General features: G+C 64.2%; 59 protein-coding genes and 1 pseudogene (1 of these 60 cut by a window edge). 21 read left to right on the forward strand and 39 right to left on the reverse strand.

The annotated features are described in order from the left end of the window. Nucleotides 1–19: 19 nt before the first annotated feature. Both ACG873_RS22235 and ACG873_RS22240 read left to right on the forward strand, forming a co-directional pair. Nucleotides 20–262: a type II toxin-antitoxin system CcdA family antitoxin gene (locus ACG873_RS22235; protein ID WP_394887674.1), complete on the forward strand. Its 243-nt coding sequence runs from the start codon at nt 20–22 to the stop codon at nt 260–262. Further along, a complete protein-coding gene (locus tag ACG873_RS22240; protein WP_394887676.1) occupies nt 262–561 on the forward strand; it encodes a CcdB family protein in 300 nt (99 codons plus the stop codon). The genes ACG873_RS22235 and ACG873_RS22240 overlap by 1 nt, the downstream gene beginning before the upstream one ends. A gap of 26 nt (nt 562–587) precedes the next feature. Here ACG873_RS22240 and ACG873_RS22245 read toward each other — a convergent pair whose 3' ends face one another. After that, nucleotides 588–1,709, reverse strand: coding sequence for a hypothetical protein (locus tag ACG873_RS22245; protein ID WP_394887677.1), 1,122 nt, complete (start codon nt 1,707–1,709; stop codon nt 588–590). Nucleotides 1,710–2,226: 517 nt separating this feature from the next. Further along, on the reverse strand, nt 2,227–3,525 hold the full coding sequence (locus ACG873_RS22250) for an adenylosuccinate synthase (protein WP_394887679.1): 1,299 nt from the start codon (nt 3,523–3,525) through the stop codon (nt 2,227–2,229). Between the two features lie 295 nt (nt 3,526–3,820). Between ACG873_RS22250 and ACG873_RS22255 the strand changes: the two genes are divergently transcribed. Next, a complete protein-coding gene (locus ACG873_RS22255) occupies nt 3,821–4,711 on the forward strand; it encodes a DMT family transporter (protein WP_394887680.1) in 891 nt (296 codons plus the stop codon). On the opposite strand, the gene ACG873_RS22260 is transcribed toward ACG873_RS22255, so the two are convergent. From ACG873_RS22260 to ruvC, 24 genes are all read right to left on the reverse strand, one after another. Then, the gene (locus tag ACG873_RS22260; protein WP_394887681.1) at nt 4,712–4,906 is read right to left on the reverse strand and encodes a type II toxin-antitoxin system HicA family toxin; all 195 of its coding nucleotides are present in this window, start codon (nt 4,904–4,906) and stop codon (nt 4,712–4,714) included. Nucleotides 4,907–4,983: 77 nt separating this feature from the next. Further along, the gene (locus tag ACG873_RS22265; RefSeq protein ID WP_394887682.1) at nt 4,984–5,211 is read right to left on the reverse strand and encodes a DUF1902 domain-containing protein; all 228 of its coding nucleotides are present in this window, start codon (nt 5,209–5,211) and stop codon (nt 4,984–4,986) included. Nucleotides 5,212–5,290: 79 nt separating this feature from the next. Further along, nucleotides 5,291–6,889: a phosphoglycerate dehydrogenase gene (gene serA / locus ACG873_RS22270; RefSeq protein WP_394887684.1), complete on the reverse strand. Its 1,599-nt coding sequence runs from the start codon at nt 6,887–6,889 to the stop codon at nt 5,291–5,293. A gap of 176 nt (nt 6,890–7,065) precedes the next feature. Continuing rightward, nucleotides 7,066–8,241, reverse strand: coding sequence for a phosphoserine transaminase (locus ACG873_RS22275; protein WP_394887686.1), 1,176 nt, complete (start codon nt 8,239–8,241; stop codon nt 7,066–7,068). Between the two features lie 171 nt (nt 8,242–8,412). Next, on the reverse strand, nt 8,413–9,270 hold the full coding sequence (locus ACG873_RS22280) for an outer membrane protein (RefSeq protein WP_394887688.1): 858 nt from the start codon (nt 9,268–9,270) through the stop codon (nt 8,413–8,415). Between the two features lie 176 nt (nt 9,271–9,446). Further along, on the reverse strand, nt 9,447–10,232 hold the full coding sequence (locus ACG873_RS22285; protein ID WP_394887689.1) for an outer membrane protein: 786 nt from the start codon (nt 10,230–10,232) through the stop codon (nt 9,447–9,449). Nucleotides 10,233–10,419: 187 nt separating this feature from the next. Beyond that, nucleotides 10,420–11,772: a phosphoglucosamine mutase gene (gene glmM / locus ACG873_RS22290; RefSeq protein ID WP_394887691.1), complete on the reverse strand. Its 1,353-nt coding sequence runs from the start codon at nt 11,770–11,772 to the stop codon at nt 10,420–10,422. A gap of 304 nt (nt 11,773–12,076) precedes the next feature. Further along, entirely contained in the window at nt 12,077–14,023 is a 1,947-nt protein-coding gene (gene ftsH, locus ACG873_RS22295) for an ATP-dependent zinc metalloprotease FtsH (RefSeq protein ID WP_394887693.1), read from the reverse strand. Nucleotides 14,024–14,128: 105 nt separating this feature from the next. Then, nucleotides 14,129–15,604, reverse strand: a complete 1,476-nt coding sequence (gene tilS / locus ACG873_RS22300; RefSeq protein WP_394887695.1) for a tRNA lysidine(34) synthetase TilS — start codon at nt 15,602–15,604, stop codon at nt 14,129–14,131. Beyond that, a complete protein-coding gene (ybgF, locus tag ACG873_RS22305; protein ID WP_394887697.1) occupies nt 15,598–16,632 on the reverse strand; it encodes a tol-pal system protein YbgF in 1,035 nt (344 codons plus the stop codon). Before ybgF ends, tilS begins: the two co-directional genes overlap by 7 nt. Before the next feature lie 156 nt (nt 16,633–16,788). Then, nucleotides 16,789–17,292, reverse strand: coding sequence for a peptidoglycan-associated lipoprotein Pal (gene pal / locus ACG873_RS22310; protein ID WP_394887698.1), 504 nt, complete (start codon nt 17,290–17,292; stop codon nt 16,789–16,791). 212 nt (nt 17,293–17,504) lie between these two features. Further along, the gene (gene tolB / locus ACG873_RS22315) at nt 17,505–18,794 is read right to left on the reverse strand and encodes a Tol-Pal system beta propeller repeat protein TolB (RefSeq protein WP_394893647.1); all 1,290 of its coding nucleotides are present in this window, start codon (nt 18,792–18,794) and stop codon (nt 17,505–17,507) included. Nucleotides 18,795–18,865: 71 nt separating this feature from the next. After that, nucleotides 18,866–19,933, reverse strand: a complete 1,068-nt coding sequence (locus tag ACG873_RS22320; RefSeq protein WP_394887700.1) for a hypothetical protein — start codon at nt 19,931–19,933, stop codon at nt 18,866–18,868. A 6-nt stretch (nt 19,934–19,939) separates the two neighbouring features. Then, nucleotides 19,940–20,398 carry a protein TolR gene (tolR, locus tag ACG873_RS22325; RefSeq protein WP_394887701.1) on the reverse strand — a complete coding sequence of 153 codons (459 nt, stop codon included), beginning with the start codon at nt 20,396–20,398 and terminating at the stop codon, nt 19,940–19,942. A 9-nt stretch (nt 20,399–20,407) separates the two neighbouring features. Then, complete coding sequence (gene tolQ, locus ACG873_RS22330) at nt 20,408–21,118, reverse strand: protein TolQ (protein WP_165021694.1); 711 nt, start codon at nt 21,116–21,118, stop codon at nt 20,408–20,410. Between the two features lie 250 nt (nt 21,119–21,368). After that, nucleotides 21,369–21,839, reverse strand: a complete 471-nt coding sequence (gene ybgC / locus ACG873_RS22335; protein WP_394887703.1) for a tol-pal system-associated acyl-CoA thioesterase — start codon at nt 21,837–21,839, stop codon at nt 21,369–21,371. Between the two features lie 196 nt (nt 21,840–22,035). Next, a complete protein-coding gene (locus ACG873_RS22340; protein WP_394887705.1) occupies nt 22,036–22,821 on the reverse strand; it encodes a YkgJ family cysteine cluster protein in 786 nt (261 codons plus the stop codon). Nucleotides 22,822–22,827: 6 nt separating this feature from the next. Next, nucleotides 22,828–23,868 carry a Holliday junction branch migration DNA helicase RuvB gene (gene ruvB, locus ACG873_RS22345; protein WP_394887707.1) on the reverse strand — a complete coding sequence of 347 codons (1,041 nt, stop codon included), beginning with the start codon at nt 23,866–23,868 and terminating at the stop codon, nt 22,828–22,830. After that, nucleotides 23,865–24,269, reverse strand: a complete 405-nt coding sequence (locus ACG873_RS22350) for a PIN domain-containing protein (protein ID WP_394887709.1) — start codon at nt 24,267–24,269, stop codon at nt 23,865–23,867. The genes ruvB and ACG873_RS22350 overlap by 4 nt, the downstream gene beginning before the upstream one ends. Next, nucleotides 24,266–24,550 carry an AbrB/MazE/SpoVT family DNA-binding domain-containing protein gene (locus ACG873_RS22355; RefSeq protein ID WP_353644168.1) on the reverse strand — a complete coding sequence of 95 codons (285 nt, stop codon included), beginning with the start codon at nt 24,548–24,550 and terminating at the stop codon, nt 24,266–24,268. Before ACG873_RS22355 ends, ACG873_RS22350 begins: the two co-directional genes overlap by 4 nt. A 68-nt stretch (nt 24,551–24,618) precedes the next feature. Then, a complete protein-coding gene (gene ruvA, locus ACG873_RS22360; protein ID WP_394887711.1) occupies nt 24,619–25,239 on the reverse strand; it encodes a Holliday junction branch migration protein RuvA in 621 nt (206 codons plus the stop codon). Between the two features lie 13 nt (nt 25,240–25,252). Continuing rightward, nucleotides 25,253–25,672, reverse strand: coding sequence for a type II toxin-antitoxin system VapC family toxin (locus tag ACG873_RS22365; protein ID WP_394887713.1), 420 nt, complete (start codon nt 25,670–25,672; stop codon nt 25,253–25,255). Then, entirely contained in the window at nt 25,650–25,919 is a 270-nt protein-coding gene (locus tag ACG873_RS22370; RefSeq protein WP_394887715.1) for an AbrB/MazE/SpoVT family DNA-binding domain-containing protein, read from the reverse strand. The genes ACG873_RS22365 and ACG873_RS22370 overlap by 23 nt, the downstream gene beginning before the upstream one ends. 53 nt (nt 25,920–25,972) lie before the next feature. After that, a complete protein-coding gene (ruvC, locus tag ACG873_RS22375) occupies nt 25,973–26,485 on the reverse strand; it encodes a crossover junction endodeoxyribonuclease RuvC (protein ID WP_394887717.1) in 513 nt (170 codons plus the stop codon). A gap of 271 nt (nt 26,486–26,756) precedes the next feature. Between ruvC and ACG873_RS22380 the strand changes: the two genes are divergently transcribed. Next, a complete protein-coding gene (locus tag ACG873_RS22380; RefSeq protein ID WP_394887719.1) occupies nt 26,757–27,035 on the forward strand; it encodes a hypothetical protein in 279 nt (92 codons plus the stop codon). A 51-nt stretch (nt 27,036–27,086) separates the two neighbouring features. Here the strand turns inward: ACG873_RS22380 and ACG873_RS22385 are convergent, their stop codons facing one another. The 5 genes from ACG873_RS22385 to ACG873_RS22405 form a co-directional block, all read right to left on the reverse strand. Continuing rightward, the gene (locus ACG873_RS22385) at nt 27,087–27,623 is read right to left on the reverse strand and encodes a DUF1465 family protein (RefSeq protein WP_394893649.1); all 537 of its coding nucleotides are present in this window, start codon (nt 27,621–27,623) and stop codon (nt 27,087–27,089) included. A 375-nt stretch (nt 27,624–27,998) separates the two neighbouring features. Next, nucleotides 27,999–28,376, reverse strand: coding sequence for a hypothetical protein (locus tag ACG873_RS22390; protein ID WP_394887721.1), 378 nt, complete (start codon nt 28,374–28,376; stop codon nt 27,999–28,001). Between the two features lie 129 nt (nt 28,377–28,505). Further along, entirely contained in the window at nt 28,506–30,146 is a 1,641-nt protein-coding gene (locus ACG873_RS22395; RefSeq protein WP_394887722.1) for an acyl-CoA synthetase, read from the reverse strand. Between the two features lie 74 nt (nt 30,147–30,220). Then, the gene (locus tag ACG873_RS22400) at nt 30,221–31,393 is read right to left on the reverse strand and encodes an OpgC family protein (RefSeq protein WP_394887724.1); all 1,173 of its coding nucleotides are present in this window, start codon (nt 31,391–31,393) and stop codon (nt 30,221–30,223) included. A gap of 125 nt (nt 31,394–31,518) precedes the next feature. Continuing rightward, nucleotides 31,519–32,289, reverse strand: coding sequence for a sulfite exporter TauE/SafE family protein (locus ACG873_RS22405; RefSeq protein ID WP_394887725.1), 771 nt, complete (start codon nt 32,287–32,289; stop codon nt 31,519–31,521). 139 nt (nt 32,290–32,428) lie between these two features. On the opposite strand from ACG873_RS22405, the gene ACG873_RS22410 reads away from it, so the two are divergent. From ACG873_RS22410 to ACG873_RS22440, 7 genes are all read left to right on the forward strand, one after another. After that, nucleotides 32,429–33,085 carry a thiamine phosphate synthase gene (locus ACG873_RS22410; protein ID WP_394887727.1) on the forward strand — a complete coding sequence of 219 codons (657 nt, stop codon included), beginning with the start codon at nt 32,429–32,431 and terminating at the stop codon, nt 33,083–33,085. Nucleotides 33,086–33,136: 51 nt separating this feature from the next. Next, complete coding sequence (locus ACG873_RS22415; protein WP_417568628.1) at nt 33,137–34,234, forward strand: sel1 repeat family protein; 1,098 nt, start codon at nt 33,137–33,139, stop codon at nt 34,232–34,234. Nucleotides 34,235–34,343: 109 nt separating this feature from the next. After that, nucleotides 34,344–34,910, forward strand: a complete 567-nt coding sequence (efp, locus tag ACG873_RS22420) for an elongation factor P (protein WP_394887728.1) — start codon at nt 34,344–34,346, stop codon at nt 34,908–34,910. Nucleotides 34,911–35,024: 114 nt separating this feature from the next. Further along, nucleotides 35,025–35,825 (forward strand): inositol monophosphatase family protein, encoded by an 801-nt coding sequence (locus ACG873_RS22425; protein ID WP_394887730.1) that lies wholly within the window; start codon nt 35,025–35,027, stop codon nt 35,823–35,825. A 56-nt stretch (nt 35,826–35,881) separates the two neighbouring features. Beyond that, the gene (gene trhA / locus ACG873_RS22430; RefSeq protein ID WP_394887732.1) at nt 35,882–36,571 is read left to right on the forward strand and encodes a PAQR family membrane homeostasis protein TrhA; all 690 of its coding nucleotides are present in this window, start codon (nt 35,882–35,884) and stop codon (nt 36,569–36,571) included. A 98-nt stretch (nt 36,572–36,669) separates the two neighbouring features. After that, nucleotides 36,670–37,692 (forward strand): MotA/TolQ/ExbB proton channel family protein, encoded by a 1,023-nt coding sequence (locus tag ACG873_RS22435; protein ID WP_394887733.1) that lies wholly within the window; start codon nt 36,670–36,672, stop codon nt 37,690–37,692. 1 nt (nt 37,693) lies between these two features. Continuing rightward, nucleotides 37,694–38,722 carry a peptidoglycan -binding protein gene (locus tag ACG873_RS22440; RefSeq protein WP_394887735.1) on the forward strand — a complete coding sequence of 343 codons (1,029 nt, stop codon included), beginning with the start codon at nt 37,694–37,696 and terminating at the stop codon, nt 38,720–38,722. Between the two features lie 127 nt (nt 38,723–38,849). Here the strand turns inward: ACG873_RS22440 and ACG873_RS22445 are convergent, their stop codons facing one another. Beyond that, entirely contained in the window at nt 38,850–39,779 is a 930-nt protein-coding gene (locus ACG873_RS22445; RefSeq protein WP_394886544.1) for an IS110 family transposase, read from the reverse strand. Between the two features lie 436 nt (nt 39,780–40,215). After that, nucleotides 40,216–40,569, reverse strand: coding sequence for a DUF1304 domain-containing protein (locus tag ACG873_RS22450; protein ID WP_394887737.1), 354 nt, complete (start codon nt 40,567–40,569; stop codon nt 40,216–40,218). 1,007 nt (nt 40,570–41,576) lie between these two features. Between ACG873_RS22450 and ACG873_RS22455 the strand changes: the two genes are divergently transcribed. Further along, the gene (locus tag ACG873_RS22455; protein ID WP_394887738.1) at nt 41,577–43,061 is read left to right on the forward strand and encodes a carboxypeptidase M32; all 1,485 of its coding nucleotides are present in this window, start codon (nt 41,577–41,579) and stop codon (nt 43,059–43,061) included. Nucleotides 43,062–43,247: 186 nt separating this feature from the next. Further along, nucleotides 43,248–44,906 (forward strand): FAD-binding dehydrogenase, encoded by a 1,659-nt coding sequence (locus tag ACG873_RS22460; protein WP_394887739.1) that lies wholly within the window; start codon nt 43,248–43,250, stop codon nt 44,904–44,906. Nucleotides 44,907–44,909: 3 nt separating this feature from the next. Here ACG873_RS22460 and ACG873_RS22465 read toward each other — a convergent pair whose 3' ends face one another. Both ACG873_RS22465 and ACG873_RS22470 read right to left on the reverse strand, forming a co-directional pair. Further along, nucleotides 44,910–45,791: an MBL fold metallo-hydrolase gene (locus ACG873_RS22465; protein WP_394893652.1), complete on the reverse strand. Its 882-nt coding sequence runs from the start codon at nt 45,789–45,791 to the stop codon at nt 44,910–44,912. Between the two features lie 129 nt (nt 45,792–45,920). Next, the gene (locus tag ACG873_RS22470; protein ID WP_394887741.1) at nt 45,921–47,726 is read right to left on the reverse strand and encodes an ABC transporter transmembrane domain-containing protein; all 1,806 of its coding nucleotides are present in this window, start codon (nt 47,724–47,726) and stop codon (nt 45,921–45,923) included. A 192-nt stretch (nt 47,727–47,918) separates the two neighbouring features. Here ACG873_RS22470 and rpmE point away from each other — a divergent pair, with 192 nt between their 5' ends. The 3 genes and pseudogenes from rpmE (at nt 47,919) to ACG873_RS22485 (ending at nt 49,349) form a co-directional block, all read left to right on the forward strand. Continuing rightward, nucleotides 47,919–48,140, forward strand: coding sequence for a 50S ribosomal protein L31 (gene rpmE / locus ACG873_RS22475; protein WP_165021526.1), 222 nt, complete (start codon nt 47,919–47,921; stop codon nt 48,138–48,140). Nucleotides 48,141–48,355: 215 nt separating this feature from the next. Beyond that, a complete protein-coding gene (locus ACG873_RS22480; protein ID WP_394887743.1) occupies nt 48,356–48,835 on the forward strand; it encodes a DUF1772 domain-containing protein in 480 nt (159 codons plus the stop codon). A gap of 72 nt (nt 48,836–48,907) precedes the next feature. Next, nucleotides 48,908–49,349 (forward strand): annotated as a pseudogene (locus ACG873_RS22485) (GNAT family N-acetyltransferase). On the opposite strand, the gene ACG873_RS22490 reads toward ACG873_RS22485, so the two are convergent. Together ACG873_RS22490 and ACG873_RS22495 are read right to left on the reverse strand one after the other, a co-directional pair. Continuing rightward, nucleotides 49,350–49,652 carry a SelT/SelW/SelH family protein gene (locus tag ACG873_RS22490; RefSeq protein ID WP_394887745.1) on the reverse strand — a complete coding sequence of 101 codons (303 nt, stop codon included), beginning with the start codon at nt 49,650–49,652 and terminating at the stop codon, nt 49,350–49,352. A 163-nt stretch (nt 49,653–49,815) separates the two neighbouring features. Then, the gene (locus ACG873_RS22495; RefSeq protein ID WP_394887747.1) at nt 49,816–50,565 is read right to left on the reverse strand and encodes a YebC/PmpR family DNA-binding transcriptional regulator; all 750 of its coding nucleotides are present in this window, start codon (nt 50,563–50,565) and stop codon (nt 49,816–49,818) included. Between the two features lie 186 nt (nt 50,566–50,751). On the opposite strand from ACG873_RS22495, the gene ACG873_RS22500 reads away from it, so the two are divergent. After that, entirely contained in the window at nt 50,752–51,561 is an 810-nt protein-coding gene (locus ACG873_RS22500) for an MBL fold metallo-hydrolase (protein WP_394887749.1), read from the forward strand. 640 nt (nt 51,562–52,201) lie between these two features. On the opposite strand, the gene ACG873_RS22505 is transcribed toward ACG873_RS22500, so the two are convergent. Further along, nucleotides 52,202–52,909, reverse strand: coding sequence for a glutathione S-transferase family protein (locus ACG873_RS22505; protein ID WP_394887751.1), 708 nt, complete (start codon nt 52,907–52,909; stop codon nt 52,202–52,204). Nucleotides 52,910–53,043: 134 nt separating this feature from the next. On the opposite strand from ACG873_RS22505, the gene ACG873_RS22510 reads away from it, so the two are divergent. Beyond that, nucleotides 53,044–53,385: a winged helix-turn-helix transcriptional regulator gene (locus tag ACG873_RS22510; protein ID WP_394887753.1), complete on the forward strand. Its 342-nt coding sequence runs from the start codon at nt 53,044–53,046 to the stop codon at nt 53,383–53,385. A gap of 6 nt (nt 53,386–53,391) precedes the next feature. On the opposite strand, the gene ACG873_RS22515 is transcribed toward ACG873_RS22510, so the two are convergent. Beyond that, nucleotides 53,392–53,715, reverse strand: a complete 324-nt coding sequence (locus ACG873_RS22515; RefSeq protein WP_394887755.1) for an ArsR/SmtB family transcription factor — start codon at nt 53,713–53,715, stop codon at nt 53,392–53,394. A 52-nt stretch (nt 53,716–53,767) separates the two neighbouring features. On the opposite strand from ACG873_RS22515, the gene ACG873_RS22520 reads away from it, so the two are divergent. The 3 genes in view from ACG873_RS22520 to ACG873_RS22530 are tightly spaced (at most 25 nt apart) and all read left to right on the forward strand, a layout consistent with a single transcriptional unit that may run on beyond the window. Then, nucleotides 53,768–54,253, forward strand: coding sequence for an SRPBCC domain-containing protein (locus ACG873_RS22520; RefSeq protein WP_394887757.1), 486 nt, complete (start codon nt 53,768–53,770; stop codon nt 54,251–54,253). 14 nt (nt 54,254–54,267) lie between these two features. Continuing rightward, nucleotides 54,268–54,630: a VOC family protein gene (locus ACG873_RS22525; protein ID WP_394887759.1), complete on the forward strand. Its 363-nt coding sequence runs from the start codon at nt 54,268–54,270 to the stop codon at nt 54,628–54,630. A gap of 25 nt (nt 54,631–54,655) precedes the next feature. Next, a protein-coding gene (locus ACG873_RS22530; protein WP_394887761.1) for an SRPBCC family protein crosses the window boundary here: on the forward strand, nt 54,656–54,905 show its 5' portion. It continues 215 nt past the right edge of the window; the window shows 250 of its 465 coding nt (coding positions 1–250); the start codon lies at nt 54,656–54,658; its stop codon lies beyond the right edge, outside the window.

Genomic DNA, 54,905 nt, shown 5'->3' on the forward strand with positions numbered 1-54,905 from the left:
ATCAACCGGGAGACATGCCATGGCGCGCGAAGCCCGTTCCGTGCAGCGAAAATCGACTAACCTCTCGCTCGACGCGCGGTTGGTCGCCGAAGCGAAGAACCTCGACATCAACATCTCGCGCGTTGCGGAAAAAAGCATCGCGGATGCGGTGGCCGAGGAAAAGGCGCGGCTGTGGAAGATCGAGAATCGCGAGGTGATCGAAGCCTGGAACGAGTATGTCGAGCGTAACGGCCTGCCGCTGGCGAAATACCGTCAATTCTGATGGCTCGCTACGACTTGTTTTCCAGCGTCGGCGCCGAAGGCTATCTGCTCAACGTGCAGACGGATCTTCTGGATCACCTCAAGACTCGTGTCGTCATTCCGCTGCTGCCAGCAGGAACGACGCCGCCTCCGATAAAGCGGCTCAACCCGATCTTTGAGATTGGTGGCCAAAAATATGTGCTGGCTACGCAGCTTCTGTCCGCGGTGCCGGTCCAGGAATTGACGAGGCGTGAAGACAGCTTGTCAAGGCATCACGACCAGATCGTCGGCGCGCTCGACATGCTGTTCCAGGGTTTCTGAAGCGCGCCGGCCAAACCGGCGCGCTGTCAGCCGGCGCTGGCGGCCTGCCAGGCTTTCATGGCTTCGTCGAACACCTTCGCGCCGGGAATGCCCTTCTCCATGGTGAACAGCGCGCGGCGGCCGGACTTGTAGATGACAGGCACGTCGATCCAGCTCTGGCGGCGCAGTAGGGTCATGTTGGCGTCGATCTCGGGCTGGGACTCGTTGAGCGCCACGAGGAAGAAGCCGTCGGCGATCTTGGCCGGAATGCCGATCAGCGGGCTGCCGGCCTCCTGTTCGGATCCTTTCATCGAAACGCGCAGGACATTGTCGATACCGCCGCCCTCGAAGCCTTCAGGCGTGAGGAAGATCACCTCGATGATATGGCTCGCCGGCAGCGTCTGGTCGGCGTTGCGCCGGATGGTCATGCGCAACTGCACGTCCTTGCCGGGGATGGTGGCTTCGGCGCGGATCGCCGGCTCCGGCGGCAGGTCGCCTCCGGGCGATTCCTGCACCAGCGACCAGACGATCGAGCCGGGCTCGGCCGAGCCTTCGGCGACGTTGGTGCGTTCCTCGTAGAAGATTGCCTTCTGGCCGACCGGCACGGTCGGCTGCGAGACCGGCGCTTCGGACGGCGCGGCAGGTGTTTCGGCCTCCGCGACGGGAGGCTGTCCGGCTTGCGGCGCTGCCGGTGCTGCGGGGGCGTTCTGCCCAGGCGCCGCCGGCGCTGGGGGCGGTGGCTGGGTAACCTCGGCCACCGAAGTGCCTTCACCGATGGCTGGCTCCCCGCCCGCCGGGCCTGGATCGACTTCGCCGCCTTCGCTGGTCAGCCGCTGCGTGAACTTCTCGTTTGCCGGAGCGGCTGCGGGAGGCGTTTCGGCCTGCGGCGGCGCCGCGGCCACTTCCGTTTCGGGCTCCGCTTCAGGTTCGACGAGCGGCCTCGTCACGACCGGAGCGGCCGCCATCGGGCCGGACGGTTCCAGTCCCAGAATGTCGCTGAAGGCGTCCTTGTTCAGCCAGACGCCGTAGCCGCCGCCCGCCAGCACGGCAAGCGCAATGCCCGCGGCCACGAGACCACCATAGCTGCGGCGGCGGCGCTCGTAAGGCCGGTCCGGCGCGATGATCTCGGTCTCGCCGTCGCCATCGTCGTCGAACGCCTCGCTTTCCATCTCGGGAGCTGTCGGCGGGCTTTCCGGCAATGGCCGAGCCGCTTCTTCCTGCCGAGCCGGCGCGGGTTCGGGCGCCGGCGCAGGCGTGGCGACAGCCTTGGGCGGCGGCGGAGCGACGGTCCTGGGGTCCTGGGAGCGGGAGGCGGCTCCTGCCGGAGCGTGCGCGGTTCGGGGTTCTTCAGCGAAGCGAAAACGTTCTCGAGTTCGGCCAGCGGGTCGTTCGCCTTGGCCGCGTCGGCATATTCCCGCTCTATGCTGGCGATGGCGCCCTCGAGCGCCTGCTTCTGGCGGTCGACGACGCCTTCCGGCGGCTGCGGGCTCATGGCGGCGAGCTTCGCGGCAATGGTCGAGCGCGCCTTGTCGTACACCTTCTCGCGCATCTGCGGAGTGGCGTCGTTCAACCCGTCCAGCGTCTTTCTCAGAACCGCTACGAAATCTGCCATGCTTGTCGACCTGTGAATTTCCTTCCTTCCGGCTCGCCTGCGCAAGGGCGGCGAGTTCCGGAAGGGGCCAAAATCTAGTCTTGAAACGGATCGGTCACAAGTATCGTGTCGTCCCGTTCCGGACTTGTGGAGAGCAGCGCCACCGGCGCGCCGATCAGTTCCTCGATATAGCGGACATATTTCACCGCCTGCGCCGGCAGATCGTTCCAACTGCGTGCGCCCTTGGTGGTGCCCTGCCAGCCTTCCAGCGTCTCGTAGACCGGCTCGACGCGCGCCTGCGCGCCCTGGCTCGCAGGCAGATAGTCGATGGGCTGGCCGTCCAGGCTGTAGCCGGTGCAGACCTTGATCTCCTCCAGGCCGTCCAGCACGTCGAGCTTGGTCAGGGCGATGCCGTTGATGCCGTTGACAGCCACCGCCTGCCGCACCAGCACCGCGTCGAACCAGCCGCAGCGGCGCTTGCGCCCAGTGACCGTGCCGAATTCATGCCCCCTCGTGCCGAGGAATTCGCCGACCTCGTTGTCCTGCTCGGTCGGGAAGGGCCCCTCGCCCACCCGCGTTGTGTAAGCCTTGGTGATACCGAGCACATAGCCGATGGCGCCCGGCCCTATGCCGGCGCCGGGCGAAGCCTGGCCTGCGATGGTGTTCGACGAGGTCACGAACGGATACGTGCCATGGTCGATGTCGAGCATCGTCCCCTGGGCGCCCTCAAACAGGATGCGGGCACCGGCGCGGCGCTTGTCGTCGAGGATCTTCCACACCCGGTCCATGAAGGGCAGGATGTCGTCGGCGACAGAAGTCAGTTCCTGCATGATCGCTTCGTGCGCGACCTCCGGATGGCCGAGCCCACGCCGGAGGGCATTGTGGTGGGTCAGCAGCCGATCGATCTTAAGGGGAAGAGTCTCCAAATCCGCCAAATCCATGACCCGAACGGCGCGGCGGCCTACCTTGTCTTCGTAGGCCGGTCCGATGCCTCGGCGGGTCGTTCCTATTTTCGTTCCCGAATTCGAGGCCGCGTCTTCGCGAAACCCGTCAAGCTCTCGGTGCAGCGACAGGATAAGCGCGGTGTTTTCGGCAATTTTCAGGCATTCCGGCGTTACTTCGACGCCCTGCGCCTTCAGCTTGGCGGATTCGGCCACGAACGCGTGCGGGTCGAAGACGACGCCGTTGCCGATGATGGAGAGCTTGCCCTCGCGCACGATCCCGGAGGGAAGCAGCGACAGCTTGTAGACCTTGCCGTCGACGACCAGCGTGTGGCCGGCATTGTGGCCGCCCTGGAAGCGCACCACCACTTCGGCGCGCTCCGACAGCCAGTCGACGATCTTGCCCTTGCCTTCGTCGCCCCACTGCGAGCCGACGACCACCACATTGGCCATGATTATTCCCTTCAGACGCCGCCGAAGCGGCTGCTAAAACCAATCCCGAAAACCGGAATCGGTTATCGGAAAGATCATGCGCAGATTCAAAGTCTTGAGCGTCTTTGCGCGGCCGAAAGGACGCGCGGCGCTCTAACGCACGAAACGACAGGGCCTCTATAGCGTCATGAAACGCGGAGCGCGACCATTCTTTGCGGCCCAAGTTCCCGCAGGTACAAGATTTTCCGGCCTTGGCGTCCTTTACTTGGCAGGTGGCGGGGCCTAGGTCGGCGGGCCTGATTATTCGGACCGCCCCGTGAACAAAAAAGCTTACCTGTTGCTTGGCCTCACCACCCTTTTCTGGGGCGGCAACGCGATTGCCGGCAAGCTGGCGATAGGCCACGTCTCGCCCATGCTGCTCACCACGCTCCGCTGGGGACTCGCCGCGGCGATGCTCTTCGCCATAGGCTGGCCGCGGCTAAGAGCCGACTGGAGCAAGGTGCGCCGGCGCCTCCTCTATCTGACGGCCCTCGGCGCGCTCGGCTTCACCGCGTTCAACATGGCGCTCTACACGGCGCTTATCCACACCAGCGCCATCAACGCCTCGATCGAGCAGGCCGGCATCCCGATGCTGATCTTCGCCGGCAATTACCTGCTGTTCCGGATGCGCGTGACCTGGGCGCAGATCGTCGGCTTCATTCTCTCGCTGGCCGGCGTAGCCGTGGCCGCGAGCCATGGCGATCCCGTCGCGCTGCTGCAGCTCGATGTCAATTTCGGCGACGCGCTGATGCTGATCGCCGTGCTCGTCTACGCTGGCTACACGGTGGCGCTGCGCTTCAGGCCGATGATCCACTGGCAGAGCCTGATGATCATGCTCACCGGCACCGCTTTCGTCACCTGCATTCCCTTCGCGCTGGCTGAGTTCTGGACAGGAAACGCCATCGTGCCCGACGCGCAGGGATGGGCGATCGTCGCCTATACAGTGCTGTTTCCGTCGATCCTGGCGCAGATATTCTACATTCGCGGCGTGGAACTGATCGGCGCCAACCGCGCCGGCCTGTTCATCAACCTGGTTCCGATCTTCGGTACGCTGCTGTCGATCGTCATTCTCGGCGAGGACTTCCATCTCTATCACGCCCTGGCCATGATCATGGTGCTCGGCGGCATCTGGCTGGCGGAGCATAGCGGGCGGAAGATGGCAACGTGATCAGAAGGCCTTGGGCAGGCCGGCATCCTTCAATATGTCGTTTGCCAAATGACGGGACTTCAGGAAAGTAACTACGGTAACGCGTTGCCCGGTCTCAGGATTGTGCCAGATTTCGTGATCCCCCTTGCCTTGCCGAAGCATCATCCAACCGGCGTTCGTGAGCAATCTCTTCAACGGCTTGGCAAAGTTCTGCATTTGATTACCTAAGTGCCGCAACGAATCATTGGCGTCACTATAGGCGCGCATCCACGGTGTAGACGTACCGGCAAGGACTATTCGGCCGCGATGGGATTCGATGCGGCGGAAATGCCATGGACTACCAGCTCAATATCGAGATCCGCGACGTCTTTCAGATCGAGCAAGTCTGGCAAAACCAGCAAAATACGCTCCCGAAGGCCATCGAGAGACTCACTCTCCGTCGCCAATCCGACCTTTCCTCGCGACACTGCGTACCAGACCGAAGCCTCGTCGTCCCATCGCACATCAACGACCAATTTCATGCCGGTGTCTCCAAGTACTCAATGATACATCAGTAGGCCGGAAACAAAAAGCAAACGAAATCGCGTGCCGCCACGCGGGTTAAATCCCTCCCACGTCAAACTGCAGCCGCTTGGCCGAATCGATCGACTTGTTGGCGCGCAATTCAGCCAGCGCCTTTTCCGGGAACGGCGCATCGAGATAGAGCAGCGCGATGGCGTCGCCGCCCGGGCGGTTGCGGCCGAGCTGGAAGTTGGCGATGTTGACGTTGTTGTTGCCACAGATGGTTCCGAGCAGGCCGATGATGCCGGGGGCGTCCGGGTTGGTCGTATAGAGCATGTGCTGGCCGACCTCGGCGTCGAGATTGATGCCCTTGATCTGGATAAAGCGCGGCTTGTGGTCGGAGAAGCACGTTCCGGCGATCGAGCGCGTCTGCTTCTCGGTTGTCACCGTCAGCTTGATGTAGCCGTCGAAGACGCCCGACTTGTCGCGCTTGACCTCGGCGACGATGATGCCGCGTTCCTTCACCATGATCGGCGCCGACACCATGTTCACGTCGGAAACCTGCGGCCGGATCAGCCCGGCGAGCGCGGCACTGATCAACGCGCGCGTGTTCATCGTGGCGGTAACGCCGTCGAACAGGATCTCCACCTCCTTGATGGGATCTTCCGTCACCTGGCCGACGAATGCACCCAGAACCTCGGCGAGCTTAACGAAGGGCTTCAGCCGCGGCGCTTCCTCTGCCGTGATCGAAGGCATGTTGATCGCGTTCGACACCGCGCCCTTGACCAGATAGTCCGACATCTGCTCGGCGATCTGCAGCGCCACGTTTTCCTGCGCTTCCGTCGTGGAAGCGCCGAGATGCGGCGTGGTGACGACATTTTCCATGCCGAACAGCGGGTGTTCCGTTGCGGGCTCGGTCTCGAACACGTCAATGCCGGCGCCGGCCACCTTGCCGCTCTTCAGCGCGGCGATCAGATCGGCCTCGACGATCAGGCCGCCGCGGGCGCAATTGATGATGCGGACGCCGTTCTTCATCCTGGCAATCGAATCCGCGTTGATGATGTTCCGGGTCTTGTCGGTCAGCGGGGTGTGCAGCGTGATGAAGTCGGCGCGGGCAAACAGCGTGTCCAGATCGACCTTCTCGACGCCAAGTTCGGAGGCGCGGTCTTCCGACAGGAACGGGTCGAAAGCGATGACATGCATCTTCAGCCCGACGCTGCGCGTGGCGACGATCGAGCCGATATTGCCGCAGCCGATGATGCCGAGCGTCTTGCCGGTGATCTCGACGCCCATGAACCGGTTCTTTTCCCACTTTCCGGCGTGGGTCGATGCGTTTGCCTCCGGGATCTGCCGCGCCAGCGCAAACATCATGGCGATGGCATGCTCGGCGGTGGTGATCGAATTGCCGAAGGGGGTGTTCATCACGATGATGCCCTTGCGGCTGGCGGCCGGTATGTCGACATTGTCGACCCCGATGCCGGCGCGTCCAATCACCCTCAGCTTCGTGGCGGCCGCGATCAGCTTTTCGGTGACCTTGGTGGCCGAGCGGATGGCGAGGCCGTCATACTGCCCGATGATCTCGAGCAGCTTTTCCTTGTCCTTGCCGATGTCGGGCAGGTAGTCGACCTCAACGCCGCGATCCTTGAAGATTTGCACGGCGGTGGTGGAGAGTTTGTCTGAAACGAGAACGCGGGGCATGGGAGTATCCTTTGATGAGATCGTTTGACGGGCTGGCGCTGCCCCTCACCTGCCTGCCGGCATCCTCTCCCCGTAAGGACGGGGAGAGGAGCGCAGCGTCGGCGTTGGCGATCCCCTCTCCCCGTCCTTACGGGGAGAGGGTAAGGGTGAGGGGCAGCGCAAGCACCATTGGATAGTCAGGCCGCGGTCTTCAACGCGGCCTTCTGCGTGGCGAAGGCCCAGTCGAGCCAAGGCGTCAGCGCCGCGAGATCGGAAGCCTCGACGGTTGCGCCGCACCAGATGCGCAGCCCGGGCGGCGCATCGCGGTAACTGGCGATGTCGTAGGCGACCTTTTCCGCTTCGAGCAGGGCGGTCAGCCCTTTGACAAAGGCCTGCTGGCCGGCATCGTCGAGGCCGGCGACCGCGGGATCGGAAAAGCGCAGGCAGACCGAGGTGTTGGAGCGCAGGTTCTCGGCTTCCGCCAGAAAATCGACGGCCGGATTGGCGGCGACCCAGTCGGCAATGACCGCGGCGTTGGCGTCGGCGCGCGCGATCAGGGCATCGAGCCCGCCGACCGATTTCGCCCACTCCAGCGCGTCGAGATAGTCCTCGACCGCAAGCATGGAGGGCGTGTTGATGGTCTCGCCCTTGAAGATGCCCTCGATCAGCTTGCCGCCTGAGGTCAGGCGGAAGATCTTGGGCAGCGGCCATGCAGGCTTGTAGGTTTCAAGCCGCTCGACGGCACGCGGGCTGAGGATCAGCATGCCATGCGCGCCTTCGCCGCCCAGAACCTTCTGCCAGGAGAAGGTGACGACATCGAGTTTTTGGAAATCGAGCTTTTGCGCGAAGGCGGCCGAGGTCGCGTCGCAGATCGTCAGGCCTTTTCGGTCTGCCGGAATGAAATCCGCATCCGGAACACGCACACCCGATGTCGTGCCGTTCCAGGTGAAAACCACGTCGCGGTCGAAATCGACGGAAGCAAGGTCGGGCAATCGGCCATAGGGCGCCTCGAAAAGGCGCACATCGGGCAGCCTGAGCTGCTTGACGACGTCGGTGACCCAGCCGGCGCCAAAACTTTCCCAGGCCAGCATGTCGACCCCGCGCTCGCCGAGCAGCGACCACAGCGCCATCTCGACGGCGCCGGTATCGGAGGCCGGCACGATGCCGATGCGATAGTCGGCCGGAACCTCCAGCACCTCGCGGGTGAGCTGGATGGCCTTCTCGAGCTTGGCTTTGCCGATTTTTGCGCGGTGGGAGCGGCCGAGCGCAGCGTCGCCGAGCGCCTGGAGCGACCAGCCGGGGCGTTTGGCGCAGGGGCCTGAGGAGAAATTGGGGTTTGCCGGACGGAATCCGGGCTTCGAAAGCGTCGTCATCGTGGTTCTATCCTTCCAGATAGCAAGCCCCTCGTTGGGGAGGGGTGGCCCACGGACGGCGATATTGCTTGCATGCTCCGGCGTCAAGAGGAAAGTTTCTGTCGCATTCAGGCCGTGAACGAAAACGGCGGGCCGAAGCCCGCCGCCTTGGTCACCGAAATTGCGCCGCGCCTACCAGAGTTCGTAGCGCAGGCCGACCTTGACCTCGTGCGTCGAAAAGCCGTCATCCGTGCCCTGGATGCCGGACGCGCCGGCGGCTTCCGAGAAGTCGTCCCAGCCGAACATGTCGCCGCCGTCGATGTGGCGGTACTTGTAGCCGACATCGAGCTTCAGGTTGTTGGTGAGGTCATATGCCGCGCCCGCCATGAAGGCGTAGGTGAAGCGCCAGTCCTTTTCGCCATCGTGATCCGCGCTCGATACCGCACCGCCGGGAGCCGGGCAAAGGCCTACGCCGTCCACGCAATAATTGGTGCTGTCGAGGCCGTCCCAAGAGAGATAGCTGTAGCCGACGCCCGCGCCAACATACGGCGTCACGCGGACATAGGTGCCGAGGTCGACATAGCCGTTGGCCATCAAACTCAGGACGGACACCGAAGAGGAGTCCTCCGAACGGCAGCCTGTCCCGGCAAAGGCCGGGGCGGTGCTGCACGGACCGTCGGACGATGTCGTGCCGTCGAAATCGGCGCTAAATCCATCAACCGTGAGGTCGCCGCGTATCCAGTCGTTGTAACGGTAGCCGAAGCCGCCGCCCCAGGTGAAGTTCTCGTCCAGGCTGTGGTCGTCGAAGGAGGCGCTGCCGTAGGTCGCGGTGATCGGGTCGAAGGTGCGGTAGTCGACCCCTCCCATATCCGTCGAAAACACGTATCCGACGTCGCCGCGCAGGTACCATCCCGAGCCTACTTCGACCGGGACGAACTCTTCCGCTTCCTCCACGAAGATCGGCGGATCGTAGTCGGCCGCATGCGCCGGCGCGAGCGGTATGAGCGCCGCGGCGGCAAGCAGAAGAAGAATTCGCGATTTCTGGATCATGCCCACGCTCCCGAAATGGCGAGGCCCAAGCCAGCCCGCCCTGTCAGAAGCATTGTTAACTATAGTGGTTAAGTGCGGGTTAAGGTTAACGGCGATTTTGAGGCCGGGCGGCGGCGGCCTCAAAGAGGCAAAAAAAGGCTCCCGGAGGAGCCTCTTTCGATGCTGTCAGGCGATGCCTAGTAGAGCGCGTAGCGCACGCCGAGCTTGATGTCGTGCGAGTAGATGTCGTTGAATTCGAACCCGTCATTGTCGATATCGAAGGCCGGATCATCGTTGTGGAAGGTTCCGGTCTTGGCGTCGCCCAGCGAGACGAAGCTGTAGCCGAGATCGATGGTCAGTCTTTCGGTCGCCTCGATGCCCAGGCCCGCATGCAGCGCCCAGGCGAGGTTCCATTCCGACTCCTCGTCCGCATAGCCGCCGCCGCCAGTGATTATGTTGACGTCGCGGAAATGCGAGATCGTGTTGCGCGATGCGCCGATGCCTGCGCCGAGATATGGCGTGACGCTGTAGAAAGTGCCGAGATCGGCATAGGCGTTGGCCATGATCAGCCATTCCGATTTTTTGGCGCGGAAGTCGTTGGTGGTCAGGCCGGTGACAGTGGAATCCACCCAGTCGAGGGCTTCGAAGTCGGACTTGCCGCGATACTCGACCGTGAGATCGCCGCGCAGATAGTCGTTGAACTCGTAGCCGACGCCGGCGCCAAACAGCGGCGCGGAGGCGAAGCCACCTTCGTCGTACCAGCCGAAGTCTGCGATAGTCGGGTTGTCGTAGAGGCTGGAGTCCAAGCCATCGAAGTCCTGGTTGCTCATGCCGATATGGCCGCGAATGTACCAGCCGCCGTAAACCGGCGCGGGAACCTCGATCACCGGCGGTTCGTAGAGATCGGCCGCCATTGCGGGCGCGCAACCGCCCGCGACAACCGCAGCGGCAAGAATCTTCTTTGCGAAATTGTGCATTTCCATACCCCTGCGCATCCTCGCGACGCAAAGTTGCGCGCGACCCAAGATTGAACTCGGTTTGGATAATGAAACGCAAAGGTTAAGGTGCGCTTAACCCTGTTGCTTAACCACGATCGGACAATTGACTTGACCGTGCCGCATATGAAAAGGCCCGCCGGAATGGCGGGCCTTTCAACAAAGTAAAAAAGTTTCAGGCGGCAGTCTTGATGTCGCCGATGATCCCGACAATGTCGTTCACGACCGTCTCGACCAGCTTCTGGTCGTCGCCCTCGGCCATGACCCTAATCAGCGGCTCGGTGCCGGAAGGCCGGATCACCAGACGGCCGGACTTGCCGAGCCGGTTGCGGGCGTCCTCGATCGCGGCCTTGACGGGAGCCGTCTCCAGGGGCTTGCCGCCGGCGAAGCGGACGTTCTTCAAGAGTTGCGGCACCGGCTCGAACTTCTTGCAGATCTCGCTGACCGGCTTGTTCTGGCGCTTGATGCAGGCCAGCACCTGCAAGGCCGAGACGAGCCCGTCGCCGGTCGTGGAAAAATCCGACAGCACGATGTGGCCGGACTGCTCGCCGCCTACATTCATGCCGTGCGCGCGCATGTGCTCGACCACGTAGCGGTCGCCGACCTGGGTGCGGTGCAGCTGCAGGCCCGCATCGCCGAGGAAGCGCTCGAGGCCGAGATTGGACATGACCGTGGCGACCACGCCGCCGCCGGCCAGACGGCCGCTCTGGTGCCAGGATTCCGCGATCAGCGCGATGATCTGGTCGCCGTCGATCGCCGTGCCGTTCTCGTCGACGATGACCATGCGGTCGGCGTCGCCGTCGAGCGCGATGCCGATATCGGCTCGCACCTCATGCACCTTCTTCGAAAGGCCGATCGGGTGCGTCGAACCGCATTCCTCGTTGATGTTGAAGCCGTTAGGGTCGTCGTTGATGGCGATGACCTCGGCGCCCAGTTCCCAGAGCGCGGCGGGCGCCACCTTGTAGCCGGCGCCGTTGGCGCAGTCGACGACGATGCGCAGGCCCGACAGCGACATGGAGCGCGGCAGCGTGCGCTTGGCGAATTCGATGTAGCGGTCATGCACGCCGTCGACGCGCTTGGCGCGCCCGAGCCCATCGGCGTCGGCCAGCGAAATGTCGACATCCTGGTCGAGCAGCGCCTCGATGCGCATCTCGATCTCGTCGGAAAGCTTGTAGCCGTCGGGGCCGAAAAGCTTGATGCCGTTGTCATAGTATGGATTGTGCGAGGCCGAGATCATCACGCCGATGTCGGCGCGCAGCGACCGCGCCAGCATGGCGACGGCGGGCGTCGGTATCGGACCCAGCAGGAACACATCCATGCCGGCCGCGCAGAAGCCCGCGACCAGCGCATTCTCGATCATGTAGCCCGACAGCCGCGTGTCCTTGCCGAGCACGACGCGATGGCGGTGGTTGCCGCGCTGAAACGAAAGGCCGGCAGCCATGCCGACCTTCATCGCAACTTCGGCTGTCATCGGAAATTTATTGGCCCGTCCCCGGATTCCGTCAGTTCCGAAATATCGTCTCGTCATTTACTCGACGTCCCCACGCACGATTCACCCTCAGCCATGCTTTTGCCACAACAGAGGGGCGGTTTGGCATCACATTGTGTGAGTATCTGTTACGAATGCTTAGAAATGGTTGCGGTTTTGGCATCACTGGCCTCGACCCGGCAATTCCACTGCTGGCTGTAACGTACAGCGAATGCAATGCTCACTTTAATTGTTAGTTGCGCTGGGCGTCAAACTTTATCCACGCTCTCCAGACGAGCCGCATACTGCGCAAATAAAAACGCCGCGGCAAAGCGGCGTTTTTTATTGATAAGATTCAGCAGGCTCACCCCTGCGGCTGGGGCTCCATGCCGCCTTCCGGCTCTTCGCCGCCGCTCTTCTTGCGGCGGCCGCCACCGGTCGCACCAGCCTTCGGCACGGCCGAACCGCGAGAGGTCGGCGTGTCGTCGCCCATGTCGCGCGACGGCTTCTGGCCGGCGATCAACTGCTTGATCTCCTCGCCAGACAGCGTCTCGTATTCGAGCAGGCCTTCGGCCAGCGCGATCCAGTCCTTCTTCTTCTTGGTCAGCACGGTCCTGGCCATCGAATAGGCCTCGTCGATCAGCCGGCGCACTTCGGCGTCGATGATCTGCGCGGTCTCTTCCGAGACGTTCTGGGTACGGGCCACCGAATGGCCGAGGAACACCTCCTCCTGATTGTCGCCATAGGCGACATGGCCGAGCTTGTCGGAGAAGCCCCAGCGCGTGACCATGGCGCGCGCCAGCTTCGTCGCCTGCTCGATATCGGACGAGGCGCCTGAGGTGATGTTCTCCTTGCCGAACTTGAACTCTTCCGCGACGCGGCCGCCCATCATGATCGCCAGCCTGGAGATCATGTATTTGTAGCTCATCGAATAGCGGTCGCCTTCGGGCAACTGCATGACCATGCCCAGCGCGCGGCCGCGCGGGATGATGGTCGCCTTGTGCAGCGGGTCGGCCGAGGGCACGTTGAGCGCCAGGATGGCGTGGCCGGCCTCGTGATAGGCGGTCAGCTCCTTCTCGGCCTGGGTCATGGCCGAGGAGCGGCGCTCCGCGCCCATCATGATCTTGTCCTTGGCGTCCTCGAACTCGGCCATGGTGACGAGGCGCTTGTTGCGCCGCGCCGCCATCAGGGCGGATTCGTTGACGAGGTTCATCAGGTCGGCGCCGGAGAAGCCCGGAGTGCCGCGCGCGATGACCTTGAGATCGACATTGGGCGCCAACGGCACATTGCGGACATGGACCTTGAGGATCTTCTCGCGGCCGACGATATCGGGGTTCGGCACCACGACCTGGCGGTCGAAGCGGCCGGGCCGGAGCAGCGCCGGGTCGAGCACGTCGGGACGGTTGGTGGCGGCGATCAGGATGATCGACTCGTTGGACTCGAAGCCGTCCATCTCGACCAGCAACTGGTTCAGCGTCTGCTCGCGCTCGTCATTGCCGCCACCGAGGCCGGCGCCGCGATGGCGGCCGACGGCGTCGATTTCGTCGATGAAGATGATGCAGGGCGCGTTCTTCTTGGCCTGGTCGAACATGTCGCGGACGCGGCTCGCGCCGACGCCGACGAACATTTCGACGAAGTCGGAACCGGAAATGGTGAAGAACGGCACGTTGGCTTCACCCGCGACCGAGCGCGCAAGCAGCGTCTTGCCGGTGCCGGGAGGGCCGACGAGCAGCACGCCGCGCGGGATCTTGCCGCCGAGGCGCTGGAATTTCTGGGGATCGCGCAGATAGTCGACGATCTCGACCAGGTCTTCCTTGGCCTCGTCGACGCCGGCGACGTCGCCGAAGGTGACGCGGCCATGCGCTTCGGTCAGAAGCTTGGCCTTGGACTTGCCGAAGCCCATGGCGCGTCCGGAGCCGGACTGCATCTGGCGCATGAAGAATATCCACACGCCGAGGATCAAGAGCATCGGCAGCCAGCCGATCAGCGCGCTGAAGATCGAGCCCGAGCCGTCGTTCTCGGGCCGGGCGTTGATGGTTACGCCCTTCTGCTCGAGCCTGGAAACAAGCGACGGGTCGCCGGGCGAGTAGGTCTGGAAGCCGGCGGCGTTGTCGACATAGGTGCCGCTGATGCGGTCGCCGGCGATCGTCACCGTCTTGACGCGCCCGGAAGAGAGGTCGCTCAGGAACTCCGAGTAGGCGATCTCGCTGGTAGCGCCCCGCGTCTGCGGCGTCTGGAACAGATTGAATAGCGCGATCAGGAGGACGGCGATGATCGCCCAGAGCGCGAGGTTGCGATAATTCGGATTCATCTATTGTCCCGTTTGCGACCGACAACGGGCGCAAGTTCAGTGTGAATGTATGCCCCTAACATAGGGAGGGCACGGTGCATTGCCAAGCAGAACCACTCTTCTCGGTTAAGCTCCGGCACCATTGTGTTTTGCGTATGGCGGGGCCGGAGGCGGCGCGGCGCCCAGCAGTTCGGCCACGGCCCGCGCCGGATCGAGATCGAAGGAAGGCAGGAAGCGCGCCCAGGGCGCGACGAGCGGGATTGCAACGGGCGCGGCGGGTTCGGCTCGGCGGAAAGAAAAAGATTGCCCCTCACCCTTACCCTCTCCCCGTGAAGGACGGGGAGAGGGAGTCGCCAACGCTGACGCCCCCCTCTCCCCGTCCTTCACGGGGAGAGGGTAAGGGTGAGGGGCAGTAGAAGCGGTTAGAGTTTGCGCATTTTTCCTCCAAAACATCGGCTCGGCGGAAAGTGCTGCGCGAAAAAGACTTGGCGGAACGTCCGCGGCGGAGACGTCAGCCTCCGGCTCGGCGTTGGGGCCATGCGGACCGACGAGAGCACCCTCGGCCTCTCCTGAGATCCGGTAGCGGCCGTCCCAGATCATGCCGCCGCGAGCCGCCGTCGGCTCGGGCAATCCACGCGTCTCGCGCAGCAGGAAGACGCCGCCGCGGCGCAGGTCGACCAGCGTCCGCGACAATGTGGCGCAAAGCGGCTTTCCTGAAAGCCGGTCGAAAAACCGGGCCGCGCGCGTCTCGTCGGGCAGATGCGGCGTGCCTCCGATTGCGGCGAGCATTATGCGCAGCGCATAGATGGCGGCCTCGCGAGGCTCGGCCGTGGCAAAGGCCGGGTCGAGCCTGAACAGGCCAGGCGCGACGCGGCGAGCATGCGCCCAAATGAGGCCGGCCGCCTCGCGCCCGAGATATTCGCGCAGCAGCGCGGCGTCGCGGGCGGCAGCCAGCAATTTAGAAACATCAGCCTGCTCGCGCAGACGAGCGCGGGCGCGAGGCCGCTCGAACGCCTGGTTAATATTGGTCGGGTCTTCCAGCCATTTGACGCTGCCAGCGCGCAGATAATCGCGCAGCGCCTCGCGCCGCGTCTCCAGCAGCGGCCTCACGATCCATGCCTTTCCGTCGAACAGCGTAGCCGGAGCCATGCCGGCCAGGCCGCGGCCGTCGCTGCGGGCCTGGCGCATCATGACGGTCTCGGCCTGGTCGTCGGCGGTATGGCCGGTCGCGATCAGGTCGGTCCCTTCGCTTCGGGCGGCCTCGGCCAGAAGCGCATAGCGCGCCTCGCGAGCGGCCGCCGGCAGGCCGGTAGCAGGCTTCGGTCCCTCCCAGGCGAGGATGCGGTGGGCAATACCGCGGCTTTCGGCGAAACGTGCGACAGCCAGCGCTTCCGCCGCGGAATCCGGCCGCAAGCCATGGTCGACCGTCACGGCTACCAGCCGCACCGCCGGGGCGTTCACTTCGATCCAGGCTTTCAGCAACAGAAGCAGCGCGATGGAATCGCTGCCGCCAGACACTGCCGCGACGACCGCGCTGCGCGCCGCAAAATCAAACTTCGAGAATGGTTTTAAAAGGTCGCTGTCCACCCGAAGGGTCAGCACGCCGCCAGCGCCTGTTCCTGCTTGACGCGGCCCTTGAGCGCTCCGGAAATATTGGGGTAGCGCTTGCCGATTTCGGCGAAGGTCGCGCAGGCGACGTCGCGCTGGTTGAGCCCGACCAGAGACACGCCGAGCTTGAGCAGCATGTCGGGCGCCTTCTTGGAATCCGGGTAGCTCTTGTTGGCGGAGAGGAAGACTTCTGCCGCGTCGCGGTATTTCTGCTGGCCGAGCAGGGATTCACCGAGCCAGAAATGCGAGTCGGCCGTCTTCGGGTCCGAAGGAAAGCGCGCGATGTGGTCGCGGAAGCCGGCTTCCGCCGTGCTGTAGTCGCCCGACAGGATGAATTCGTAGGAATTGCGATAGAGTTCTTCCGGGTCGTCGGTGGCGGGCAGCGCGGCCACCACCGCGCCGTCGGGAGCGGGAGGGGGAGCGCCGGCGCCGGGCGGTGGCGTGATCACGCCCTGCGTCGCCTGCCCGTCGACGCTGCCATTCTTCACATTGCCGTTCTCGTCGAAGGTGATAGTGCCGAAGGTCTTCGGCGGCGCGCCGGGCGCGGACGGATCCTGGGCGGTCGCGTCGCCTGTGATGACCCCCTCGACGCTGCCGGGCTCCGGAGCCGCCGCTCCGCCGCCGGCAGGCGGCTGCCGTTCTGCCGTCGGCGCTTCCGCGACGTTGCGGTTGGATTTGCCCTTGGCGTCCGAGCGCTTTTCAAGCTCCTGGAAACGGAACTCGTTGTCTTCCTGCATCTTGCGCATCTGCTCCTGCATCTGCAGGATCTGGAAATTGAGTTCCTCGATCGTGCCCGACAGCGAGCGTATCTGCTCTTCGAGCGCGACCAATCGCGGATCGCTGGCCTGGGCGTAGCGCACGGTCTCGTCGGCCTTCTTTGCGCCGAACACGCCGGGAAGTCCGAATTTGGGCAGCAGGTCGATGATGCCGGGGCGGTCTTGCTCGGTCGGCTGGGCGAATGCGGCCGTCCCGGCAAAAAGGAATGCGGCGAGAGTGCCGCTCAGGATCGCTCGAAAATACATATGCCTCTCACGGAAAGTGGTCTTTTGCATCGCGCGGAACCGCGCGTTTCGCCTTTTATCAGGGCGGGAGACTTCGGCCAAATTTTGTTTGCGGGCAGCATGAACGAAAAAAGGCGGCCGCTGGGGCCGCCTTTGAACGCAACTGTGTCAGTTATGTCAGCTTCCGGCGCCGCTCAGAGCGGTTACCGCGCGCCGGTTCTGCGACCAGCAGGAGATGTCGTCGCACACGGCGACGGGCTTTTCCTTGCCGAAGGAGATGGTGCGCAGCCGGTTTGCGGCCACGCCGCGTGCAACCAGGTAGTCGCGGGTGGCGGCGGCGCGGCGCGCGCCGAGCGCCAGATTGTATTCGCGGGTGCCGCGCTCGTCGGCATGGCCCTCAATCTGGATCGCGTAGGTCGGATATTTGTTCAGCCACTGCGCCTGGCGCGTGAGAGTGCCCTGCGCATCGGCGCGGATCGCCGAGGAATCGGTGTCGAAGAAGATGCGGTCGCCGACGTTGACGGTAAAGTCCTGGGCCGAGCCGGGGCTCGCCGCGCCCGCGCCAAGACCGAGATCGGCAGCGCTGTTGGGCGTCTTCTTGGAAGCGCAGCCGGCTATCGCCAGCGCCGCCACCATGGCGATGATTACGGGATTCGTGGTCAGTCTCGCGATGCGGCGCATCCCCGCCTCTCCTTCGCATTTGAGTGAATTCATTGAACTTCCAGTAACCACGTTGCGGTTAATCGGTGTTCAAGAAACATGGTTAACTTTCGGTTTCCGCGCCGCCGTCCACGGCTCGGTCCGTTGCTTGTTACAGCTTGCGCGCACCCTAGGCGGAATTGCGGCGCAAACGCGGCGATACGGTGAGCCGCCGCGTTTGTCGTCTGTCCGGATTATTCGAGCAGCGGCGACCAGGCCGGATCGGAGGCGAAATTCGCGGTCGGGATCGCCTGCTCGTTGCGCCCGGTCAAGTCGATCGAATGCAGCCGCGGACCGCCCGAGCCGGCCTCCTCCTTGAAGAACATGAGAACGCGGCCGTTCGGCGCCCAGGTCGGGCCTTCCTGCTGGAAGCCGGTCGAAAGGATACGCTCGCCGGAGCCGTCCGTCTTCATCACGCCGATCGAGAACTGCCCGCCCGACTGCTTGGTGAAGGCGACGAGGTCGCCGCGCGGCGACCAGACCGGCGTCGAGTAGCTGCCGCCGCCAAAGGAGATGCGGTTCTGTCCCGACCCGTCGGCGCCCATCACGTAGATCTGCGGCTGGCCGCCGCGGTCGGAGGTGAAGACGACCTGGCTGCCGTCCGGCGAATAGGACGGCGAGGTGTCGATCGCGTTGGAGTTGGTCAGCCGCGTCGTCGTCCGGCTGCGCAGATCCATGGAAAAGATGTTGGAATTGCCGTCCTCGCGCAGCAGGCTCATGATCACCTTCTGGCCGTCCGGCGAGAAACGCGGCGCAAAGGTCATGCCGGGGAAATTGCCGACGAGTTCGCGCTGGCCGGTCTCGATCTGCAGCAGATAGACCCGCGGCTCGCCGCTCTCATAGGACATGTAGGTGATTTCCTGGCGGGTCGGCGAAAAGCGCGGCGTCAGCGCGATCGCCTTGCCGTCCGACAAATAGCGCACGCCGGCGCCGTCCTGGTCCATGATCGCCAGGCGCTTGCGGCGCTGGTTCTTCGAGCCGGACTCGTCGATGAACACGACCCGCGTGTCGAAATAGCCCTTCTCGCCGGTCAGCCGCTCATAGATCGCGTCGGCGATGATGTGGGCGACGCGGCGCGAATTGGCCTTGGAGGAGAAGAACTGCTCGCCGGTCAGCTGCTGGCCGGCAAAGGTGTCCCACAGCCGGAACTCGGCGCGCAGCCTGCCATCGGCCTCTTCGCTGACCCGGCCGGTCACCAGCGCCTGCGCGTTGATGACCTTCCAGTCCTCGAAACGGGGAGCCGCGTCGGGGTTGGAGATCTTTTCGATGAACGCGCCCTTGTCGATCGGCGCGAACAGGCCGGACCGCTTCAAGTCGGCCGCTACGATGCCGGCGATTTCGGCGCCCATCGCGTCGCCCGACAGGAAGTCGGTGATCGCGATCGGCAGCGGCTCGACGTTGCCCTTGTTGACGTCGATCTCGACCAGCGCCTGCGCCGGCACAATAGCCGCCACGTTCATGCCGGCCGCGAGAGCGCCCATCATCAGGAGTGTCGTCAGGAAATGCTTCATGTAGTTCAGCCTCTTTGGTCCGGATCGGGGATGCGGATGCCGTCTCAGAACATCTCGCTGGGATCGAAATTGACGATGACGTCGGCCCACGCGTCATACTTTTCGGCGGGAAGATTATAGGGGGCGCAGCGCGACACCGCGCGACGCGCGGCTTCGGCAGCCGCACGCTCGACGCCGGACGAACCGCCGCCGGCGATGATCTCGGGCGTGCCCTCTAGCGCGCCGCTGGGATCGAGCCTGAACTGGACCGAAACCCTCAACGCCTCACCGTCCATCGCGCCGGCCGGGATGTTCCAGCACCGCTGGACCTGCCCGCGCAGCGCATCCATCTCGCTCTGCGACAGTTTCGAGCCGCTGGTGGTCTTGTCGCCGCCGAGCGCGGCCTGCTGAGTCGAACGCTTGGCGCCGCCGCCGGAAGCCTTCTCCTTGTTCAGGAGCGCCGCCACCTCGTCGGCGTTGAATTCCTTCTCGTCCGATTTCGGCTTGGCCGCCGCTTCCTGCGTCGGCTTGTCGGCTTCCTTACGGTCAGGCGTCTTGGCGGTCTGCGCCTGCGGCGGCTTCGGCCGCGCCTCGGGAGCCGGAGCGTTTTCGGGAAGCTTCACCGCCTCGGTCTCGGCCGTTTCGGCCACGATCGTCTCGGCCACGGGGTCAGGCGTTACCTCCTGCTTGGGCTCGGCGGCCGGCGCAACTTCCGTCGCGGGCGCCGCTTCCTGCTTTGGCTCGGGCTGCTTCACCGGCTCTGGCTTGGGCTGCTCGACCGGCTTCGGCTTAGGTGCGGGCTCCGGTGAAGGAGCGGGCGCGGCCGCCGTCTCGACCGGCTTCGGCTTCGCGTCGGGCGTAACCGGCTTGTCCGTGTCGACGGTGTTTTCGCCGACCTTCTGTGCCTCGGGCACAATGTCCGGCTTCTTGGTCGGCAGCGGCGCCGGCGTTTCATTGACGGTCGCGGTCTTGTCGCCCTGCTGGATCTGGGTGATCTCCTCGACCGGCACGATGTCGACCGGCAGCGCCTCGATGTCGGCGACCTCGAGCGCGCTCGGTGCCGACAGCGTGAACAGGCCGAAGCCGAGCAGCGCTGCGTGCATGACGACCGATGTGGTGAGACCGGCTTTCATAAGCGTTTACTGGCCGTCCTGTTCCTGCAGCGTCACCAGGCCGAGATTGCGGTACCCGGCCGCCGAAATGCGCGCCATGACCTTCATCACCGTGCCGTAGTCGGCGGTCTTGTCGCCGCGCACATAGATGCGTTCCTCATAGCCCGCCTGGGCGATCGCCTCGAGTTTCGGCACCACCTCCTCGAGCGGAATCTCCGTCTCCTGAAGGTAGATCTGGCCGCCCTGGTTGACCGAGACGGTGATCGGCTGCGTATCGGAGTTCAGCGCCTTGGCCTGCGTCTCCGGCAGGTCGATCGGCACGCCGACCGTCAACAGCGGCGCCGCCACCATGAAGATGATGAGCAGCACCAGCATCACGTCGACGAAGGGCGTGACGTTGATTTCCGATATCAGGCCGTGATGGCGGCCGCGCCGCCTGTGGCCGCGCGACCCGCGCCCGCCCGTCTGTCCCGCTGACATTCCCATGTTTTGTCCTCAGCCCTTGGGGGCTACTTTTTCATCGATTTGGCGCGAGAGTATGGCGGAGAACTCGTCGGCGAAGCCTTCCATCCGGACCGCTATCTTGCCGGCGTCCGACGACAGCTTGTTGTAGGCGATGACTGCCGGGATGGCGGCCAGCAGGCCGATGGCGGTGGCGAGCAGCGCCTCGGCAATGCCGGGAGCCACGACCGCAAGATTGGTCGACTTCGAACCCGCGATGGCCTGGAACGAGGTCATGATGCCGACCACCGTGCCGAACAGACCGATGAAGGGCGCCGCCGAACCGATGGTGGCCAGGAAGCCGAGCTTGCCTTCAAGCCGCTCCATTTCGCGCGTCAGGGCCAGGTCCATCGCCTTGTCGATGCGGGTCTGCAGGCCGAGCGGCGACTTCGCGCCCTTCTCGAAGCTTTTCTTCCATTCGCGCATCGCCGCCACGAAGATCGCGCCCATGCCGACGGTCTTGCGGTCTGCGAGCGTGCGGTAGAGTTCCTCCAGCGACTGTCCCGACCAGAAGATCTGCTCGAACCGGTTCAGCGCGCCGCGCATGCGGGCATAGGCGATCAGCTTGTCGACGACGATCGCCCAGGTCCAGATCGAGGCCAGAAGCAGGCCGATCATCACCAGCTTCACGACCCAGCCGGCCTGCCAGAACAGCCCCCAGATTGACAATTGCACGCCCGGCTCGGCGAGGGGTAGGTTTTCCATACAGACAATTCCTTAGATATCCGGGGCTTGGCTCGCGGCTTAGCCCAATGCGCATCATCCCGTTCGGTCCGTTCGCGCGAAGCTTCCGGAATGCCCTGAAATGCGGCCGTCGCGGGCCTTTTCAGGGCAAAGTTTGGTGAAACGAAGGCGCGCCGAATCCGCCCGATTTCACCGGAGCAAGCCACACGTTGCCCTGGTATCTTCATGGACCGTTAAGGTTAAGGATGGGTTAGTGGAGCCGGCGTCGGAATTACGGCTTTCCCGGCATGAAAGCTGCGACCCATTCCTTCGGAAAGCGTTTCGGCCGGCCGTTCTCGCCGATGATCGCCGCCTCCACCCTGGCCTCGACCAGCACCTCGTCGCCGCGCCTCAATTGCTGCGCCATGAAGATGCGCGCGCCCGAAATCTCCTCGGCGCGTGTCTCCACCGTCAGTATGTCGTCGATGCGGGCGGAGCCGCGAAAGTCGATCTCCATGCGCCGCACCACCCAGACGATCCTTTCGCCATGCTTGCCGCCGGCGAGATCGGTATGGTGCACGCCGGCCAGCCTCAGGAAATCGGAGCGGCCGCGCTCGAAGAATTCGAGATAGCGGGCATGGTAGACAACGCCGGAAAAGTCGGTATCCGCATAGTACACCCGCGCCATCAGGCGGTGTCCGGACGGCGTCAACTCGCCGGAGAGACCGGCCATCAGCCTTTCGCGTTCACCATGATCTCCCATCGCGCTTTCCTTCTCGCCCGCGACCTGACACCTGTTGGTGCATTCCGCCGCAACCCGATGGCATCATTGATAACGATGATCAAGACGCGCCGAACTCGACGCCGTGCCGGTAAAGGTGCGAGCGATGATCGAGGCCGAAGCGTCCTGGGCACGAAGGAGCCGCATGCTCGCCTATCTCGACGAGTAGATTCTATCGCTACTTGATGAATTCGACGAAGATTTCGACATGCCTGTGCAGGTCACTGGGCATCTCGTCTGCGAGCACTTCGTTGCCGAAGTCCTTGCGCCTGTCGAAACGCCGGATGTCGATCGCCCCCTGCAGGAATTTATGCATGGCGCTCGTCAGTTCATAGGCGGTGTAATCGATTCCGCACGCCTTTGCGGCTGCGGCGGTCGCGACCCTGACGTTTGCGCCATGCTGGCCGACGCTTTTGATGAACGGGAAATTCGCATCGGCGCCGTCAAGGGCCTTTTCGCAAAGCGACGCGTCGATGGAAACCTGCCTGCGGCAGACGAAAGGCCTGACCGCATAAATGGAACAGCTCCCCTCCACCAGAAAAGGGCAAGGGACGCGTTTCGCCATGCGGTCGTCCACATTCATGCGAAAGGTGGTTTCGATGCGGGCGACCAGCGCTTCGATTGCCGCAGCGGACCAGGTCGACTTCACATGCCGGGCGATCACGTCAATCTCGACGATGGTCGCCGACACGGCGATGTGGCAGCAGAAGTTGCAGCCCTTCCGGCAGGCGATCGGCATGTTCTTCTGTGCGTCGTCATGGCCCGCATCGAAGATGGAGTAAAGCTCGGCCATATCAGGAGAGCCGCCGCGCTGTTCGAGACAGTCCTTGGCAAACAGACTGAGCGACAAAAGCTGAGTGAGCGACACAGGCAAGCCAAGCCCGGTTTGCCGCAGGCTGCGGTAGCTCTCGCGCAGGGTCCGCTGCAGCGTCCGTCGTTCCACTCGTGATTGCGGTGGGCGCATGCCGGCCTACTCCTCTTCCTCGAACAGGCTGATCTGCTGGATGGCGAGGTCGCGCGGCGCTTCCAGCCCGAGATGCTTCCAGGCGTTCGCGGTCAGCACGCGGCCGCGCGGCGTGCGCTGGATAAAGCCCTGCTGGATCAGGTATGGCTCGATGATGTCCTCGATGGCGTCGCGCGGCTCGGAAAGCCCCGCCGCGATCGTTTCGATGCCGACCGGGCCGCCGCCGAAATTTTGCGCGATCATCGAGAGATAGCGCCGGTCGAGAGAATCGAGCCCGAGCGCGTCGACTTCGAGCCGGGTCAGCGCGTCGTCGGCCACCTTGCGGGAAACGTGGTCGGCGCCGGCAACGCTGGCGAAATCGCGCACCCGGCGCAGGAGCCGTCCGGCGATACGCGGCGTGCCGCGGGCTCGCCTTGCGATCTCCAGTGCGCCGTCGTCGCCGAGCGGCATGCCGAGGATGCGGGCGCCGCGCCGCACGATCATCTCCAGTTCCTCGACCGAGTAGAAATTCAGCCGCACCGGGATGCCGAAACGGTCGCGCAGCGGATTGGTGAGCAGGCCGAGCCGCGTGGTGGCGGCCACAAGCGTGAACTTGGCGAGGTCGATCTTCACCGACCGCGCCGCGGGGCCTTCGCCGATGATCAGGTCGAGCTGATAGTCCTCCATCGCCGGATAAAGGATCTCTTCGACGGCCGGGGAAAGCCGGTGGATCTCATCGATGAACAGGACGTCGCGGTCTTCGAGATTGGTGAGCAGCGCAGCGAGATCGCCGGCCTTGGCGATGACCGGGCCGGAGGTCGAGCGGAAATTGACGCCGAGTTCGCGCGCCATGATCTGGGCGAGCGTGGTCTTGCCGAGGCCGGGCGGGCCGACGAACAGCACATGGTCGAGCGCCTCGCCCCGACCCTTCGCGGCCTCGACGAAGACTTTCAGGTTTGCCCGCGCCGCAGCCTGGCCGACGAATTCGTCCAGGCTCTGCGGCCGCAGCGTGGTGTCGGCGTCCTCGCCGCGTGGGTCGGGAGAAATCAGGCGGGGCGCGGTGTTCATGCGAGGAGTTCCACGGAAGGGATTCTCGCGGCGGCTGCACGGTCGAATGTAGCAGTATGCGCACACCCCTGTTCGCGATTGTGCTCAGCGATCAGCGCGTCGACAAAATCCACGCCTGCATTGTTCGACCGCTCCAAGGCGCGAACTACCGCATTATGGCTTTCGAATACGAGCGATTTCGTCCTGATAAGTCTGTTGATGGCCGCCAGCACCTGCTTCCTTGGCTGTCGGTAACGCGAAACGAGTGACCAGTTGAACTCAACCAGAACTATCAGACTGATATATCCGGGACTTTCCGACGTGAGGCCATCGCCGAATTGAAGCGCCTTAGCGCGCTGTTTCGGGTCGTCATTGAGCACCATTCGCAGCAAAATATTGGTGTCGATTCCTACCTGCGTCACGCGGCGTCCTCGCGGTCGTTGCGGTCGTCGTCACCGGCAACATGCCGCCCGACGGCTTCCCTGACGGCCGCATCTATTTCCTCGAGCGTTGCTGGCCCGCCTGGAGGATCGCCAAGAAATCCGGCCAGATCGGCAAAATTCAGGTTCTTCGGCGTTCCCACGAGATGGTCGTCCACCACGGTCCAGACGACCTTGTCACCAGGCGCAAGCGCCAACTCGTCCCGAACGTCCTTGGGAATCGTGAGTTGGCCTTTCGAAGATAACGTAGCATACCCGCCCATTTTCCGACTCCTGCCAAGATTTCTTACCAACTGGATAATAGTAAGAAATCTTCGATCCGGCAATGCCGTCACCGCGCCAGTTCCTTCAGCCCCAGCCTTATCAGCCTGGCCGAATCGGCACCCTCGCCCGCGCTCTTCATTGCGGACGCCACGGCGTTGGCCGCAATATCGCGCGAATATCCGAGATTGGTGAGCGCCGAGACTGCGTCCGCCACGGGCGCGGGCGCAACTCCTTCGCCGAGTTCCTGCTTCAGCCCGATCGTGCCCGACGCGGTTCCGGCAAAGGCCGGCGCCTTGTTCTTCAGTTCGGTGACGATGCGCTCGGCGACCTTCTTTCCCACGCCCGGCGCCCGGGAAACCGTGGCGATGTCCCTCAGCGCAATCGCATTTGCCAGGTCGGAGGGGGCGAGGGTGGAGAGGATCGCCAGTGCAACCTTGGCGCCGACGCCCTGCACGTTGTTCATCAGCATGCGGAACCACTCACGCTCCAGCATGGTGCGGAAGCCGTAGAGCCGGATCATGTCCTCGCGCACATAGGTTTCGATGAACAGCGTCACCGCCTCGCCAGCGCCGGGCAACCCGGCAAGGGTGCGCGACGAGCAGTAAGCGACATAGCCGACGCCATGCACGTCGACGATGCAGTGATCCTCGTCGATCTCATCGAGCGTGCCTTTGAGCTTGCCGATCATGTGGAATTCCGTGTCATGGATGTGTATCGGGTGCGATGATTTCGAGGTCAGGAAAGTAGGCGCGGTAGCGCTTCGGGTCGCGCGTCAGAACGCGATACCCCAAGACGACAGCATGCGCTCCAATCAGGAAATCCGGCAGTGTACGTTCACGATTGCCGCCGGCGCGGCGATAACGGGCGTGCGTCTCACCGGCCAGGAACGCAGCATTCCACGGAACGAATTCGCGCGCGAGTTTGAGCTTGGCGGCTGCGCCTTCCAGAGCCGCCTCATCCACAATCAGTGGCGCAAGCTCCGACCAGATAATAGAGTTGACCACAAGGACGCCACTCCCGTGACATTCTGCCAAAGCCGACTTGGACCACTCGGTGGTCCTGCCTGGAGGGCCCCACGCATCGATTAGAATATTGGTGTCAATCAAGGTCGAGGTCTTCACGCGGCCCCCGCGACCACTCCATGTACTCGTCCGTAGTCATTCCGCCGAGATCCAGCGTTCCCTCCATGCGGTCGAGTGCATCTTTGAACCTGCGAGCAGCTTCTTTCTCGGAGAGATTTTCGTTAACCGCAACCAGACGGGCACCCTCTTCGGTTGGAACGAACTCCACTTCCGAACCAGGCCCGATACCCATCCGGTCCCGAATTTCCTTCGGTATGGTCACTTGGCCCTTAGTGGTCACGCGCATGGTAATACCTCCAAGTATTACTTAGCTCGGCGTCGGGGAACAAGTCAAGAACATTACCCCGCAAGCGCCGCCAGCCTCGCCACCGCGCTGCGCCGGTGATGCGCGTGGCAGATGGCGATCGCCAGCGCGTCGGCGGCGTCCTCGCTGTCGAAGACAGCCTTGGGCATCAGCACCTTTACCATCATGGCGATCTGCTTCTTGTCGCCATGACCGACGCCGATCACCGCCTTCTTGACCGCATTGGGCGCATATTCGGCGACCGCGAGCCCGGCCAGCGCCGGCACCAGCATGGCGACCCCGCGCGCTTGGCCGAGCTTCAGCGTGGCGGCCGCGTCCCTGTTGACGAAGGTTGCCTCGACCGCCGCCTCGTGCGGCAACTGGGCGCGCAATATTTCCGAGAGCCCATCATGCAACTGGCAAAGCCTCGCGGCAAGCGCCGCCTTTTCGTCGGACCGTACGGTGCCCGAGGCGACGAAGCGCAGCGAATTGCCGAGCGTATCGACGATTCCCCAGCCGGTGCGCCGTAGCCCGGGGTCGATGCCGATGATGCGAATCGCGCCGTTCATGCCAGCCAATCTACCCCGGGCGGCCACGCTTGTCAGATAAAGGCTGTGGACGGGTACCGGAACAGGGAACCGATTGCGGGCCGCCACGTTTGCGAAGGCTGCCCCCTTTGCCTCTGGCGGGATGCAGTTGAACCGGCGGAATGCCCCCTGTCCCTGTCGACATCTCCGCCGGTTCATCCGCCATTCGTCTAAAACAGTGTTTACTCAACTGAACGGTCCCCTATATCCGCCGTTTCGACTTTGTAGGGACGCGAGGCCAAGGGGAGAGGTCGTGACTCGCGAGAAGCGCGAAGACTACATTTACAGCCGGGCTTACGAGCTTGCAGCGACCGGCCTTCACCTGGAGCCGATCACCATCGTTTCCGCACTCATCAAGGAAGGTTATCCGGAGGCGGCCGAAGTCCTGGACAACCCTCTCGTGCGCAACGACCTGCGCCGGGTCTGCGCCCGCAACTGGCCGGGCGTCGCGGCGGAAAAGCCGGCAAGCGGCGCGGAACACCACGCGCCGCGCAAGCGGCGGAGAAAGCCGCCGTCTAAGGATCTCAGTTAAGAGGAAAGTTGGCTGCTGGGGCGCGGCCAGTGTCGCGTGGCGGCGAACCGGTCAGCCGCGGGCGAACGCGGTGTTCAAGAGCGTGATCTGGTCCGAGACCGGGTTGGTGCGCCTGCCGACCGGTGCTGCAGCGGCGCCGCCGCCCCCAACGCCGTAGATTTCTTCGTCCATCCGTCGCACCAGCGCCTGCAGCCTCAGCGAACGGTTCACCAGGTCGACGAACGCTCCGGGCAATTCCCTCCAGCCGGCCGCGTCGTCATGCGCCGACGCCGTGTCGAGGCGTACCTTAGATTTTTCCGACGCGACCTGGTCGCGGGTCATCTCGCCGGAATTGGCGGCGCGCTGCAGAAGCAGCCACGAGGCGACCTGCATCAGGCGGGTGGTGAGCCGCATCGATTCGGCGGCGTAGAGCGTAGCGGCCAGCCGCGACAGCTTCTTGGCTTCGGCGCGGCCCGGTCCGTCGAGATATTCGGCGGCCTGTTCGACCAGCCCCATCCCCTCATTGTAGAGGGGCTTGAAGGACTGGGAGAAGATCCGGCGTTCCGCCAGCCGGACCGTCTTCGCGCCGCCCTTGGAAGCCTCGATCATCATGTTGCCCCTGCATTCCTGAAACCGCCGCATGCCATGTGATGGCAGCCCGCCGGCGCGTTCCGAACCTATACGATACCGTTTCGGGAAAATGCGCCCGTGCATGATTGAAGGCAAGCACATGTTTAACAGAAGGTTAACGCGGGAGCCTGGCGGCGGGTTGTCCACAGCGGGCCGGCGAAGATAAAAAAAGAGCCGCTGAAAAGCGGCTCTCAGGAGTTTAACAGGGAGGCGTCAAACGAAGTGGCTCCAAACCACTCGGTAAGAATCCAGAAAACTGGATGCGCATAGTAAACGCCCGTAAAGCTTAACAGTGGGTTAACGATCCGGATATTTTTTACCGGCTGGTCTCCATCTGTGCCGAATGGAGACACATCAGGCGCGCCGGAACACCGGCATGGCCACGAACACGAACAGCAGCATGCTGGCGTAAAACCCGATCGACGAGATGGCGACCAAGGGTTCGACCGCAGCATTGCCGCCCAGCAGGAAGTAAAGCCCGACGAGCAGGCCTATGCCGCTGACGGCGCTCAGCCAGAAGTGGACGGTCGCCAGACGCTGTGCGGCGACCGCCGGAAACAGGTGGTAAAAAAAGGCGAACACAGCCGACATCAGCCACCCGGCCACCATCGTGTGGGCATGGACCGGCATCTGGCCGTGGTCATGCGTGATCGACATGTGAAGGCCGAGCGCCATCCCGCACAATGCGTAGATGATCGCCAGCCCAAAGAAATTCCGCGCAACGCCCTGCATGACGTCCCCCTTCGCAACTGCGTGACTACCGGCGGCCCCGCGCCGCCGCTCGCAGCCCCTTAACTCGCGACTGTTTCCAATCCATGTCGCGCGCACGCCGTTCGCACGAAAGCTCCGTTACATAGCTCGCTACAATGCCTTGGCCAGTTCGCGCAGCCTGAACTTCTGGATCTTGCCGGTCGAGGTTTTGGGAATTTCCGCGAAGATCACCGTGCGCGGGCATTTGAAGCGCGCCAGAAGCGCGCGGCAGTGCTCGATAATCTCCGCCTCGGTCGCCGTCCTGCCCGGCTTCAGCTCGACATAGGCGACCGGCGTCTCGCCCCATTTGTCGTCGGGCCGCGCGACCACGCCGCACGAGGCGACCGCCGGATGCTTGTAGAGCGCGTCCTCGACCTCGATTGAGGAGATGTTCTCGCCGCCCGAGATGATGATGTCCTTCGACCGGTCCTTGAGCTGGATATAGCCGTCCGGATGCATGACGCCGAGGTCGCCGGAATGGAACCAGCCGCCCGCGAAGGCCTCGTCGGTCGCCGGCCGGTTTTTCAGATAGCCTTTCATGACGATATTGCCGCGGAACGTCACCTCGCCGATGGTCTGGCCGTCGGCGGGCGTCGGTTCCATCGTCTCCGGGTCGAGCACCGTCAGCGCCTCCAGCGCGGCGTAGCGCACGCCCTGGCGCGCCTTTTTCGCCGTGCGCGGGCCCTTGTCGAGTGCGTCCCAGCCGGCGTGCCATTCATTGACGACGGCAGGGCCGTAGGTTTCGGTCAGCCCATAGAGATGCGTAACCGCAAATCCCGCATCGGCCATGCCCGAAAGCACCGCCTCCGGCGGCGGGGCGGCGGCGGTATTGAAGGTCACCGTCTGCGGAAACTCCCGCTTTTCGGCATCCGGCGCGTTGATCAGCGTCGACATCACGATCGGCGCGCCGCAGAGATGGGTGACGCCATGGTCGGCGATGGCATCGTACATCACCTTCGCCCGCACCCAGCGCAGGCAGACATGCGTGCCCGCCTGCACGGCCAGCGTCCACGGAAAGCACCAGCCGTTGCAGTGGAACATGGGCAGCGTCCACAGATAGACCGGGTGCTTGCCCATGCCGGCGTGGATCGTATTGGCGTAGGCCATCAGCGCGGCGCCGCGATGGTGATAGACCACGCCCTTGGGATTGCCTGTGGTGCCCGACGTGTAGTTCAGCGAGATCGCATCCCACTCGTCGTCGGGCATCGACCACGAAAATTCCGCGTCGCCGCCCCGGACAATATCCTCGTAGTCGAGCGAGCCGATGCGTTCCCCCTTCGGGTAGGGAGCGTCGGCCGCATATTCCGGATCGTCATAGTCGATGACCAGGGGGCGGACCTTGGCCAGCGCCAGCGCCTCCTTCATGACTGCGGAAAACTCGCGGTCGACGATCAGCACCTTGGTCTCGGCGTGGTCGAGCTGGAAGGCGATGACCGCCGCGTCGAGCCTTGTATTCAGCGAATGCAGCACCGCCTTGACCATCGGCACCCCGAAATGCGCCTCAAGCATCGCCGGCGTGTTGGACAGCATCACCGTCACCGTATCGCCCTTGCCGACGCCCTTTTGCGCCAGCGCCGAGGCAAGCTGCAGCGACCTGCGCCAGAAATCGCGGTAGGAGACGCGCAGGCGGCCATGGATGATGGCGGTCTGCTCGGGATAGGTCTTGGCCGCCCGCTCGAGATAGGTGAGCGGCGTCAGCGGCTGGTAATTGGCGGTATTTCGCTCCAGGCCGCTGTAATAGATGCTTGCCATGGATTTTTCCCCCGAAACCGGATGTTTTCGGGAGTTATAGCGGCCGCTTTCGGCTCCGTCATCCGATACGATGGTTAGCGCGCGGGATTGAGTGCCGCCGGCGTTCCGGCCAATGCCGCCGCCCTGTCCGCGGGCTGGCGTCCGCCCCAGCCGATTCTGGGCAGCCATTCGAGATAGTAGGCGAAGGCGAACTGCAGCGCGATGCCGGTGGAAAGCAGGATGGCGTCGTAGACGAAGCCGCCGGGGCTGACGATCTTCATCACCTGGCAGAGCATTGCGAGGATGGTGCCGGCGATGAACACCGGCAGCGAATGCCTGCCGAGCACCGCCAGCGGATTGCGTGGGCTGGTCTGCGCCAGCTTCGAGAGCGCGGGAATCACCGCGATCAGGTAGGCGAGCGAGAGGATGTGCAGAAGCCGCGACAGCGAAAGGAACGTCTTGTCGAAGCCGGCCAGCACCGCGGGCAGCGCCAGCGACGTCTCGGCGCCCCAGAGCGGAAGCCGGACCCAGACCAGCGCGAAGACGAGATAGGCGACCGCCAGCAAGACCAGGCACCAGTTGAAGCGGAGCGCGCCGCCGCGCCGGACATGCATCGTCGAGGCGACGCCTATGATGAACAGGAACTGCCACGACAGCGGATTGAGGAACCAGAAGCCTTCCGTCGGAAAGTTGACGGGCGCTATCTGATAGATGCCGGCGAGCAGCCAGACGAGCCCCGAAACCGTGACCATCAGGCCGAGACTGACACTGCCGAGCAGGAGGAAGAACGGCATCATCAGGAGCACGACCGCATACATCGACAGGATGTTGTTGTAGCCGATCTGGTGGCCGAGCGTGGCGATGCCGAGTAGCGCCTCCGGCGTGTCATTGATGATCATTTCGATGTTGATCAGCTTCAGAATGCCGGGCCGGGCGAAGTAAAGCGCGGCGGCCGAGAATATGGCCAGCGTCGCCACCGTCGTCATGACGTGGGCGACATAGAGCACGCCCGCGCGCTTCCATGCCTTGAGCGCGATCAGCAGCCTGTTGCCTGGCTGGAATTTCAGTCCGTAGGCCAGGCCGACGGCGATGCCGGAGATCAGCACAAAGGCTTCGGCCGAATCGGAAAAGCCGAAATTCTTGTGGGTGAGGTGCTCGAACAGGGTGCCGGGCACGTGGTTGACGAAGATCGTCAGCAGGGCCAGCGCCCGGAAAACGTCGATGCGGGTGTCCCGCCGTGGTTGGGGACTGACGGTTATCGCGGTCATGCTTTCTTCCGTGACGTTCACTCGGACGCCTCGCAATCCGAGTCGGCGGCGCGGCGAATCCGCCACGCAGAAGCTGTCCGAAAGAGGCAGATTTGTGCGCCTCTCCGTCACAAAATAATTCACCGTTAAAACATTTGGATGACACCATCCCAGATCAGCTTGAGCCCGATGATGGCCACCGTGGCGTAGGTGAACGGGTAGAACACTTCCGGCCGCATGCGGCGGACGAGCCATGCGCCGGCCAGCGTTGCGAGCGGCGCCATCGGCATCAGCACGGCCGAGGCCGTCAGGTTGGTGGTATCGAACTGGCCGAGCGCGAAATAGGGAACCAGCTTGACGGCATTGGTGACCGCGAAAAAGATCGCGCTGGTGCCGGTCAGCACTTTCGGGTCCATCCGCAACGGCAGCGCGTAGACCTGGAAGGGCGGCCCGCCGACATGGGCGACGAAGCTGGTGAAGCCGGCCACGGCGCCCCAGAAACCGGCAGCGAGCCGGTTGGGCCTGGCGGCATAGGCTGAACCGTGCCTGAACTGCTGGTACACCCAGCGCGCAACGAACACGACCGCCACCGCGCCGACAATGAAGCGCACCATGTCGGCGGTGACAAGCGCCGCCGTCAGCCAGCCGAGGCTTATGCCTGCCACCGCGCCGGGCAGCATCGTCGCCAGCGTCAGCCGGTCGAAGATGCCGCGCCAGGTCCACAGCGAAACCATGTCCATCAGCACCAGGATCGGCAGCAGGATCGCGGCGGCCTGCACCGGCGGCATCACCAGCGCCATCAGCGGCACGCCGACGAATCCTACAGCCCCGCCGAAGCCGCCCTTCGACAGGCCGACGAGAATAACAGCCGGAATGGCGGCCGCGTAGAACCACGGATCGGTGAGCAGCGCGTTCATGAAAAGGCCTTTCGCGATCCCGCAATATCGCGGCAGCAGCGATTCGGCGAGGGCGCAACCCTGTTCAAGCGACCTGCCTTCGTCTATGCCCAAATCCAACCACGATCCCGCTGCATGGGAACCGACAGAAAGCTCAGGAATGCCCGTCACACCGCCAAACCGCTGCCGCATCGTGCTGATCGCTCCGCCCGTCGAAGACGCCGCGGCGTTCGAGCAGCAGCTGCGCGCCGCCATTTCGGGCGGCGACATCGCCTCGATCATCCTGCCTGCCTACGGCCTCGACGAAGCCTCGTTCCAGGCGTTTGCCGAGCGCATCGTGCCGGTCGCTCAATCTGCGAACATCGCCGCCATCATCGCCGAGGACACGCGCATTGCCGGCCGGGTCGGAGCCGACGGCCTGCATCTCGAGGCGGGAAGGGCCGCACTCGAGGAGGCGATCGAGCGCTTCCAGGGCCGGCTCACGGTGGGCGCGGGCGGGGCCAAGACCCGCGACGACGCGCTCGATCTCGGCGAGGCGCGTCCCGACTACATATTTTTCGGCCGCTTCGGCTATGACAACAAGCCCGAGCCGCACAACCGCAACCTGGCGCTCGGGCGGTGGTGGGCCGAGATGATCGAGATACCGTGCATCGTCATGGCCGGCTCGGACATCGCCTCCGTTTCGATCGTGGCCGAAACCGGATGCGAGTTCGTGGCGCTATCCAGCGCCATCTTTGGCGAAGGCGTCGATCCCGAGCAGGCCGTCGCGCACGCCAACGCCATTCTCGACGACACGGCGCCGCGGTTCGGGGAGTAGGTCTTGGCTGTACTGCAATCGTCCGTCCGGACATGGCTCACGGCGCTGGCGCTGCTTTCAGCGACGACGCCCGGCGCCCTTGCGCAAGGCGCTGCCGATCCCGCGCCAGCGCAGAAGGCCACGCCCGAAACGAAATTGCCTGCGAAAAGTCCCACGGAGCCGGCGCCGAAAGCGCCCGTCATCGAGCCGTTGGCAAAAACTCCTGACACGCCGCCGGCTTCCGGCCCCTTGCCCGCGGGAGCAAAACCGCTGGGCGTCGACCCCACGCGGTTCGGCGGCGGCAGGAGCGACGGCAAGCCCGATCCGGCGCGCTTCGGGACCAAGCCCGCCGATCCCGCCTATGGCGCGTTCCAGCGCGGGCTCTACAAGACCGCCTACAATCTGGCGCTGGTGCGCGCCGAAAACGGCGATCCGGCCGCGCAAACGCTGGTCGCCGAAATCCTGTCGCGCGGGCTTGGCATGGCCCGCAACGAGGCCGAAGCCGCCAAATGGTACGCCCGCGCTTCCGAGCAGGGCGTTCCGGAGGCGCAGTTCCAGTACGGGCTGATGCTTCTCGACGGGCGCTTCGTGAAAGCGGACCCACAGGGCGCCTACGCCCTGATGCAGGCGGCGGCCGAGGCCGGAAACCGGCTGGCGCAGTTCAATTTCGCGCAGATGCTGGTCGATCGCGAGAGCGGCGAGAAGGGCCTCGCCAAGGCGGTCTCCTACTACGAGCGCGCGGCCAGGGCCGGGCTTGCCGACGCGCAATATGCGATGGCGCAGGTCCACGCCAACGGCGTCGGCGGCAAGGCCAAGGACGAGAAGGAGGCGCGGCGCTGGCTGCTTCTCGCGGCACGGCAGAATTTCGATACCGCGCAGCTCGATCTCGCCACCTGGCTGGTTGACGGGCGCGGCGGCGGACGCGACCTGAAGGAAGGCTTCCGCTGGATGAGGCGGGCGGCCGAGGGCGGCAATGTCGCGGCGCAGAACCGGCTCGCCAAGCTTTACATGAAGGGGCTGGGCGCCGACCCGGATTCGATAGCGGCGGCGGCCTGGTACATCCTTGCCCGGCGCGCCGGCCTTACCGATCCCGAGATGGAGGATTTCTTCGACGGCCTGACCGACGAGGAACTCCAGAAAGCCCTGGAGCGCGCCAACAGGCTGCGCTGAGGGCCCGCTTCTCCGGCATTTCCCTCGATCCCTTGCCTCTTTTGCCGATTTGTGGTCTTGGAGGCGCCGAAACCGCCTGTCGGCGTACAAACCTCCGGAATAGCAAAATATGGCCAAGATCAACGGCAACGAAATCCGTCCCGGCAACGTCATCGAGCACGATGGCGGGCTCTGGGTGGCGGTCAGGACCAACCATGTGAAGCCCGGCAAGGGCGGCGCCTACAACCAGGTCGAGTTGAAGAACCTCATCAACGGCACCAAGCTCAACGAGCGCTTCCGCTCCGCCGAGACCGTGGAAAAGATCCGTCTCGAGCAGAAGGATTTTTCCTACCTCTACGAGCAGGGCGACGCGCTGATATTCATGGACACCCAGAGTTACGAGCAGCTCGAACTGCAGAAGGATTTCGTCGGCGACCGCGCCGCCTTCCTGCAGGACGGCATGATGGTCACCGTGGAACTCTACGACGAGCGCCCGATCGGCATCTCCCTGCCCGACCAGGTGACGCTGACCATCACCGAGGCCGACCCGGTCGTCAAAGGGCAGACCGCCGCCTCGTCCTACAAGCCGGCGCTGCTGGAAAACGGCATCCGCGTCCTGGTTCCACCCTTCATCTCGTCGGGTGAGCGGATCGTCGTCGACACCAACGAGATCACCTACGTCCGCCGCGCGGACTGAACAGATCAGGCAGCAGGCAGTGGGCAATCGGCAGTAAGGCCGCCTACCCCTGGAATCACCGACTGCCGACTGCCCATTGCCTACTGCCCATCTAAGACAGAAGCGACATCCGCCATGCCCCGTTCAGCGATCCTCAATGTCATGGTCCAGGCCGCCATGAAGGCCGGCCGCTCGCTGGCGCGCGATTTCGGCGAAGTGCAGAACCTGCAGGTGTCGCTGAAGGGCCCCGGCGACTTTGTCAGCCAGGCCGACCACAAGGCCGAGGAGATAATCCACACGGAACTGTCCCGCGCCCGCCCGGGCTATGCTTTCCTGATGGAGGAACGCGGAGTGGTTCCGGGTGAGGACGATCAGCACCGCTGGATCGTCGATCCGCTCGACGGCACCACAAACTTCCTGCACGGCCTGCCGATCTTCTCGATCTCAATGGCGCTTGAGCGTCAGGGCCAGATCGTCGCCGGCGTGATCTACAATCCGGCCATGGACGAGCTCTACACCGCCGAACGCGGCGGCGGCGCCTTCATGAACGACCGCAGGCTGCGCGTGGCGAGCCGCACCAAGCTCACCGATACGGTCGTCGGTACCGGCGTGCCGCATCTCGGCCGCGGCCACCATGGCAATTACCTGATCGAGCTTCGCAATGTCATGGCCGAAGTGTCGGGCGTTCGCCGGCTCGGCTCGGCAGCGCTCGATCTCGCCTATGTCGCGGCGGGCCGCATGGACGGTTTCTGGGAACATTCGCTTTCGCCATGGGACATGGCAGCGGGCATATTGATGATCCGCGAGGCCGGCGGCTTCGTCAGCGACCCGGCAGGCGGCAATGCCATGTTCGAGACCGGCTCGATCGTCGCCGGCAACGAGACCATCCACCGCGCGCTCCTGAAGACGCTCAAGAAGCCGCTCACGCCGCGCTGAACCGCCGCGCCCCCAAGGCTTGAAAAACGACTTGGCGACCGGTCAAATAAGCCGGGATGACGAGCGGCCCGCAACCACTTCAAGCCGACGTGCCCTTCATGGGGCGCTTCCAGCATTCGCGCGCCGAGCTGATCGCCGACGGCATCGTTCATGCGGTGGGAATAGTGCTCGCGATCGCCGCTGGCTCGGCGCTGCTCGCAATGTCGGCTTTTCACACCGGTCCGGGCGAATACATCGCGACGGCATTCTTCGTCGTCTCGGTCCTGACCGTCCTGTCGATTTCGCTCGCCTACAATCTCTGGCCGATATCGCCGGCGAAATGGATATTGCGGCGCTTCGACCACGCGGCGATCTATCTCCTGATCGCGGCGACCTACACGCCCTTCCTCGCGCAATTGAAGGATGTCTGGCTTGCGCGCTGGATGCTCGCACTGGTCTGGTCCGCCGCAGCCCTCGGCATGGCGACCAAGATGCTTTTTCCCGGCCGTTTCGACCGCGCCGCCGTCGTTTTCTATCTTGCGATCGGCTGGAGCGGCATCGTGGTCCTGCCGCCGATCCTGGAAATCCTGCCTTCGACGACGATTGCGCTGATTGTCGCCGGCGGCATCGTCTATTCCTGCGGCGTGGTGTTCTTCGTGTGGAAGGGGCTGCGATTCCAGAACGCCGTCTGGCATGGCTTTGTGGTGACGGGCGCCGGCCTGCATTTTGCGGCCCTGATCAACTGTCTGGTCATCGACCGCCTCTGATCCGCTGCTGCGGTCTCACGGCGTCTTTCAATTTCGTCACAATTCCGTTTAGAGTCGCGGCGAGTTAGATTTTGGTCGCGGCGACGGATTCGGGGCGCATGGCATTTTTGCGAAAATTCGGCGGGAGCGAGGCATCCGAAGACGGCGGCTACGATCCCTACCGGCTGTCGAGCCCGCAGGTCTTCCTCCTCTCCATGCTGGTGTTCCTGGCGATCGTCGCGTTCATCGCGGCGATCCTTGCCCGGCAGATTTCCTCGGCCTTCACCACCAACCCCGGCCTGAACGGGCTGATCCTCGGCGTTCTGGCGGTCGGCATCCTGCTCGCGTTCGTGCAGGTGGTGCGGCTGTTCCGCGAAATCCGCTGGGTCAATTCGTTCCGCGCCGGCTCCGAAGTCGTCGAGCCGGTGCTGCTTGCGCCGATGAAGGCGCTGCTCAGCCGCTCCACCTCCATGGCGCTTTCGACCAGTTCGATGCGCACCATGCTCGATCCGATCGCCACCAGGCTTGACGAGACCCGCGACATTTCGCGCTACCTGATCGGGCTTCTGGTGTTTCTCGGCCTGCTCGGCACCTTCTGGGGCCTGTTGCAGACGATCGGCTCGATCGGCGACACCATCCAGTCACTCGATCCCGGCTCCGGCGATGCAGCCTCCGTGCTCGAGTCGCTGAAGTCGGGCCTGGCCGCGCCGCTCGAGGGCATGGGCACGGCGTTCTCGTCCTCGCTGTTCGGCCTCGCCGGCTCGCTGGTGCTCGGCTTCCTTGACCTCCAGGCTGGCCGCGCCCAGACCCGTTTCTATACCGAGCTGGAAAACTGGCTGTCCTCGGTCACCGACCTTTCGTCCGACATCATTGTCGCCGATCCCGCCAAGGCCGGCTCCGCCGAAGAGATCAAGGCGCTTTCCGAAAGGTTGCGCAACCTGCAGGAATCCGGCGGCTCCAATCCGCGCATCGCCACCGCCATGGCCAATCTCGCGGACGGCATTTCCGGCCTGGTCAAGAACATGCGTTCCGAGCAGCAGATCATGCGCGACTGGGTCGAGGCGCAGTCGGAAGAGCAGAAGGCAATGCGCAACACGCTGGAAAAGATCGCCGACGCGCTGAAGAAGCGGGAGCTGAGCTGACATGGCATTGGCACGCGCCAGGCGCGACCGCCGCATCGATTACTGGCCGGGCTTCGTCGACGCGCTGTCGACGCTGCTTCTGGCCATCATGTTCCTGCTTTCGGTGTTCGTGCTGGCGCAGTTCCTGCTCAGCCGCGAGATTTCCGGCAAGGACGAGGTGCTGAACCGCCTCAACTCGCAGATCAACGAGCTGACGCAGCTCCTGGCGCTGGAGCAGTCCAACACCCAGGACGCCGAGGATGCGCTCGCCAACCTCCAGGCTTCGCTTGCCCAGGCAGAATCCGACCGCACCCGGCTGCAGCAAATGCTCGACCAGGGCGCGGGCGCCGGGGCCGAGGCCGACGAGCGCATCGGCGCGCTCACCGGCGAGCTCGACAGCGAGCGCCAGCTCAGCCAACGGGCGCTGTCGCAGGTCGAGCTGCTCAACCAGCAGATATCGGCGCTGCGCAAGCAGATCGGCGCGCTCGAACAGGCGCTCGAAGTGTCGGAGACGCGGGACCGCGAATCCAACACCAAGATCGCCGATCTCGGCCGCCGCCTGAACGTCGCGCTGGCGCAGCGCGTCCAGGAACTGAACCGCTACCGCTCCGACTTCTTCGGCAGGCTCCGCGAGATCCTCTCCGACCGCGAAAACATCCGCATCGTCGGCGACCGCTTCGTCTTCCAGTCGGAGGTGCTGTTCCCGGTCGGCTCCGATCTTATCAACGAGGCCGGCCGCGCCGAGATGCAGAAGCTCGCCGGCGCGATCATCGAATTGCAGAAGGAGATCCCGCCAGAGATCAACTGGGTGCTGCGCGTCGACGGCCACACCGACGACCGGCCGCTGTCGGGTGCCGGGCGCTACCGCGACAACTGGGAGCTTTCCTCGGCGCGCGCGACCTCGGTCGTCAAATACCTGATCGAGAACGGCGTGCCGGCCAACCGGCTGGTCGCGGCCGGCTTCGGCGAATTCCAGCCACTCGACGCCGCCGAGACCGACGAAGCCCGCAACAGGAACCGCCGCATCGAGCTGAAGCTGACGGAGAGGTAGCCGCCTTCCGTTCTCCCTGTTCACGCAGGGGCGATCGCATATGGAACATGTTTGCAGGCGAGGCACGGTGGTCGCCTGTTCTGCATCGCTTTGGACTTCCGATAGAGCGAGGCATGGCAACTGTGTTTCAGGCATATGCTTTCTGGTCGCGTTGCATGGCGTTGAGGATGGTGAGGAGCTTTCTGGCTGCGGCGATGACGGCGAGTTTCCTGGAGCCGGAGCGGGCGGCGATGGCGCTGTAGAAGGCCTTGAAGCGCGGCGCAGCGCGGATGGCGCCGAGCGCCGCCATATAGAGCGCCTTGCGCACGCGCGGCCGGCCGCCGCGGATGGGGCGCCGGCCGCGCCGCGTTCCCGAATCGTTGTTGCGCGGCGCCAGCCCGGCCAGGCTGGCGATGGTTTTGGGCGAACGGCCTCCGAGCTCGGGCAAATGGGCGATGAGGGTGAGCGCGGTGACGGGTCCGACGCCGGGGGCCGAGCGCAGGATGGCGAACGTGGCGGCGGTGGCGGCGTCGGCTTCGGCGATGGCGCTTGCGATGACCGCCTCGATGGTCGCGATGCGCTTGGCGAGGCAGGCGACGGCCGCCTCGATGTCGGCGATGACGTCGGGATCGAAGGCTTCGCCGAGATGCCTGGCCTCGCGGGCGCGGGCCTCGACGAGCTGGTCGCGGCGGCGCGCCAAGGCGGCGATGCGCTCGCGCTGGCGGCACGGCGGCTGGTCGGGCGCCGGGGTGAAGCGGCGGCCGTAGTCGGACAGCATGCGGGCGTCGAGCTTGTCGGTCTTAGCCAGAAGCCCGCCGGCCTCGGCGAAGCGGCGGGTCTGGACGGGGTTGCGCCTGGTGCTGGCGATGCCGGCCTCGGCCAGGGCGTGGCGCAACAGCCGGTCGTGGACGCCGGTCGCCTCGAAGACGACGAAATCGCGCCCCGGCGCAAGTCCGGCCGCGAAAGCCTCGATCGGCCCGGCCCGGTTGGCGAGCCGCCGGAAGCTGCGGCTGGACGGATCGAACACGTCGAGCATGTCCTTGCAGATGTCGCAACCGATGTAGTTATGCTGTATCATCACCGTGCCTCTTCCTGTGGTGCGAGGTCTGTGCAGCAGCCTCGTGCAACTGTTCAGGTTGATGGTTTCGAAGCGGGAGGGGAGCCGAGCCATGCCGCGGCCTGTCGGGCAAAACCCGACGACCAGGATTCCCACGGCCTCCTTCCCGCGCTCACCATACGCCAAAACAAACACACAGGATTCCCGACACTCTCCGCTCGCTGCGCTCGCTCAAGAGGTCGGGAATGACGGACTTCCTTTACCGCCTCGGCCAATCGCCAACGGGTGAGATTGGCGGAGAAGAGAAGTGAAATTCGTCATTCCCGACCTCGTGAGCGAGGAACGAGCGGAGAGTGTCGGGAATCCATGCCTCGACGCAGAGGGCACCAGAATCCTCTCAGGCACGCCCGGCGAAACGTGCGCTCGCACAACGGGAGCACCATCCCACTTTCAAGCGCTACCAGCCGAGCAACAGGGCCACCAGCGCCAGCACCGCAGGAACCGCCTGCACGTAGAGAATCTTCCGGCTGACCGTGGCAGCGCCGAACAGGCCGGCGGCCATCACACAAATCAGGAAAAAGATCTTGATCGTGAAACCGGCCTCGCCGAGGTAGAGGCCCCAGATCAGCCCGGCGGCGAGGAAGCCGTTGTAGAGGCCCTGATTGGCGGCGAGCACTTTGGAGGCCTTGGCGAACTCCGGCGTCAGCCCGAACGCTCTGTGGCCGGCCGGCGTGTCCCAGGCGATCATCTCCAGATACATGAAATAGAGATGCAGCGCCGCCACCAGCGCGATCAGGATATTGCCCAGCATTTTGCTCCCCCGTTTTGTGCGAAGTACAGAATGGTACAGCATTGGGCATACCACGAACATGTAGATAGCCTGTTCTGAAAGGCCGCAGCCGCCCAAACAATCGGCGTGTTTCCTCGGGTCCCCGCTGTCCCGCTAGCATCAGCCTTCGCCGCTCTTCGACGCCAATCTGGAGCGGATGCGGGGGTAGGTAAGGCTCCCTTCTCCCCTTGTGGGAGAAGGTGGATCGGCGCGGAGCGCCGAGACGGATGAGGGGTGTTGGACGGAGCGGGACATAGCAGGCGCAGGCAGTGGGATTGCTGCTTGGCGCGCCCGCCCCGAAGCGCCTCATTCCTTCCAGCACCCCTCATCCGTCGCCTTCGGCGACACCTTCTCCCACAAGGGGAGAAGGAGCGACCGCTCCCTCACTCGAACCCCTTTCGGCATCTCGCGGTTACCCATTATCCTGTCAGCATATGTCAGGAATGTTTTCCCAAGCTTTGTCCACACCCTCCCCTGATGCCCGCATACTCCATCCCGGCAGCTTGCTGGTGGGAACGGGTGTGCACGACCGGCATCCAGGCAAGTGTGGCGCCGGAGATGTTCCCCGCATGGTCGTGCGGGGCGCTCCGGCCCCGGGTCGAACCTGTGCGCCCGCGCTCCGTCCCAGATTACCGGACAGGGCATGGGCCGGGAGCGGCAAGGGGAGAAAACGCCGGCGGCGCATGGCAGCGCGTCACTAAATTAAATTGATTAGGCGTCGCTGCCATGCGCCGCTTCCCACAAATGGCCAGACGCGAAAGCGGGCGTGGCGATGACTAGGTGTGTCCTTCGAGGCTCGGCTTCGCCTCGCACCTCAGGATGAGGACGGCATGTACCCGAGCTCGGCGTTCAAGATTGGCGAACTTGCACCCACCTCCCTCATCCTGAGGTGCGAGCGCAGCGAGCCTCGAAGGACGCACCTAGTGCCAGACTTGCCATCGCGCGGCCCTTGCTGTTCTTTCCCAGCACTCACAACGATCGGAATCATCATGTCCTTCGAAAAAATCGATCAGCTTTGCCGCAAGCTCGAAGCGCTGGAGCATTCGCTCGCCATTCTCGGCGCCGACGAGGCGACCCACATGGCCGTCGGCGGCGGCGAGAAGCGGGCCGAGGCGATGTCGGCGCTGGCCGGCATGCACCACGCCCGGGCGACCGCCCCGGAGATCGGCGACTGGCTCGCGGCTGCCGAACAGGAGGCGCTCAACGAGGAGCAGCAGGCGGCGCTGCGGGAATTCCGCCGCCAGTACACCAACATGACCTGCCTGCCGACCGAGTTCGTCGAACGCCAGACCACGGCCCGGCTGCGCTCCGAGCAGCTTTGGCGCGACCTCCGGCCGAAGAACGACTGGCTGGGCTTTCTGCCGGCGCTGGACGGCATCGTCGCGCTGGTGCGCGAGGAGGCGGAGCTTCGCGCCGCGGCAACCGGCCTCGATCCCTACGACGCGTTGATGGAGCAGTACGATCCCGGCCATCGCGCCGCCGACATAGCGCCGGTGTTTTCCGAGCTGAAGACCTTCCTGAAAGGCTTCGTGCCGGAAGCGCTGGCGGTGCAGGAGGAGCGGCTGGCGAGGAAACCGCTGCGGCCGCTCTCCGGCGTCTATCCGATCGACAGGCAGCGCGAACTCGGCCTTGCCATGATGGCGGCGGTCGGCTTCGACTTCACCCATGGCAGCCTGTCGGTGTCGCACCATCCGTTCTGCGGCGGCGTACCGACCGACGTGCGCATCACCACGCGCTACAAGACGACGGATTTCCTCTCGGCGCTGATGGGCGTGCTGCACGAGACCGGCCACGCCATGTACGAGCAGAACCTGCCCAAGCCGTGGTCGCACTGGCCGCTCGGCAAGGCGCGCGGCATGGCCATGCACGAAAGCCAGAGCCTGTTCGTCGAAAAGCAGCTCGGCCGCAATCCTGCCTTCTGGGAATGGGCGCTGCCGCTGGTCGAACAGTATCTCGGCGAGAGGTGGAGCAAGGACGAGATCCTCGCGCATGTGCACCGGGTCGAGCGCGGCCTGATCCGCGTCGATGCCGACGAAGTCACCTATCCGCTGCACGTCATCCTGCGCTTCGAGTTGGAGCAGGAACTGGTGAGCGGGCGTCTGAAACCCGCCGACGTGCCCGAAGCCTGGGACGCCAAGATGCGTGACTATCTCGGCCTCTCCACCATCGACACGCCGCAGGACGGGCCGATGCAGGACGTGCACTGGCCGAGCGGCGCATTCGGCTATTTCCCGTCCTACACGCTCGGCGCGATGATGGCGGCGCAGCAATGGGCGGCGCTGGAGAAACTGCATCCTTCCGTGGACGACGAGATCGCCAAAGGAAAATTCGACACGGTCACCGCCTGGCGGCGCGAAAAAATCTGGTCGCAAGGTTCGCGCTGGTCGACGCCGGAGTTGCTTGAGCGCGCGACCGGGGAGAAATTGAACGCCGCGCATTTCACCGCTCATCTGAAGAAGCGGTACGGGAAGTGAGCGTCCGTCTTACAGGTCAGTGCTGCCCCTCACCCTTACCCTCTCCCCGCAAGGACGGGGAGAGGATGCCGGCAGGCAGGTGAGGGGCGGCGCCAGCTTTCGAAAGCGGCGCAGCCAGACCGTCCAGTTTCCGCTTGATCGTCTGGACTCGGTCATCCGAAACTAGGCTCAACGAGGGGGAGAACCATGGCGGAACATGCCGACGCGATCGTCGTGGGTGGAGGGCTGGCGGGACTTGTCGCCGCCGCCGAGCTTGCCGATGCCGGCAAAAAGGTCATCATCCTTGAGCAGGAAGGCGAGAACTCGCTTGGCGGGCAGGCTTTCTGGTCGCTGGGAGGGCTGTTTTTCGTCGACAGTCCCGAACAGCGGCGGCTGCGCATCCGCGACAGCCGCGACCTCGCGATGCAGGACTGGCTGGGCTCGGCGCAGTTCGATCGCGAGGAGGATTTCTGGCCGCGCAAGGTGGCCGAAGCGTTCGTCGATTTCGCCGCCGGCGAGATGCGGCCATGGCTCCATGCGCAAGGCATGCGCTGGTTTCCGGTGGTCGGCTGGGCCGAGCGCGGCGGCGGCCACGCGCATGGCCACGGCAATTCGGTGCCGCGTTTTCACATCACCTGGGGCACCGGCCCCGGGGTGCTCGAACCTGTCATCCGCCGCATTCGCCGGCATGCGGATAACGGCCTGATCAATCTGAAATTCCGCCGTCGGGCGAGCCGGCTGATCAAGACCAATGGCGCGATCACCGGCGTCTCGGGCGAGCTTCTCGAGGCATCCACGGTCGAGCGCGGCCAGCAATCCGGGCGCGGCGTGATCGGCGATTTCGAGCTCCACGCAGGGGCGGTCATCGTCACTTCGGGCGGCATCGGCGGCGATTTCGAGCTTGTGCGCAAAAGCTGGCCGACCGACCGCCTCGGACCCGCGCCAAAGCACATGGTTACGGGTGTGCCGCACCATGTCGACGGCCGCATGGTGGCGATCACGCAAGCCGCCGGGGGCGCGGTTATCAACGCCGACCGCATGTGGCACTATACCGAAGGCGTGAAAAACTGGGCGCCGATCTGGCCGAACCACGGCATCCGCATCCTGCCCGGGCCGTCGTCGCTGTGGTTCGATGCGACCGGCAATCGGCTAACCGCACCCTGCATGCCGGGTTTCGACACGCTGTCGACGCTGAAACACATTCTTTCGACCGGCCACGATTATTCCTGGTTCGTGCTGACGCAGAAAATAATAAAGAAGGAATTTGCGCTGTCCGGCTCCGAGCAGAACCCGGATTTCACTTCGAAGAGCTGGCGCGCCGTTCTGAAAAGCCGCCGCGGCGCCGGCGCTCCGCCGCCGGTCGAGGCATTCAAGCGGAAGGGCGAGGATTTCGTCGTCGAAAGCAATCTGCGCGAACTGGTCGCCGGCATGAACCGGCTCACCGGCGAGAACCTGATCGACCACGATCGCCTGCTTCAGCAGATCGAGGCGCGCGACCGCGAGGTGGAAAATCCCTTCTCGAAGGACGCGCAAATCACTGCCATCCACGGCGCACGCAACTACCTCGGCGACAAGCTCATCCGCACGGCAAAGCCGCACCGGATCCTCGACCCCGCCAACGGCCCGCTGGTCGCGGTTCGGCTCCACATCCTGACGCGAAAAACGCTGGGCGGGCTGCACACCAATCTGGACGCACAGGTTCTGGACGCCTCCGGCAAGCCGATCCCCGGCCTCTACGCCGCCGGCGAGGTGGCCGGCTTCGGCGGCGGCGGCTATCATGGCTACAACGCGCTCGAAGGCACGTTCCTCGGCGGCTGCATCTTTTCCGGGCGGAACGCGGGGAGACACGCGGCAAAGAATTCGTAGCGTTCAGTCCCAGGCAGCGCCGCTGAGTGCGTCCAGCGGAAATTTCAGATAACGCCGCCCGTCCGCTTCCGGTTCGGGCAGCCGGCCGCCGTTGATGTTGACCTGCAGCGCATGCAGGATCAGCCGCGGCATCGGCAGCGTTCTGTCGCGCAAGTCGCGGAACGTGACGAACTCCGCCTCCGTCCGGCATAGCGCCAGGTGGATGTTCTTCGCCTTCTGCTCGGCGACCGTGCTTTCCCAGCGCGGCCCCCGCCCGCCCGGCTGGTAGTCGTGGCCGGTGAACAGCCGGGTGTGTTCCGGCAGCGCCAGGATCGCCTGGATGGAGCGCCACAGCCGGCTTGAACTGCCGCCTGGAAAATCGGCACGGGCGGTGCCGCCGTCGGGCATGAACAACGTGTCATGGATAAACGCTGCATCGCCGGCGATATAGCTGACGGAAGCCAGCGTGTGCCCGGGCGAAAACAGCACCGCGACGTCGAGTTCGCCGATCTTGAAGACGTCGCCGTCGGCAAACAGCCGGTCCCATTGCGAGCCGTCGGCCGGCAGCTCGGGCCAGTTGTACAGGCGCTTCCAGAGCTCCTGCACCTCGACGATTCTCTCGCCGATGGCGGTCGGCGCTCCGGTCCGGACCTTCAGATAGTGTGCGGCTGAAAAATGGTCGGCATGCGGGTGAGTGTCGAGAATCCACACCGGCTCCAGCCGCTCCCGTGCAATATGGCCGAGCAGCCGGTCGGCGTTGCGCGTCGCCGTCGCGCCGGACTTCTCGTCGAAGTCGAGAACCGGATCGATGATCGCGCATTTTCGTGTCGACGGGTCGGCGACGACATACTGGATCGAACAGGTCCGATCGTCGAAAAAGCCGGCCACCTCGGGCGTCTGCGGCATCATTGCCCCCTTGCGTATGCGAGGCCGCTTAAGGCTCGCCCAACATCGAACGGATCAAAGCACGACGCTTGCCGATCCGGCAACCGGATGATGCAAAGCCGTCGGTGGCTGTGGAAGGAGCTGTTGCGCCTATTCCGCCGCGCCCCGGAACGCGTTGGAGCCGGTCTCGAACTGCAGTTTCGCCAGGCGGGCATAGATGCCGCCCTTCTTGACCAAGCTGTTGTGCGTGCCCTCCTCAACGATGCGGCCGGCGTCCATGACCAGGATGCGGTCGGCCTTCAGCACGGTCGCTAGCCGGTGCGCGATGACGATGGTGGTGCGGTCCCGCATCAGCCGCTCCAGCGCCGTCTGCACCAGCGTCTCGCTCTCGGCGTCGAGCGCCGAGGTCGCCTCGTCGAGCAGCAGGATCGGTGCGTCGCGCAGGATCGCACGAGCGATCGCGACGCGCTGGCGCTGGCCGCCCGACAGCATCACGCCACGTTCGCCGACAGGAGTGTCGTAGCCATTCTCCAGCCGCTCGATGAACTCGTCGGCCAGCGCCTCGCGCGCCGCCTGCTCGATCTCGGCGTCCGTCGCGTCCGGCCTGCCGAAAGCGATGTTTTCGCGAGCGGTCCCGGCAAAGATCGTCGTGTCCTGCGGCACGATGGCGATGCGGTTGCGAACTTCCCGCGGGTCGGCTTCGCGGACATCGACGCCGTCGACCAGGATTTGTCCATATTGCGGATCGTAGAAGCGCAAGAGCAGCGAAAACACCGTGCTCTTGCCGACGCCCGAAGGTCCGACGATCGCGACCGTCTCGCCGCTCTTCACCGAAAAACTCAAGCCGTGCAGCGTCGGCAGGTCCGGGCGCGCGGGGTATGAGAAAGAAACGTCGCGGAAGTCGACTTGTCCCGTGGCCGGCGAGGGCAAAGGTTTCGGGTTTGCCGGCGCGACGATCGCCGGCTCCTCGGCCAGTATCTCGGTCAGCCGCTCCGCCGCGCCCGCCGCCTGGCTGAGTTCCCCCCACACTTCCGAAAGCGCGCCGAGCGCGCCGGCGGCAAACACCGAATAGAGCAGGAACTGGCCGAGTGTGCCCGGCGACAGCGCGCCGGAAAGCACGTCGCGCGAGCCGAACCACAGCACGGCCACGACCGAGGAAAAAATGGTGAAGATGGCGAAGAAGGTGAGGAAGGAACGCGCGAAGACCGACGAGCGCGCCGCCATGAACGCCGTCTCGACCGCCTGGCCGAAGAGGCCGGTCACCAGCCGCTCATTTGTGAAGGCCTGCAATGTGCGCATCGAGCCGATGTGCTCGCTGGCATAGGCAGTGGCGTCGGCCAGCGTGTCCTGCGCGGCGCGCGACTTGCGCCGCACCGAGCGGCCGAAGGCGACCAGCGGCAGCACGATCAGCGGGATCGCGGCGATGACCAGGCTCGACAGTTTCGGGCTGGTCACGACCATCATGGCGACCGCGCCGAGGCCGAGGATGACGTTGCGCAACGCTATCGAGGCGGTGGCGCCGACGGCCGACTTGATCTGCGTCGTGTCAGCCGTCAGCCGCGAGACAATCTCGCCGGACTGCGCCGTGTCGAAAAAAGCCGGCGACAGTTTCGTCACATGGGAAAACACGTCGCGGCGGAGGTCGGCCACCACGCGCTCGCCGAGCGTGATGACGAAATAGTAGCGGCAGGCCGAGGCCAGCGCGAGGACCGCGGCAATCACCACCAGCATCGAAAAATAATTGGCGATGAATGCGGAATCCGACCCCGAGAAGCCGTGGTCGATCATGCGGCGCACAGCCATCGGCAAGGTCAGCGTTATCAGCGCGGCGGCCGTCAGCGACAAAAGCGCGCCGACGACCAGCTTGCGGTAGCGCAGAATGTAGGGGAAAAGCCGCTTCAGGGGCCGGAGCGAGCGCCTGCGCGCATCCTCAGCGCTCCTGCCGGTTTCCGCCATGGCGTTTTTCCCTTCAGACCGTCGATATGACGGCGCCGCCCGGCCTTGTGATTCAATTTCGGCTGATGTATAGGCTCGCCGACCGTTTTTGAAGCCGTGCCTCCTCATTAGCCGCGGCTTCGAGTTTTAGAAAAGAGGCGCATCGCCGCAGGCTGCAAAGCCCAGCGCGCCGCGACAGCCAGGAACAGACCGATGAAGACCGACATCCATCCCGACTACCACAACATCAAGGTCGTCATGACCGACGGCACCGAATATACGACCCGCTCGACCTGGGGCAAGGAAGGCGACACGATGAACCTCGACATCGACCCGTCGACCCATCCGGCCTGGACCGGCGGCCAGCAGACGCTGCTCGACCGCGGCGGCCGTCTGTCGAAGTTCAAGAAGCGCTACGAAGGCCTCGGCATGTAAGCCGAACTTTCGGATCGGAATACAAAACCCGCCCTCGTGGCGGGTTTTTTGTTGCAGTGGTCGCGCCACTCCCATTCGTTGCGGCTTCCCCTTCTCCCCGTCATTATACGAGGACGCTTGCAGAATTCAGGCCAACGTTGAGCTTTGGCGACACTGCCAAATTCGGGCAGCGCACTGCCGGCTTTGGCGGCAACCGGCATGCAGGGAGACGTGAAATGATCGGCGGCTGGTTTTTTGCACTAACGTTCCTCGCAGCGCTCGGCAGCGGGCTGATGGCCGGGCTGTTCTTCGTGTTCTCGGCCTTCATGATGACGGCGCTCGCCCGCCTGCCGGCTGGACAGGGCATGGCGGCGATGCAGTCGATCAACGTCGCGATCCTCAACCCGGCCTTCGGCGCGGCGTTCTTCGGCACCGCCATCCTGTCGGCAGTGCTGGCGGTGGTCGCCGCGTTCCGGTGGAGCGATGCCGGCATGGCCTGGCTGCTCGCAGGCGGCCTGCTTTATCTCGTTGGCATCATCGCCGTCACGATGGTCTTCAACGTGCCCTTGAACGACGCGCTCGCGGCAGCCGGCGCCGACACGCCGGAGGGCGCGGCGCTTTGGACCCGCTACCTCGCCGAATGGACGGCGTGGAACCATTTGCGCACGGTGAGCGGGCTCGCCGCGCTGGCCTGCTTCATCATGGCGCTGCGGTAGATCGGCGGTCCGCTAACCCCGTTTACCGCACGCTGCAATCTGCGCATTCGACACCGCGCCAGGGGAAATCAGATGACGGATTTCGAGATAGAGGCGGTATCTACGTTAGCCCCAACGCTCGCAGATTCCATCGCCGCCCTTATCCTGCAATTGTCCTCGTCCGCTACTGCGCCGCAAAGCGAAGACCTGCAGAGGATCGTCAGCTCTCCGGCGACGAAGCTTTTGGTGGCAAGATCGGGAGACGCCGTGATGGGTATGCTGACGCTTGCCGTTTTCCATGTTCCAACCGGAGCACGCGCAATTATCGAGGACGTGGTGGTCGACGAGCGCCATCGGGGGACAGGGCATTGCGGCTGCCCTTGTGCAAGAGGCGCTGGCCCGGGCGCAGGCTGCCGGGGCCAGGACGGTGGACCTGACCTCAAGGCCGTCGCGTGAAGCCGCCAACAGGCTCTATCGAAAGCTTGGTTTTGAGAAGCGGGAGACTAATGTCTACCGCTTCTCCCTCGGGAAATAGTCAGGATGGATCTTTGGCTTTGTGGCCGACGCGATCGGCATGGCCGAGGTCGCGGCCCGGATCGATGATATTGCGGACCAGTTGCTTGAGCGCCGCCGCATCGGGAAATCCGCCGTCACGCTTGCGGTCCCAGACCAGGTGCTCATCGCATGTGATGGTGAAGATGCCGCCGGTGCCCGGCACGAGCGCGACTTCGCCGAGTTCCGTGCCGAAGGTCGACAGCAGTTCCTGCGCCATCCACCCGGCCCTCAAGAGCCACATGCATTGCGTGCAGTAGGTGATGCGGATGATGGGAGAATTCATATCGAAGAGCCTCCAGCTAGGGGCGCGTTGGAATTCAGGTCAGGCCGAGCCGAAAAATGATGGATTTCGAGAACCGGAGCGGAGCGTAGATTCAAGTACGTGAGCACCTGAAGCGCAGAAAGCCATCATTTGCAGGCCGGCATGGCGTGAATAACAGCGTGCCCTACGCCGCGCTGAGCTTGGCCATCGTTTCTTCGTCGACCTCGAAATTGGCGTAGACGTTCTGCACGTCGTCGTCATCCTCGAGGGTGGCGACAAGCTTCAGGATCGATTGCGCGCGATCCTCGTCGACCGGGATGTTGTTCTGCGGCTTCCATATCACCTTCACCGAATTTGCCTCGCCGAGCGACGCTTCCAGCGCCTTCGACACCTCACCGAGACTTTCGAAGGCGCAGATGATGGTGTGGCCGTCCTCGTCCGACTGCACATCGTCGGCGCCGGCCTCGATCGCCGCGTCCATCACCTTCTCGGCGCTGCCGGCCTTCGCCGGATAGACAATCTCGCCGACGCGGTCCCACATGAACGACACCGAGCCGGTTTCGCCCAGCGCGCCGCCGGCCTTGGTGAAGGCTGCGCGCACATTCGACGCCGAGCGGTTGCGGTTGTCGGTCAGCACCTCGACGATCACCGCCACGCCGCCGGGGCCATAACCCTCGTAACGCACCTCTTCATAGGTGTCGGCATCGCCGCCCACGGCCTTGTTGATGGCGCGCTGGATGTTGTCCTTGGGCATGGATTCGGCCTTGGCGTTCTGTACCGCCAGCCTGAGGCGCGGGTTCATCGCCGGGTCGGGAAGCCCCTGCTTGGCGGCCACGGTGATCTCGCGCGCCAGCTTGGAAAACATTTTCGACCGCACCGCGTCCTGACGACCCTTGCGGTGCATGATGTTCTTGAATTGTGAATGGCCGGCCATGGAGCCCCTTTTGGTCGTTATGCGGCTATCTGGAATGGCGGCGCTTATAGATAAAATGCCTGCAAAGGTCCAGCCGGAGCTTGGATGCAGCGCTCGCGAAAATGTGACCCGCACCGGCACCGGCGGCGCTCGCCATGCCGCGATCAGTTGCTAGGCTGTCGCGACGCCCGCCACGGGGAGACCGCCATGCCAGCCTTGCGCCTTCTTGCCGCCTGCCTCGCCGCGTTCCTCGCGCTTGCCGCGCCGGCTCACGCTCAGGACGACCCGCCGCCGAGCCGCTGCGTCGCGATCGCCCAAGCCATCCCGAACGTCACCTATGCCAATTTCACCCCCGCCCAGGCGGTTTCGGAAGGCGAGGTGTCCATCACCTATGCCGGGCACTCGACCTACATCATCGAGACGCCGGCTGGCGTCCGGATCGCCACCGATTTTTCCGGCGTTTACGGCTCCGACCCGCTCCCGCGCGTAGTCACCATGAACAAGGCGCACCGCACCCATTTCACCGATTTTCCGGACGATGGGATCGAATATGTGCTGCGCGGCTGGAACCCGGACGGCGGCCCGGCAAGGCACGCGCTCGTAGTCGACGACGTCTATATCCGCAGCGTCCCGACCGACATTCGCGGGCCCGCCGACCTCGGCAAGGACGGCAATTCGATCTTCATCTTCGAGGTCGCCGGCCTCTGCATCGGCCATCTCGGCCACCTCCACCACCGGCTTGAGGACGCGCATTACGGCGCGATCGGCCGGCTCGACGTGGTGATGGCGCCGGTCGACGGCGGCATGACGCTGTCGCTCGACGCCATGACCGAGATCACCGAGCGGCTCTATTCGTCGGTGGTGCTGCCCATGCACCGCCACTCCACTCCCATCGGCGAATTCCTGGGCAGGCTCGGCGAAGGCTTTGCCGTCGAGTTCCGCGACAGCCGTTCGCTGACGCTATCGCTGCGCACGCTGCCGGACCGGCCGACCATCATCGTGCTGGAAGGAGTCTGAACTCGAACACTACGCGGACATCCGTGCCCGCCGCCCCGGAGCAGCGTGTCGAGCGTGACCGGCCGGAAATCCCAGGCATCGACGCCAACATCATGCTGGCGGGGAACAGGCTTCAGCCTGCCATGCGAATGGCCATGCAGATTGATCGAACCCTTGCCCATCTGGTTCCACGTGCGGAACGGATAATGGCAAAGGATGAGCAGCTTCCCGTCGACCGTCATTTCGGCATAGTGCTGGGTGCTGGCCCAGCCGCTGGCCGATATCGTTGCCTCGTCGTCATTGTTGCCGATGATCAGGTGCTTGCGTCCGTTGAGGACCGAGAGAAGCACATCCGCACGGCTCTTCCCGCTTCCCCTGGTGAAATCCCCGAGGTGCCAAACCTCGTCCTCGGGTCCCACCGTGTCATTCCAGTAGCCGATCAGCGCCTCGTCGTGCTCCGCGATAGAGCGGAACGGCCTGCGGTCGATGCGCAGCACCCTGGAATCGCCAAAATGGGTATCGCCGGTGAAGAACAGCATTTGTACCCCCGCTCTCGCGATCGAAGCTGTCAGCGGCAATGTAGGCGAAGCCGGGCTGAGGGACAGATCGAGCGAGCGCCGAATCCCTCCTGCCATTTCCGGCGGGAGGGATTCGCAAGCGCTTACGCCGCAAGCCGCGGGTTCAGCTCGTCGAGCGTGATGTGGCCACGGAAGCCGCCGCTGCTCGTGGCCGGGTTCTCGTCCTCGATGGCATGGGCGAAGATCACGCCCGGATCGGCCTCCAGCTTCTGCATATGCCGGTGCAGGCGCGGATATTCCTTGCGGAGATCGAACAAGCCGAGATCCTCGCCCCAGCGCGCTATGCCGATGAAATAGGCGTCGGCCAGGCTCTTGGCGTCGCCGCCGGCCAGCCACTCCCGACCGTCGAGCAGATCCTGCAGATGCGCGTAGCTGCGCGCCGCCTTGTCGCGGGCGAGCGACCGCAGCACCTGACGGTTCGGATCGCCCTCGGCCAGTTTGTAGGCCGTCCAGCCCGGCGAGAAGGCCGAGTGGAAGGTGGTGTGGAGATAGGCGAGCACGCTGTTCAGCCGGTCGAATTCCGGCGTGCCTTGCGCGAAGCCGAGCTTCCGTTCGAGTTTGCGCGCGCCGATATTGTGCATGATGGCGAAGCTTTCGGTGAGCGCGCGGCCATCCTCCAGAAGAAGCGCCGGCGTCTCGCCGAGCGGGCTGACTCGGGCGAAGGCTTCGCCTTCCGGCTTGGACATCATGTCGATGCGGCACAGCCGGTAGGGCTCGCCCAACCATTCGAGGGCGACGATCGATCCGAACGAGCAGCCATGCGGCACGCCGTAGAAGAGCACAGGTTCCATGGTTATTCCTTTCGATTGCGAACCGCGTCCGGATTGGCGGCGCGGCGTCGCTGAAACCTATGCAATACTTGATTGTGGGCAAGTACCGACTATAAAGTAAGGTACCTACCTGGGCGTAAGTATTGAGGAAAACCATGGCAAAAAAACTTGCGGAAAGCTGCGGTCTCGGCCCCGCTTTTTCGGTCATCGGCGGCAAATGGAAGGCGCTGATCCTGTGGCTGGTCCGCACTGAGCCGCGCCGCTTCGGCGAGTTGAAGCGGCTCGTGCCCGACATCAGCGAAAAAATGCTGATCCAGCAGTTGAGGGAAATGGAGGCGCATGGCCTGGTCCACCGCAAGGTGTTCCACGAAGTCCCGCCGCGCGTCGAATATTCCGCCACGCCGCTCGGCGTCTCGCTCGACGACGCGCTGGTTCCGCTCGCCGAATGGGGCAAGCAGCACGCCGACGGCATCGGCGCTCAGCAGGCCGCGGAATAGAGGACCCTAGCCTTCCAGGTCGGCCTTCAGCCGGTCCAGTATGCTCATTGCATGCGCCGCATACTCGCTGATCCAGCGGTCGTGGATAGCCTTGATCGGCATCGAGTTCAGGTGGTTCCAGCGCTCGCGCCCCTCGCGCCTGACGACGATCAGGTCCGCCTCTTCCAGCACTTTCAGATGCTGCATCACCGTGCACCGGTCCATCTCCGGAAAAGCGTCGCACAGCATCCCCGTCGTGCGCGGCTCCTCCTTCAGTGCATCGAGCATCGCCCGACGCTTGTGATTGGCCAGCGCCTTGAAAACGCCGTCCTCTTTCGATTCGCTTGACATGTTATATTTTTATAACATAATACGGCGAAGAAACAAGCGAGGAGTTGTGGATATGTCTATCGGATTCATGGTTTCGGGGCGCATCGGCAAGCCGGTGGCAGAAGTGTTCGACGCCGTGGTCAATCCGGCCAAGCTCAGCGGTTATTTCACCACGCTTGGCGGCGCCAGCGCTCCGCTGGTCGCCGGCACGACCGTGACGTGGTGGGGGCAGGTGCCCGTCGAGGTCGACGAGGTGGAGGCCGAAAAGCGCATCGTGCTGCGTTGGGATGGCAGCGGCCCGGAGGTCAAGCCGCCCTACCAGACCCGTATCGAGATGAATTTCGAACCGCTTGATGACGGCGGCACCTTCGTCACCATCGCCGAATCCGGCTGGCGTGAGGACGACGCCGGCCGGAAGGCGTCCTACGGCAACTGCGAGGGCTGGTCGCAGATGCTCTCCTGCATGAAGGCCTATGTCGAATACGGCATCAACCTTCGGGAAGGTTTCTATCCCAGCGAAATGCGCGGCGAACTGCCGACTTCGAGCGAACGCAAATAAGCGGGAGAGAAGCAATGACCGCGAAGATCAGGGGCGGCATCAACATCGCCATGAAGGTGCCGCCGCACCAGTACGAAGCGACGATAGCCTTCTACCGCGACGTCATCGGCCTGAAACCGTTCACCGCCAAGGCGCCGGCGATCGGTTTCGAACTCGGCCCCAACCGGCTGTGGATCGACGAAGCGCCGATGATGAGCCAGGCGGAAGTCTGGCTCGAGCTCTTCACCGACGATTTTCCGGCCGCCACCGACCATCTCGCCAATGCAGGGGTCGTTCGCTGCGATGCGATCGAGGCGCTGGGCGAGGGTTTTAGGGGCGGCTGGATCGTCAACCCTGCCAACATCGTGCATTTGGTGCGCGAACCCGACGCGTGGTGACGGTCACAATCAGGAAGGAAACGACATGGAAATCCATGAAGCACCGGCCGCTGTCGCCGAAATGCTGATCAGGCGACCGCCGGCGGACGTCTTCGAGGCGTTCGTCGATCCCGAAATCACGTCGAAGTTCTGGTTCACCCACGGCAGCGGCCGGCTCGACGAGGTCCGCGAGATAACCTGGGAATGGCGCATGTACGGCGTCTCGGCGCCGGTCAAGGTTCGCGAAATCGTCAAGAATGAGCGGATCGAGGTCGAATGGAATGATCCGCCGAGCA

This window comes from Allomesorhizobium aridi (genome assembly GCF_043769475.1).
In the GTDB taxonomy this organism is placed as follows: Bacteria; Pseudomonadota; Alphaproteobacteria; order Rhizobiales; family Rhizobiaceae; genus Allomesorhizobium.

Bases quoted from the DNA above. Each gene is read 5' to 3' on its own strand.
- ftsH (WP_394887693.1), bottom strand. From the start codon at position 14,023: ATGAATCCGAATTATCGCAACCTCGCGCTCTGGGCGATCATCGCCGTC.
- ACG873_RS22410 (WP_394887727.1), top strand. From the start codon at position 32,429: ATGCCCGTCACACCGCCAAACCGCTGCCGCATCGTGCTGATCGCTCCG.
- ACG873_RS22240 (WP_394887676.1), top strand. From the start codon at position 262: ATGGCTCGCTACGACTTGTTTTCCAGCGTCGGCGCCGAAGGCTATCTG.
- ACG873_RS22520 (WP_394887757.1), top strand. From the start codon at position 53,768: ATGTCTATCGGATTCATGGTTTCGGGGCGCATCGGCAAGCCGGTGGCA.
- ACG873_RS22385 (WP_394893649.1), bottom strand. From the start codon at position 27,623: ATGATCGAGGCTTCCAAGGGCGGCGCGAAGACGGTCCGGCTGGCGGAA.
- ACG873_RS22515 (WP_394887755.1), bottom strand. From the start codon at position 53,715: ATGTCAAGCGAATCGAAAGAGGACGGCGTTTTCAAGGCGCTGGCCAAT.
- ACG873_RS22370 (WP_394887715.1), bottom strand. From the start codon at position 25,919: ATGCGCGTGACCACTAAGGGCCAAGTGACCATACCGAAGGAAATTCGG.
- ACG873_RS22525 (WP_394887759.1), top strand. From the start codon at position 54,268: ATGACCGCGAAGATCAGGGGCGGCATCAACATCGCCATGAAGGTGCCG.
- ACG873_RS22480 (WP_394887743.1), top strand. From the start codon at position 48,356: ATGATCGGCGGCTGGTTTTTTGCACTAACGTTCCTCGCAGCGCTCGGC.
- pal (WP_394887698.1), bottom strand. From the start codon at position 17,292: ATGCGCCGCATCGCGAGACTGACCACGAATCCCGTAATCATCGCCATG.
- ybgC (WP_394887703.1), bottom strand. From the start codon at position 21,839: ATGGGAGATCATGGTGAACGCGAAAGGCTGATGGCCGGTCTCTCCGGC.
- ACG873_RS22280 (WP_394887688.1), bottom strand. From the start codon at position 9,270: ATGATCCAGAAATCGCGAATTCTTCTTCTGCTTGCCGCCGCGGCGCTC.
- rpmE (WP_165021526.1), top strand. From the start codon at position 47,919: ATGAAGACCGACATCCATCCCGACTACCACAACATCAAGGTCGTCATG.
- ACG873_RS22320 (WP_394887700.1), bottom strand. From the start codon at position 19,933: ATGAAAGCCGGTCTCACCACATCGGTCGTCATGCACGCAGCGCTGCTC.
- ACG873_RS22465 (WP_394893652.1), bottom strand. From the start codon at position 45,791: ATGCCGCAGACGCCCGAGGTGGCCGGCTTTTTCGACGATCGGACCTGT.
- ACG873_RS22445 (WP_394886544.1), bottom strand. From the start codon at position 39,779: ATGATACAGCATAACTACATCGGTTGCGACATCTGCAAGGACATGCTC.
- glmM (WP_394887691.1), bottom strand. From the start codon at position 11,772: ATGACGAGACGATATTTCGGAACTGACGGAATCCGGGGACGGGCCAAT.
- ACG873_RS22260 (WP_394887681.1), bottom strand. From the start codon at position 4,906: ATGCAGAACTTTGCCAAGCCGTTGAAGAGATTGCTCACGAACGCCGGT.
- ACG873_RS22435 (WP_394887733.1), top strand. From the start codon at position 36,670: ATGGCATTTTTGCGAAAATTCGGCGGGAGCGAGGCATCCGAAGACGGC.
- ybgF (WP_394887697.1), bottom strand. From the start codon at position 16,632: ATGTATTTTCGAGCGATCCTGAGCGGCACTCTCGCCGCATTCCTTTTT.
- serA (WP_394887684.1), bottom strand. From the start codon at position 6,889: ATGCCCCGCGTTCTCGTTTCAGACAAACTCTCCACCACCGCCGTGCAA.
- ACG873_RS22510 (WP_394887753.1), top strand. From the start codon at position 53,044: ATGGCAAAAAAACTTGCGGAAAGCTGCGGTCTCGGCCCCGCTTTTTCG.
- ruvC (WP_394887717.1), bottom strand. From the start codon at position 26,485: ATGAACGGCGCGATTCGCATCATCGGCATCGACCCCGGGCTACGGCGC.
- ACG873_RS22355 (WP_353644168.1), bottom strand. From the start codon at position 24,550: ATGGGCGGGTATGCTACGTTATCTTCGAAAGGCCAACTCACGATTCCC.
- ACG873_RS22250 (WP_394887679.1), bottom strand. From the start codon at position 3,525: ATGGCCAATGTGGTGGTCGTCGGCTCGCAGTGGGGCGACGAAGGCAAG.
- trhA (WP_394887732.1), top strand. From the start codon at position 35,882: ATGACGAGCGGCCCGCAACCACTTCAAGCCGACGTGCCCTTCATGGGG.
- ACG873_RS22490 (WP_394887745.1), bottom strand. From the start codon at position 49,652: ATGAATTCTCCCATCATCCGCATCACCTACTGCACGCAATGCATGTGG.
- tolB (WP_394893647.1), bottom strand. From the start codon at position 18,794: ATGATGGGCGCTCTCGCGGCCGGCATGAACGTGGCGGCTATTGTGCCG.
- ruvA (WP_394887711.1), bottom strand. From the start codon at position 25,239: ATGATCGGCAAGCTCAAAGGCACGCTCGATGAGATCGACGAGGATCAC.
- ACG873_RS22245 (WP_394887677.1), bottom strand. From the start codon at position 1,709: ATGGAAAGCGAGGCGTTCGACGACGATGGCGACGGCGAGACCGAGATC.
- ACG873_RS22395 (WP_394887722.1), bottom strand. From the start codon at position 30,146: ATGGCAAGCATCTATTACAGCGGCCTGGAGCGAAATACCGCCAATTAC.
- ACG873_RS22275 (WP_394887686.1), bottom strand. From the start codon at position 8,241: ATGACGACGCTTTCGAAGCCCGGATTCCGTCCGGCAAACCCCAATTTC.
- ACG873_RS22390 (WP_394887721.1), bottom strand. From the start codon at position 28,376: ATGCAGGGCGTTGCGCGGAATTTCTTTGGGCTGGCGATCATCTACGCA.
- ACG873_RS22285 (WP_394887689.1), bottom strand. From the start codon at position 10,232: ATGGAAATGCACAATTTCGCAAAGAAGATTCTTGCCGCTGCGGTTGTC.
- ACG873_RS22460 (WP_394887739.1), top strand. From the start codon at position 43,248: ATGGCGGAACATGCCGACGCGATCGTCGTGGGTGGAGGGCTGGCGGGA.
- efp (WP_394887728.1), top strand. From the start codon at position 34,344: ATGGCCAAGATCAACGGCAACGAAATCCGTCCCGGCAACGTCATCGAG.
- ACG873_RS22470 (WP_394887741.1), bottom strand. From the start codon at position 47,726: ATGGCGGAAACCGGCAGGAGCGCTGAGGATGCGCGCAGGCGCTCGCTC.
- ACG873_RS22455 (WP_394887738.1), top strand. From the start codon at position 41,577: ATGTCCTTCGAAAAAATCGATCAGCTTTGCCGCAAGCTCGAAGCGCTG.
- ACG873_RS22450 (WP_394887737.1), bottom strand. From the start codon at position 40,569: ATGCTGGGCAATATCCTGATCGCGCTGGTGGCGGCGCTGCATCTCTAT.
- ACG873_RS22265 (WP_394887682.1), bottom strand. From the start codon at position 5,211: ATGAAATTGGTCGTTGATGTGCGATGGGACGACGAGGCTTCGGTCTGG.
- ACG873_RS22440 (WP_394887735.1), top strand. From the start codon at position 37,694: ATGGCATTGGCACGCGCCAGGCGCGACCGCCGCATCGATTACTGGCCG.
- ACG873_RS22505 (WP_394887751.1), bottom strand. From the start codon at position 52,909: ATGGAACCTGTGCTCTTCTACGGCGTGCCGCATGGCTGCTCGTTCGGA.
- ruvB (WP_394887707.1), bottom strand. From the start codon at position 23,868: ATGAACACCGCGCCCCGCCTGATTTCTCCCGACCCACGCGGCGAGGAC.
- ACG873_RS22405 (WP_394887725.1), bottom strand. From the start codon at position 32,289: ATGAACGCGCTGCTCACCGATCCGTGGTTCTACGCGGCCGCCATTCCG.
- ACG873_RS22495 (WP_394887747.1), bottom strand. From the start codon at position 50,565: ATGGCCGGCCATTCACAATTCAAGAACATCATGCACCGCAAGGGTCGT.
- ACG873_RS22400 (WP_394887724.1), bottom strand. From the start codon at position 31,393: ATGACCGCGATAACCGTCAGTCCCCAACCACGGCGGGACACCCGCATC.
- ACG873_RS22340 (WP_394887705.1), bottom strand. From the start codon at position 22,821: ATGCGCCCACCGCAATCACGAGTGGAACGACGGACGCTGCAGCGGACC.
- ACG873_RS22235 (WP_394887674.1), top strand. From the start codon at position 20: ATGGCGCGCGAAGCCCGTTCCGTGCAGCGAAAATCGACTAACCTCTCG.
- tolQ (WP_165021694.1), bottom strand. From the start codon at position 21,118: ATGGAAAACCTACCCCTCGCCGAGCCGGGCGTGCAATTGTCAATCTGG.
- ACG873_RS22500 (WP_394887749.1), top strand. From the start codon at position 50,752: ATGCCAGCCTTGCGCCTTCTTGCCGCCTGCCTCGCCGCGTTCCTCGCG.
- ACG873_RS22425 (WP_394887730.1), top strand. From the start codon at position 35,025: ATGCCCCGTTCAGCGATCCTCAATGTCATGGTCCAGGCCGCCATGAAG.
- tolR (WP_394887701.1), bottom strand. From the start codon at position 20,398: ATGGGAATGTCAGCGGGACAGACGGGCGGGCGCGGGTCGCGCGGCCAC.